We start from the raw sequence: 57,671 nt of genomic DNA, 5'->3' as shown, positions 1-57,671 counted from the left end.
TACTGTAAAAACCGACCATCACCTGTTTCTGGAAGGTGAACTCGGGGTGCGGGTGCTGAACGCCCATGTGGCTTCTCTAAGCGTGGAATTGCCAATAGCGGGAATTACATCGCAGAAGCTTACGCTTGCCAGCACGCCGGGAACCGTGGTGGACAACCTTTCCACAGTATTCATCACGCCAGGAGTCCGGCTGAAGCTGCTGCCCGTTTCGCCGATTTCACCCTGGGTAAGCATTGGCGGTGGATGGGCGCACTATTCTCTGGACACCGCAAACACGACGCAAAACAAAGCCGCGCTCCAGTACGGCGGCGGGCTTGATTTCAAGACTGGATTGCCGCTGTTGGGTTTCCGCGCAGAAGTGCGTGACTTCGTCACCGGCGACCCGGATTTCGGAGTCTTCTCGACAAGCAGTGGATTGCATCATCACAACATCCTGGCCGGCGGCGGAATCGTGCTGCGGTTCTGAAGAAGCATTCAGTAGTCAGCGGTCAGCATTCAGCCCGTACATATCAGGTGTGAACTTGTCTGGCCGAGCGTAGAGAGGTTCGCAAAACGCTCTGATAATCTCAGGACAAATGAAAGGCTTCCCCGGAATAAGGAAGCCTTTTTGATCTTTAAAAATCGCTGAACTGATTCGCTTGAAATAGGGGGAGTGCTGATTATGCCGTTTTCTTGCTCACTGAGGCTTTCACGACCTTGCCGGACTTGAGGCAGGTGGTGCATACGCGGACGCGCTTGTTGGCGCCGTTGACGCGGGCGCGCACGGGACGCAGGTTTACGTTCCAGCGGCGGCGGCTCACGTTGTGAGCGTGGCTGATCTTGTTTCCAAATTGCGGGCCTTTGCCGCAGATGTCGCAAACTTGTGCCATTCGATTGACTCCAGATATCTGACGCAGAAGGGCCGTAGGGCTTCAGGTCGTGTGGTTAAAGGTAAATTTTACAGGAAGATAGCAGTAAGCGCAAACGAAGTTCGGTTCGATCTCGATCAGCGCCTTTTCTTACCGTTGTCGCTGCCAAACAGCGTTTGGAGCTCACCGCCATCGAGATTTTTGGCCCCGTAGTCGTCGTCGGGAATCGTGGCGAACCCGCGCGTCAGCAGCCACAAAACGAAGCGCCCGAGCAATTTGAGCCTGCCACGCCATCGGTCCCAACGCTGGTGTGAAGGCGTCGGATCTGACGAGCTTTCGCTATTAGGATTGCAGTCGGTCATGGACGGAGACCAGATTTTGGCACGAACGCTGGCTTATAGCCAACATTTATCCGGCTGTCATCACCTTTTCCACTGGAGTGGTGACTCGCCTTGAAATCCTTTCCCGCAGGCGCAGGAACGGCCGTTCAATGGCCATATACAGCGCGAAAGCAGCCATGAAGCTAAAGGCAAAGTAAATGAACAAGGCGAACCAGCCGCGGGATTCGACCAGCCGTGGCAGGTGTATGCGAACCAGGTGGATGATCTCTTTGTGGGTGAGATAGGCGCTGTAAGCCAAGGCCGCGATCAAGCCAAATCCCCGGACTTTGGATAGCGGGCTGGATGGAGCCAGGCTGGATGCAATCAGCAGGCCAAGGCCAGCAGCCAGCAAAGGGAAACCAATGACGGAAGCTGAAAACGAAAGACGGTCGCGGAAAAGCCACATGGCCCAGGCGCAGAGCGCGAGTCCACTTACCAGCAATAGGTAGCCGTGGGACATGGCACGCTGCCACCACGAGGGACGAAAAGTCTTGATCGTCGCAAGGGTCACGCCGACCAGAAGACCATCGAGCCGGGTGTGCGTAGGGTAATAGATTTTTTCGACATAGGCCAAGGCGAAGGCATCATCATCTCTGGGGAACACTTGCACCTGATGGAGATAGATGTACGCCCGGATGGCGATGCCGAAGCAGAGTATTCCGAGGATCACGGCCACGGTTTTGCCGAAGCTGGGACGGCGCATCAGCAACAAGATCAATAGAGGCAGCACGAGATAGAAATGCTCTTCCACGCACAGAGACCAGACGTGGGAAAAGGCCCGGTCATTCAGATAGTCGATGCGGAAATTTTCCGTGAAGGTAAGAAACTGCCATGCCGGAGACAGCCCCGGAGCTTCTCGAAAGGCGGGAATAGCGAAGTAGAAAAGCAGCACCGTTAGATACGCGGGCAGGACGCGGAAGGCGCGCCGCATATAAAAGCCGCCAATCGAAGGGCGGGCGCCACGCGTGTATGGTCGCAGCAATTGTGATCCGATCAGGTATCCGCTGAGGACAAAGAAGAGATCAACGCCCATCCAGCCGTAATTTCCGGGGCCGCTCCAAATGCCGGGACGCAGCGCAAAGTGCATGTGCCAGAGCATGACCCACAGGACGGCAATGGCGCGCATGAGGTCCAGGCCGGGCTCGCGGGCGGAGGATGTGTCGAGAAGGTTCAAGCAAGTTTGTTATAGCAGGTGCATCGCCAAAACCTGACCACAAAGGACACAAAGGAACACAAAGGAAGATCGGTGGAGCAATAAGGCCTTTCACGAGGGGCGGCGGAGCCACGCATGCCTCAATCGGAGGGAACCACGCGTCGCTACCCGAATGTAGTTGCGGAGAAATCTTTGTGACGGTGTATTGGCGGTTGGTCAGCGCCCGTCGTTGCGTTCATCTTCCAGGATGAGAAGATACTCCGCCCTGGCGGAGTTGAAAGCAAGGTGGGTGACTGCATAGCCGGCGGGAGTGAAAACAGGATCGTTGAGTTTGGCTTCCAGGTCCTGAGCGTCTTTTCCAAACACTACCTTGTAGCGCGGACGGCCTGAGTGCTGCGATGGTGGTGTCATAGCGGATAGAGTTTACATTGTTACCGGCAATGAACCAAATCGTTACTCAGATGAACCATTACTCAGATGAACCAAATTCAGGGTGGAGCTATTCCATCACAACCACAACCTTCCCAAATGTCTCATTCGATTCCAGGCGCTGGTGGGCCTTGCCTATATCCGAGATGGGGAAGACGCTGTCAACGTTGGGCTTGAGAACGCCGCGGGCGAGCAGCGGCACGACCTCTGCGGCGAAGAGGCGGGTGGCGGCAATCTTTTCTTCCATGGAGCGGGCGCGCAGGACGGTCCCGCGAATCTGAAGACGTTTGCTCATGACATATTTAGCGTCAAGCTCATAGCTGCCGCCCGCCACGGTGCCCACAAGAATCATGCGGCCCTGATGGGCCATGGCTTTCTGGCTGGCTTTGACGTAAGGGCCACCGACGAGATCAAGCAGCACGTTGAAGCCCTTGCCGCCAGTCCATTTTTCCGCAGAAGTTGCGAGCTCGTCAAAGTTCTGGCGAAGGACCAACCCCGCTTCCAAACCCAGCGGTTTAGATTGTTCAATTTTGTCGGCCGTGCGTGAAGTTCCATAAGGGACGGCATGGATTGCGCGGGCAAGTTGCACGGCAGCCAGGCCCACGCCGCTGCCCACGGCATGGATCAGGATGGTTTCGCCGGGGCGAAGCTTTCCTTGGGTCCATAGAGCGTCTTGCGCGGTAATAAAGACTTCAGGCACGGCAGCGGCCTGAGTCCAATCAAGGTTCGCGGGGATTTCCGCCAGCAGATGTTCATAGGTGACAACATATTCGGCATGGGCCCCGCCGCCGATCAGGCCAAAAACGCGCTGGCCGGTCTTCCATCGGCGAACGGAGGAACCAACTTCCGCAACTTCGCCGGCGAACTCCATGCCAGGAATCTCAGCGGGAAAGCCGGGCGGTGGGGGGTATTTGCCCTGGCGCTGGAGCAGGTCAGCGCGGTTGAGCGATGAGGCGCGGACGCGGACCAGAACATGATCGTCATTGATAAGGGGTTTGCCAACGGTGCGTATTTCCAGCACTTCAGGGCCGCCAAAGGTGGAGATCCAGACCGCCAGCATGGTGTTGTTCATGGGCATGTTAAGCGTGCAAAATGATTATAAGGCGCGCACCGAGGGACTGTGATTAGAGTCACATCGGGCTAGAGATGCCATGCCTTATATTTGCTGAGCCTTATCTACTGGGTCTTTTATTTGCTGAAGTTAAGGCACTCCGATATATTTTTAGACAGCATGTACGAGGACTTTCAAGCCACCGACCGCTGGACGGGAGAACAACTCCACTGTATTTATCAGGCCCTGATCGTCGCCATTGCGACGCGGCACGCCGATGCTGTTGACATAAAGTTTCTTGCCAGCGGGCGTCCCGTATGGATAGCGTTGCCGCATCCAACATGGGTGGAATACAAGGAGCGCACCGGCCGGGTCATAACCGATCCGCTGGCCATCCAGATTGCCGGGCATTTTTTGAAGACGGCGATTGAATCCGGCACGTATGAGCATGGCCGGGAAATGTATACGTTGACGGTGGATGAATCGCTCGGACACTTGAATGCAGTCCTAAAGGAAGTTGGCGCGCCCCAGGATGCGCTGATCAAAACGGCCTAGCCGGTTTAGGCCAGCCAAAAACCGCTGCTTGCGACCAGCCTTCTGGCCCAACAGAACAGGAGATTTTTCCGCCATGTCGACTTTGCCAGCCATTGATACAGCCTCAGCCCTGGAAACACTTCTCAAAGGCAGTAACGTGCATCGCAACCTCCATTCAGGCGTGCTTGTGGAGCAGGCAGTGCGCCGGAGTGAAGGGCTGCTGGCGGACAATGGAGCGATGGTTGGATACACCGGTAAATACACCGGACGCACCCCCAAAGACAAGTTCACGGTAAAGGACTCGATTACCGCTGAGTTGGTCAACTGGGGCGCCATAAACCAGCCTTTTGATCAGGAAAAGTTTGACGCGCTGTTTGACCGTGTTGTGGCTTTTCTGCGCGGCAAAGAACTGTTTGTGCAGGACCTGTATGCCGGGGCAGACTCCAAATATCGGCTGCCGATCAGGGTGATCAATGAATATGCGTGGCACAATCTTTTTGCCCGCGCGCTGTTTGTGCGCCCTACGGCAGAAGAGCTTAAAACCCATCGCCCGGAATTTACGATTGTCTCAGCGCCGGAATTTCAAGGCGATCCGCAGCGCGACGGCACCCGCTCAGAAGCTTTCATTCTTGTGAGTTTCACCCGGAAGGTGATCCTGATTGGCGGGACTAAGTACGCGGGCGAGATGAAGAAGTCAATCTTCGGCATCATGAATTTCCTGCTGCCGCAGAGAAATGTCTTTCCCATGCATTGCTCGGCCAACGTCGGCAAAAACGGCCAGACAGCACTTTTCTTTGGACTTTCCGGCACTGGCAAGACCACGCTCTCGGCCGATCCGGAACGCCTGCTGATTGGCGACGATGAGCACGGCTGGAGTCCGACAGGCATTTTCAATTTTGAAGGCGGCTGCTACGCCAAGTGCATCAAGCTGTCAAAAGAAAATGAGCCGCAGATCTGGAATGCAATCCGCTTTGGCTCCGTGCTGGAAAACGTTCCGCTCGATGCGGAAACACATGTTCCAAATTATGACGATGACAGTCTCACGGAGAACACGCGTTGCGCCTATCCCGTGGACTATGTTGAAGGCGCCGTGATTCCGGGAATCGGAGGACACCCAAAGAACGTGATGTTCCTGACGGCTGATGCTTTTGGCGTGCTGCCTCCAATCTCCAAACTAACCACGGACCAGGCCATGTATCATTTTCTCTCCGGCTACACGGCCAAGGTGGCCGGAACTGAAGCTGGTGTGGAAGAGCCGCAGCCGGATTTTTCCACGTTATTTGGAGCGCCGTTCTTTCCGCTGCGGCCCAAGGTGTATGCGGAAATGCTGGGCCGGCGAATGACTGAGCACGGCTCACAGTGCTGGCTGGTGAATACCGGCTGGTTTGGCGGACCATACGGCGTGGGCGCGCGCATGAAGCTGCCTTACACGCGTGCCATGGTCAATGCTGCGATTGAAGGCGCGCTGGATAAAGTTGAATTTGAACAAGACCCGGCTTTCGGGCTCACCATACCGAAGTCCGTACCGGGCGTGCCGTCTGAGTTCTTGCGGCCGCGCGATGCCTGGAAAGACAAAGCCGCGTATGACAAGACCGCTGCCAATCTGGCTACTCTTTTTGCCAAGAACTTTGAGAAGTTTGACGCGCCGGCAAATATTCGCGCCGCTGGACCGGGACTGAAGAAGTAATCTGCGAGAGCCAACGAGTAACTGCTAAGCAGGATTCAAAGCAAAAAGAGACGCGCCGCAAAGCACGTCTCTTTGTTTTTGGAAACAGTTTCAGGATGTCTGCCCGGACATCGCTCAGGCAGTCATCAGTCAGGCGGCTTTGTCGCGGCCCAGGTGTTGGCTTACGGTGGCGTTAATGCGCTCGATAAAGGAAACGGGCTGCTCGTCCGCCGAAGGAGGCGCAAGGCGCTTGCGCAACAACTGGAGAAATTTGGTGACGCGATGCAGGCGTTGCGAGTCCATCCGTTCCTGCACGTGCTGAGGATTTACTTCTGAAGCGGTTTCAATGTACTGCCAGAGCAAAAGCCGCATATCATCGACCGCACTTTTAAGATCACTGAGCATGTCTACGTTGAGTTCAGCGGCGGGAACAGCCGGCTTGTCATTAACGTTTGGGGGCTGCATGGCAAGCCAGTACAGATCTTCATGAACGGCAGTCAGCGCAGTCGTAAGCTCCTTAAGATGGGATACGAGTTCTGTAGAATCGGTTTGTAAGCGGCGGTCAGGCATTTTGGGGGACTCCCTTTACTTCTACTTATGTAGTACGTGTATTAGTGTCTAGGATGCGCCGAACGTTGCAGAAATGCTGGTTACTCAAGTCCATGCCCCAAGACCTAAAGCCTGTATTTTCAGCAACTCTGGATTTTTGGCGGCTGGAGGCTTAACGCTCTGGATGCCACTTATGTGCAATAGTTTTCAATGGGATAGGCGTTGCTTGCACCTGGAATTGGGCTTTCCTGTTGGCCGGATGCGCGGAGCGGAATAGTCCCAAACCAGAGAATGTGGTTGAACCATTGATATAAACGTTTCCATCGGTAGTTGGCGCGCAGTGCCAAAACGGGAGAGAAAAGCGGCATGTATTCGCGGCACATTTCAGTGCAGTACGAGTTGAATGGGAAGCTGGCAAGGTGTCCCATGAAGTGGCTGGATAATTTTTCCATGCGCAGCTTTACCAACGATTCCATTTTTGACGACACGCTTCCGGTGGCTGACGGTGAGATGAGAATCGGGACGCGCGTGCCGCTGGAAAAATTGAAAGCGGCGATGGAGGATTGGTTCCGCAGGAAGAGCTATCTGGAAAAAGAGCAGGAACTGGTGATCGAAGAAACCAAAAGCTAACCACTGAAAACCAAAGCCTTACCGCTGATAACACTGATCAGCCGGATTTCCACTTATAGGGACGTCAATTTTCTTTCTTCAACGATTACCCGATCCCTTTGACATCACCCTCATATGCGGCTATCTATCAATCTTTGCGATCCCTGTTAATCAGTGTTAAGTTTCTGGTTCTTTCTTCGCTAAATTAGCGTGGAAGACCGATGAAAGCTCAATCTTGAATCATTGAGAAACAAACTCCGATTTATCAGTGAAAATCCGTGTGATCCGTGAAATCAGCGGTAAGGCTTTGGTCTTCTGTCTTTGTCGGCGCAAAGGTTAATGAGTGCTTTTTGCTTCCTCGGCTGCGGGCTCTTTATCGGCAGTGACTTTGAACACGATGAGCACCTTGTCATCGTCGTTCATGCTGGCAGTGGAATAGGCTGAGACTTCGGCCAGCACGGAATCCACGATTCCCTGCGAGGTGCGCTCGCGATTGCGGCGCACACAGTCAGCCAGGCGCTTGGGGCCGTATTGATGTTTCTGCTCGTCAGAGATATGCAGGATGCCGTCGGTGGAGCAGACGAGCACATCATCTTTTTCAAGCTTGACTGATCCGCGGGTGTAATCAACCTGCGGGAACAAGCCAATCACAGTGCCGCCTTCTTCCAGCAGTTTGATTTCACCGGTCTTGCCGCGCACCAGGATGGGAGGAACGTGTCCGGCGTTCACGTATTGCAGAATGTTTTTTCTGGTGTCGACCAGACCGAGAAAAACGCTGAGATGCTTGCCTGACTTGGTATAGGTGTAAAGCATTTCATTCAGCGAGAATGCCAGCACTTCCAGCGAGTGCAGATGCATGACCAGCGCGCGCAGCGTGGCCTGAAGATTAGCCATGATCAATGCTGAAGAAACGCCGTGGCCTTCGACCTCGGCGCTAACGAGAAGCAACGACTGCGGGCCGAGGTTGATGAAGTCGTAATAGTCGGCGGCAACGTCAAAACAGAAATCGCTGAGCACAGCAATGTCATAGCCCGGGACCACGGGCGGAGCTTCCGGCAGGAGACGATGCTGGATGCTGCGCGCCAACGAAAGCTCGCGCTCCATGCGCTGCTTTTCCATGGTGTCACGATGCATCTGGGCGTTTTCCAGCGCCATAGCCATGTGTCCAGAGAGCTTGTTGAGAAAGCCTACGTCATCGGGAGAAAACGCGCCGCTCTGCGCGTTGAGCAGTTGCAGCACGCCAACGATCTCACCGGAATGGTGCTTGATGGGCAGACTGAGCAGCGACTTGGTGCGATAATTCAACCGCTGATCAAGACTTGGGTCGAATGCCTCGAGGCTGTAAGCGTCATCGGTGTTGACGAGTTCGCCAGAGATGGCCACCTGCCCGGCAATGCTCTTGCCGAAGGGAATGCGGATTTCCTGGTGGTCGAGCCCGGACGCCGCGATGGACCACAGCTCTTTGCGCTTGTTGTCGGCCAGAAAGACGGTGCCGCGCTCGGCTTTTACCTCAGTCCGAGCGATCTTCAGGATCAGCTCCAGCAGCTCAGGAAGATCGAGCGTGGAGTTGAGCATGCGCGTGGCTTCAAAGAGCAGGGAAAGCTGGTTGATGCGCTTGTCTTTCTCCTGCGTGGCCAGCACGTTGTTGAGCTTAGCCGCGCTCATCTCAGAGTACAGTCGCCACCACAGCAGCAGGTCTTCAGGGGCTTCAGAGGTCGTATAAATGGCCAGCACGCCGGCGAGTTGTCCGGCGGCCAGCAGAGGATATCCGGAGATGTGCGTCAATCCGGTCTGGCGGGAAAATTCCAGATCGTCACCGCCAAAGGTTGAAAGCACAATATTTTCGATTGTCGTTTTGTTATGGGCGATTTTGCCAACGGCTCCGGCGCCGGCGGCGGCATAGTCAAGCCGATGCGTGGCAGCCGTGCCCTGCGCGTGCGTGAGATAACAGGAGCCGGAAGATGCGTCCCACAGCCAGAGCTCGGCGCGGGCAGCGTCAAAGTCACTGACCAGCATTTCCAGCACGCGGGCGGTAAGATCTTCTCCGGCGCGGCTGAGCGCTGCCACGGCGCTGGCAAACGCATTTACGTAGTTCTTGCCCTGTACCTTTGTCTTTATCACGCTAATGGCGCCCATCGAGCCCGTTTCCCGGCCGGAAACCGGAAAAAGGGACAAAATACCTGTCCCAAGTTTACCGGGATTCCTGAAAACTTCACGGAAAGAGTAAGGCTAGTTTATGAAGGAGGTACCCGGAATGTAAAGAAAAAGCAAGGGGTTGGGGAAACTAGAGTACCTGTGAAGCGGGAATGGCGACGAGATTGATTTTTTCATGCTTCAAGACGCACGAGCAAACCTATCGCCTGTTACCTGTACGCACCAAAATAGAGAATCGCTGCTCTCAATCAGATAAAGACGCCGGAACTCTGGAGGGGCTGGTCTTCTCCTTGACGGAAAAGGAGAGAGAAAAGGCAACGCGCACCGCGGCGTGTCCGCGCTTCATCGTCGCGCAACGCACTACGGAGTTCTGGGTACAACGACAACGGCCGTCGGGTTGATTATTGTGTAGGGTGAGCCGGAAGCCTGAGTTACGCTCGTGGCAGGCACCGTAAATACTGACAGTTTGCTGGTGGACCGACTTATCGCGTAAAAGTTATTGCCATTGTCCCAACTGATCTGGTCTACCGGATCGTTCATCAGTAGCCCAGTAAACAGCGTAATCGGGTCAGCTCCATTGAAGTGAAATACCTCTAAACCTGAACTTCCCCCTACAGCAAGGAATTTTCCCGACGGCGACATGACGATGTTCGTGCCGACAGCAGTCTGCGGCATATTCGCAACCGTGCTGTTCGTGGTCAAACTTCCGGAACCATCAACGGTGTATACCGCGAGCACTACGCCGCTGTCTTGCGGTGGAACGCCGGGACCGGCATCAGCGCCGAAAGAGACGGCCAAGTTACTGGTAGGGCCTGCTGCCACCATCCCGGGACAAAGATGGTTGGGATCCGGAAAATCAATCGCACCGCCAGAAGGGGTAAGGGTTCCATCGTTATTCCGCTTGAACCTCGATATCTCCGAAAAACCGTGAAAACAACTCGTGGTGTATCCATAGAGATTGTTTTCCATGAAGCTCAAGGGCCCGTCGCCGCAGCAGCCGGTGAATGTAGCGCCGAGGTAACTCAGGGCTCCGGTGGAGTGGTCAACGCTGTACGACTCATAGCCGTCATTTGCGCCATCGATAAGAGAGTGTACAGAGTACAAAGTTGTGCCGGTACGATCCAGGAACAGATTAGAAAGCCCGCCATGTGGATTGAATTGCAGGCCGTTAATGGATGAGACCTGGGTAAGCGCCCCGTTGGAAGCGATAGAGAACGAATTGATGCTGCTCCCGTCAGTACCAAACAGATACTTTCCATTTGCCGCGATAGCCTCCACGTTCGCTAGGAAAGGCGAACCCGGAACGGGCGTGAGTTGCCCGTTGGAGTTCGCGGAAAAAGCATTTATTGCAAAGTTGTTTTTGACAACCCGCCGCAACCAGCCAGGAACATTATTGATGAAAACAAGATTCGAGCCGTGCTGCTGAAGAAGACAGTCGATTGCATAAGACCTCGGCCAGGAGAAGCAGAGCTGCTGAATGGACGTTCTCAATTGATCCCGAGTTGCCCCTATTAACTGACTTATTGCAGCCGTGGTGGCGCGCGGGAGAGCCGGGCGCGTGTTCAGGTGCTTCACCCAACGTAACCTGCGGTTGTGCCTGTTTTGGGAGTCTTTTCAAGAGCATTCATGGGACAATGGATTCAGGCGCTTGTTCCCGAGGATCGACGGACCAGATGCTGCCTTGCGCCGCTGGAGCCCGTCTAACAGGAATGTATGATTGAGGGGCAAGGCGCGTGCCGACATGGAGTGCTGCTTGAATCGTTTAAAGATGATTGTTCTCGCCGCTGGATTGATTTCGCTGGTGGCGTGCGAGAGCAAGGACACAAAGAAGTCGGCGCAGCCGGTTACACAGGCACTAGCGCCCAGCATCCAGCAGACGGTAGCAACGCCTGTTTCTATATCGAAAACTCCGTTGGAACAAACGCCAGTCCCGACTCAACAGCCGGAAAAACCCGATCCGGTCCCGGGCATGATTGCCGATGCGGAAAAAGCCCTGGCCGCAGGACAGGAAGACTATAAAGCCGGCCATCTGGACGCAGCCAAGCAGGACTTTAACCACGCCGTGGACATACTGATGCAAGGGCCGGTGGACATAAAGTCCGACGACCGGCTGCAGGCGGAATTCGACAAGATTACCGAGGAAATCAACAAGCTGGAGATGGTGGCCTTTAAAGAAGGCGATGGCTTTGCCGAACAGCAGCCTGAACCCGCCCCGATTGATGAAGCGAACCAGGTCACGTTTCCGGCTGACGCCAGCGTGACGGCCAAAGCTGAAGCCGACCTGAAGACCACGCAGTCTGACCTGCCGCTGATGATCAATGAGTATGTGGCGGGCTATATCAATTATTTTTCCACACATGGGCGCAGTGTATTTGAGGGAGCATTTGTCCGCTCAGGGCGTTATCGCGATATGATCCTGCGCATCTTCAAGGAAGAAGGCGTGCCCCAGGACCTGATTTACCTGGCGCAGGCTGAATCCGGATTCAAACCCCTGGCGCTTTCACGCGCACGGGCGCGCGGCATGTGGCAGTTTATGGCCAGCCGAGGCGTCGGCTACGGACTGCGGCGGAGCTGGTGGGTGGATGATCGGCAGGACCCGGAAAAAGCGACGCGCGCCGCGGCACGCCATCTGCACGATCTCTACAACCAGTTTGGCGACTGGTACCTGGCCATGGCTGCGTATAACTCCGGGCCTGGGAATGTGCAACAGGCCGTCCGGCGCACGGGATATGCCGATTTCTGGGAGCTTTACAAGCGCAACGTGCTGCCGGCGGAAACCAAGAATTACGTCCCGATTATTCTGGCCATGACCATCATGTCAAAGAATCCAGCGCAATATGGGCTGGACGCCGTGCAGCCTGACCCGCCCATGCAATATGACGTGGTCAAGGTCAACTATCCGGTGGACCTGCGGCTGGTGGCGGAATGCGTGGACGTACCGGTAGAGCAGATGATCGATCTAAACCCCAGCCTGCTGCGCCGCACAACGCCCAAGGACCAGCCATTTGAGCTGCGGCTGCCGCTGGGGACAAAAGACAAATACGAAGCCGCCATAGCGACGATTCCGGTAGAAAAGCGGGTGGCGTGGCGATACTACAAAGTGCAGCCGGGAGACACGCTGGCGGGCGTTGCGCGCAAATATCGCACGACGGAACGGGCCATTGCACAGGCCAACAACCTGCAGCCAGGGCCGCTGGCCGCGGAAGCCAAATTGGTGATCCCGGTGAATGGTGCCGGGGCCAATGGCAAGATCGTCTACTCACGCTATGCCTCACACTACAAGACGCACACGGGTGACACAGTGCTCACGGTGGCCGAGGATTTCGGCGTTCCTCCGGATCGGTTGAGACGCTGGAACCGACTGAAAGGAAATGACTTGCGCCATGGGCGGGTGTTGATCGTATATAAGCCGCTGGTGCCGGGCGAGGCCGATAAAACGCCCGCGCGACGGCGCAAAAAGACGGCACACGCAACGACAAAGCCGAAATCGAGCGCCGCTGCCGCAGCCAAAGAGAAGACCGCACTCAACGCCAAGAGCGAATAAGCAATAAAAATCCCAGAGATTCCACATTTGCTGTGCGAATGTTGACAAGCAATTCCTCGGGCTTGATATAATCCGCGCCTGTTAACTTTTTGTTTTGCTGTGCGCTTTCCAGCCCTAATTTTCTGGAGGAAACATGAGCTTTTACGATGAGACCCTCAAGGCAAGACATGAGGACGACATGGACGATGAATACGGCGAAGCCGGCGGCTACGGCAGCAGCGCAACCGAAGAGGATTATGACGAAGAAGAAGAAGAATCCATTGGCGCCGAAACCGGCGGCGGGGCTGAAGAGCCGATGGGCGGCGAAGCGCCAGCACCAGTAAGCGCTCCGGCTCCGGCCCGCAGAAGCGGCGGAGGCGGTGGCGGCGGCGCAAAGAAAAAACCAGCGGCGAAAAAAGCTGCCAAGAAAAAACCTGCCGCAAAAAAGAAAGCGGCCAAGAAAAAGAGCGCGAAGAAGAGCGCCGGCAAAAAAGGCGGCGGCGGATCGCGGGGGAAGAAAGCCCCGAAAAAAGCTGCCAAGAAAAAAGGCGGCGCAAAGAAAAAGGCCAAGAAAAAGAAATAAGTCCGGCAAGAACAATTGAGGTCAATGAGAAAGGCCGCGAGAGGATCGCGGCCTTTTTTGCTGAGCATTGCTATGCAGATTGCTTTGCGGATTTCTTACGCGTAAATACCACGCAGCTTGATAGTGTGAGCTACCCGCGAAATGGCCAGCATGTATGCCGCAATGCGATTGTTGACGCCATGTGTGTCAGAGAAGTGAACCACATCCTCAAAGGCCTCACGCAGGATGAACTCAAGCTGCTCATTCACAGCGGACTCCTTCCAGAAATATCCCTGACGGTCCTGCACCCACTCAAAATACGACGCAGTAACGCCGCCGGCGTTGGCAAGAATGTCTGGAATGACGAAGACTTTTTTGTCGGCCAGGATTTCATCCGCGGCGGCCGTAGTGGGACCGTTTGCGCCTTCGCAGATAATCTTTGCCTTGATGCCTGCCGCGTTCTGGCTGGTGATAACGTTTTCAGTGGCGGCGGGGATGAGGATTTCGCAGTCGGCCAGCAGGAGCTCACGGGGATCAGCGGCGTCAGCGCCGGGGAAGCCGACGATTGTCTTGTTGCGATCGCGATGCTGCAGCAGCGCATCAATGTTGATGCCAGTACGATTGAACAAGCCGCCATCGTATTCAGCGATGCCAACGATTTTATAACCGGCGTCCTGCATCAGCTTGGCCGCGTTGGAGCCTACGTTGCCGAAGCCCTGAATGATCACGCGCGTGGATTCGCGGCTCATTTCAAATTTGCGGAGAGCTTCATCGCAATTGATCATCACGCCGCGGCCTGTGGCTTCACGCCGTCCACGTGATCCGCCGATGTTGATTGGTTTGCCAGTAACAACCGCCGTCACAGTCTGGCGCATGTGCATGGAGTACGTGTCCATCATCCACGCCATTGTCTGTTCGTTGGTGTTGACGTCAGGGGCAGGTACATCTTTTTCCGGGCCCAGGAACTCAATCAGCTCGGCGGTATAACGGCGAGTCATCTTCTCCAGCTCTGACTGGCTCATCTTCTTGGGATCAACAATAATCCCGCCCTTGGCGCCGCCAAAAGGAATGTTCACGACTGCGCATTTCCATGTCATCCAGCTAGCCAGGGCGCGCACTTCATCCAGCGTAACGTCCGGTGAATACCTCACGCCGCCCTTCGCGGGGCCGCGCGCAATAGAGTGCTGCACGCGAAAGCCGGTAAACACTTCCAGCGTGCCGTTATCCATGGCCACCGGTATGTGCACAATAATTTCGCGCTGCGGATAGCGCAGGATCTTCCACAATCCATCATCCAGGTTAAGTTTCTGTGCGGCAAAATCAAACCGAGCTGCCTGTGCCTCCCAGGGATTCAGCTCCTGCTCAAGCGATACTGTTTTCATCTAGGCTCCAAAGGGATTATTGCGAAAAAATGTGGGCTTGATGCGCGCTGGCAAATCCAACAACCGGCTTCGCGCTGCGTTTCACTATCCTCGCATCAACGGATCGCGACTCTGCTTCCCAGCGTATTCATTGTCCTTATCCATTATATCTGGTTTTCTGGTCTTGCCTCTGTAGCGCATCAAAGGCGTTATCTGCCCGATCAAAACATTTCCGCGGATTGCTTCTTCGGGATCGCCTGGATCACTCTTTGCGGATGAACGGCCGTTTTCGCCCGATGAAGCGCCGTTCCGTCGCATCATCTCTTCGCATCAAGCGGCGGTGAGATTTGCTGGACTTATTTCAATACTCGCCTACTGCTCCGGCAATCCAGCCTTGCGCATGATTACCTTGGTCAAAGACCTTTGGACTCTAACCAGCAAAACTTGCTCATGATAAAAATTAGCTAACGATCTGCCAAGTGCCGCTTCGTGTGTCATCCGTCTCCCCGCAAAAGCTTTGCAGTTGGACCGTTTTCCGGGAATGAACCCGGCCCGGTCGGGGTGATCTTGATGCGCTACGTCAGATTCTTGTTATCAATTGCCGCTCTCAGTGTGCTCAGCGCATGTAGCGGCACGCATTCTCTCAGTGTCGGCGCCAGCATTAATAACTCATCTACTGCGGCCGCCCATACGGTCGTCGGTGGCGTGATGTCCAAAGAAACGCCTTTGGCCACGATCCGGCCAGTCGCGGACACGACTTCCGCTTTCCACGGTAACAAGCTGATCGCGCTTACGTTTGACGATGGCCCCCGGCCCTATGTTCTGTTCGGCAGCAAGGAGAGCAATCGCGGTCCGGGCCTGGTGGATATCCTCGACCAGAATGGCGTAAAGGCGACGTTTTTTGTGGTCGGCTGGCGGCTTACTCCCAAGACATGGGGAGAACCCAGGCATGAAGAAGATATCGGCGTTAGCTGCCTTGACGCAGCGGAGCGTTTGATCCGGCGCGGCCATGAGCTGGAAAACCACACCTACAGCCACCTGGAACTGAGCAGCGCAGAAAAGAAAAATGGCGAGCAGTGGGTCATGCATGACGTGGATCGCGGAGCGCAGGCCATCAAGGCCGTTACCGGCACGCAGCCTAAGTACGTCCGTCCTCCAGACTGGATCCTGACCGATGACGCGCGGCGCGACCTACAGAAACAGGGGTATCGCGTGCTGACCATTTCGCAAGAAAATCCCATGCCACTGCGCGACGTGAACTCGCTTGACTATCTTTGCGCCGGCAAAGCTGTGGGATGTCCTAAGCCATCTCTGCCGGACGCAGTTTTACAGCAGATAGAGCAGCGCGAGAGAAAAGGAACGTTCACGCACATTCTGGCGTTCCATGAACTTTCAACCACGGCCGCCATCATGCCGCGGTTGATCAGCGATCTTAAAGCGCGGGGATATCGCTTCGTTACGCTGACTGAGTACATGAAGCTGGTTGAGTCAAAACGCGATGAGACGGCGAAGCAGCAGGCGGCGGTGATGCGTCCGACGAGGGTTGCAGCGTTGAGCCGTTAATCACGATGGGTTGAAGGCATCGGGCGTTGAAAACGCTTTTCTAGCGCGCTCGACCTTATCTTGATCTTTACTCTTCAGACAATGTTCCAATAGCTTCTGGCGCAATTGAGCCGGGATGGGAGTGTCGTCTGGAACGGGTGTCCAGTTGCCCAAGATTCGTGCCGCGCCTTCGAGTTCTTGATCACTTAAATTTCTACTCTCCGCCGCTCCAATCAACTCCGCAGTCGGATACTGGCGCAGCAGTTTTTCAGCAATCTGCTCATATCCCGGGAACCCCGACCATGGTCCCGCACCAGAGCCGAACCAAGCCATGAGCGCACGGATCCGATCATACGCATTGGGGTATTGCTTTAGCAGTGCGGCGTTAAGAGGTTTCAGATCCGGGAATTTGTCAGGTGGGTTGTACTGACTCACCGCGTTTGACCATAGAGGTTTCAGGCTGGAGGGCATTGCCCTGAGCCAACGCTTCTCGTCAACGATCGTCCTTCTGGCGTCGGCCTGCGTCTCATTAAAAAATTTTCGCGCGCTCGTCATGCCGCGGTTGTCGAACCAGCGTAGCCAGCGATTTGCATCGCTGTTCTGCCAATCCCCTTTCCAAACAGAGCTGCCTATCGCGCTTCCTTCATGATTCCACACCGAGGCGATTTCTTTTTTATTCTTCAACAGGGCAATCTCGGGACCGTCCATGCAGGCACAAACAAAAGGGCCCCCCTTATGCTTGAGAGTTATGGCAGACTTTAGGTCTTCAAAGTCCTTACGGCTCGATGAATGGTAAATGGCAAATTCGCGCTTGAATCCTTCGGTGTAGACGACCATCTCGTCAGCTTGATCGATCAGGACAAAAAGAACAGAAAGCTGTTCGTCTCTGCTCTTCTCGCCAGCTATAAGAGGAAGAGCCAACATAACAAGGCAGATCGCGACGCATAACCTGCGAAACATGCCATAACTCTAACAGGCTAGATACCTGCGCACTATTCAGGGGAGTGGGGCACACCAAGCGGAGCTTCATAAAAAAGTGTTTCCGTACTTAATCCAAGATGTGCCACACTCTGAAGTGTGAAGATCCTCAGATACATTGAGTTGAAGAGCGGCTATGCCGATAATGGTCCGGCCTGGATTGGCTACGTACAGCAATCCAAGAGCGGCCGAACCTTGTACTTCAATGGCCGAGGGTTGATGAAGCTCAAAGGGCAGCGGCGTGACGAGTCGGGAGGGAATTACATCGATATGGAAACGGGCGAATCATTCTGGGTTTCCGGCGTAAAGATGAATGGGGAAGATCGCCATTGGGCTGGATCAGGGAAGGTCCTGATCGAAGCCGCGGCGGTGGCTGAATACCTGGCTGCCATCGAGGCCAAGACCCTGGACACATCGCGTTGTGATGTCACAAACTCGGTCCGTCAGACTGATATCGCGAGACTCTCACGACTGGCAAATGCGCCCGGCAAGGGATGGCCAGATGATCCAGCAGAGCAAAGTCCATACTCATTCGTACGCAATGTGAACTCCTCAGCAAAATAAAGCCTCCATCGGTTAAGACACAACAGGCCGGGTACAGCCCGGCCTGTTTTAGTTTACGGTTTCCAAGTCGCCCGGTGATCAGGCAGATTTAATGGCTGTCTCCGTCGTGTTCGCCATGCTGCGGAATCTGGCCGCGGAGTTCGCCCGTCGGTTGCGCCTTGGTGTGCACCACAATGTAAGTTGCGCCTGCATCCAGAGCGCGCACAACATCGTCAAAATCGCCCGGCGGAATGCCCTGGGTCCCGGCGGGTGGTGGTGGAAATTGATTGCCAAAGGGAAGGTACACCACATCGCCGGCGTGCAGTGTTCCCGTCACTGTCCCCTCGCGAGTGCCAGGGCAGAGCGGGGCTGGCGTGGCTGAAGCGGGAGTGTTCCCGGCATTGGTGCACAAAAACAAAATGATGCCGCCGTTGCTGCCGGGGCGGCTGAAGTGGATATGCGACTGGATAATGTCGCCTTCCAGGTTGTTGTAGTTGAGTTCGTATTCAATGGTCTTGTTAACGCGGTCCACCTTGGCCCGGAAGGCGGCGGTTCCGTGACTGGATTGCGACGAGACGACCTGATAGCCATCGCAGTTCGCGTGAATTGCCTGTGCGGCAACGGCAACGGGCAAAGCGGAAACTGCGACAACCAAACCGGTCGCCAGGAACTTGAGCATACCTTTCATGCGATTCCTCCTGCTTGCAACGCGGGCCAAATGCCTCTCAGTAGAGTTCCGGCCCGACGTTCTTTGCAACCAGCACAAAACTATAAATTAAGCTTGCAGCTTGTTTCAACTTTGTGTTCTTTTTAGGAATGATGAAAATTCTTTAATAAATTCAAAACGGGAACTCGGGAAGGTCCAAGGGGCTTGAGCGGATTGATGAGCACTTTGCGCAGGAGAACGCTAAAAAAAAGAGGTCTTGCCCGGAGAAATTGATGGACAGCCCGATTCGAAGCAATACCAGACTTAAACCTTCACAAAAATTTTCTTCCGGTACTAGGCCTATGCGTAACCCCTAAACCTGAGTTGCTTCATTCACGCCATCATTAGAGCCGGAAGTAACCTCGGCTATGATGGAATGCTCGCCCACTCATTTGTGGAGGCGCGTATGGGACGATTCAACGGACTGACGCTCGCGGTTCTGTTCCTGGTCCTGCTCAGGCTTGGTAGCTGTCAGGATTTGATTCCACACGATACGCGTAGCCTGCTTATGCCCAGGTTTCAACGATCAGAGATCTTTGGCTTTGTGGCGGGTTTTGGAACTACTTTCGCCGCTCTGCCGGATTTGCTTGCCATGCTCAAGCGCCGATCAAGCGCTGGCATGCACCCAAGGATGGCGGCAATTATGGGCGTCTTTCAGATCTTCTGGGTATATTACGGCCTGCTGATTGCGTCGCGACCCGTAATTGCATGGAACGTGGTCGCAGTGTTGATCAATTTTCTAAGCGTCGGCGCGTACTTATATTTCGTGCGGAAGGAAAAAGCCAAACGAGAAACTGCTGAGTGATGCGCCACCGGATCTATTGTGATTCCGTCTCTGCGCCTTTGTACGCTTAAACCTTGATAAAAATCTTCTTCCGGTACAGGGCCCAGGCCACCAGCGTCCACAGCGCCACATAACAGAGGGCGAAGGCCAGCGACGCATTCTTCTCCTGCACCAGCGGCGCGAAGCAATGGTTGTAGATCCAGGCTTGAAGTTCGATCATGTGGCTTCCGTCACGCACTTTGATGATTGACCAAAGTTTGCCGACGAAGGTTGAGAGCGCGTAAGCCACAATGGCGTTTGATCCCAGCCAGAGAAATGGTTTGGCCCACGTATGCCAGCCGCGCATCTCGATGAGCGACCAGCAGAGCGCCAGCAGAAGGCATGCGGCCCCGGCGGTAAAGAGCACGTAGGAACTCGTCCACAGCGGTTTGGAGATGGGGAACAACGGATGCCACGCGTAACCAGCGGCTACGCCGACGATTCCGGCGATGACGAGGCCACGCAGTTTATATGAGAAGCTTGATGCGCCGCGCAGAAATTCTCCAGCCAGCGTGCCCAGCAGCGTGGTTGCGATTGCGGGAAGGGTGCTCAGCAGGCCTTCAGGATCGAAGTCGCGGCGGTAAAGATGGCCGAGCATTAGCTTGCGGTCAATGAATCCGGCAAGACTGCAATGTTGCGTCATCCACGCTGCGGGATCGCATCCCGGCACCGGAACGAAGCGCATCAGCGCATAGTAGCCAGCGAGCAGTCCGGCAATCCAGAGGATGCGGCCTCGGGTTGACGTCCACAGAGTAATCACTGACGCGAACAGATACACCACGGCAATCCGCTGCAGGACTCCGGGGTAGCGCATGTGAGAAAAATCGACATAGGGCAGGATGCGGATAGCGTAACCGATGAGCAGGATCAGCGCGCTCCGTCGGGCAGCGTGCTTCATGAGCGACTGTCGCGAATCGCCGCGCGCTCGCCGCGCTGCAAATGAGAGCACCATCGACGTCCCGACGATAAACAGGAAGAAAGGAAAAATCAGGTCGGTAGGTGTCCATCCGTTCGCGTCCACCCACGACTTCCCCGGATACCAGCCCGAGGGGTGCGCGGTCATCAGTTCGTCGGCGTGATCAAGCGGCCAGTAAGAGGTTGCGCCGGGATTGTTCACCAGGATCATTCCCGCGATGGTGAGCCCGCGAAAGACATCCAGAGATTCAAGCCGCTGCCACCCGGCGGACGAAGGCGTGGCGCTGGTTGTTTTTGGGGTGAACGTGGTGTCAGTAGAGGTTGCCATCTATTTGGGGCCGCTTTCGCGGCCCGGCGTTGCGTGCGCAACTCTCCTTATATATCGATTGTTAGCGGCCAGCCAGTGCGGTTTGTGATTGCCCTGACTTTAACTTGCGGATCGCCATGTTTGCTCGCTTCGCTCAGTGTAATCTTGCGTTTAGCCAGAGTGAAAGTAAACAGTCGAGTGTGCATGTACCGCGGAACTTTATGGCAAGGAGCGAGAGCACTCGCAGCAGATCAGCGCAGATGGTCGCCGATGAGCGATTGGCAGATTGAAAATCAAAAGCGAGGGTCATGAGAGGACGCCTTGATGCGGCATGGCACAAGTAGAAAAAGGATCGCTCTTGGCCGACCTTTAGTCGCAGGCAGAAAATGCCTTCGCGCAGATGCTTGGAGTTTTAAGAATTAACCGCCTTGGCGCGGCATTCTTCGCACTGGCAGATTTCGCGCAGGTAGTCCCAGGAATATATGCCGCTGGAGTGGCCGTCATTCCATGCGATGTTCAGCGCGTATTTACCCACCGGCTTTACTTCTTTGGGCTTGGCGGGTTCTTTATACATGGGCAACAACGCCGCAGATTGTTTGGCGGGCTCGCCGGGATTGCGATGGTGATTGTTGCGTTCTTCCGTGCAGGTGGCGCATGGGCATGCGTCGCGCAGCCACTGGAAGCCAAAGTGTGTCCGATGGCCGTCGTCCCACTCGATATCCATTCCCGTACCTGTGGTGACGTTGACTTTGACAGACTTGGGATTGATCACGGCCATATAGACAAGTATATACAGAAGCTCCGCGCCAAATTAGCTTTGACATAAGGGCGAACAAATAGTAAAATATTGCACCGCTTTCTCAGGAGGGCGGCTCTATGCGCGGGGATCTTTGAAAACCGAGCAATTAGCATTTGGCAATTAGCACTTAGCCAAGCCAAACCCCAAAAGAGTTTCGTCCTGCGACCCTCTGCCGATTGGGTTTGGGATTGGGTGGCCCAAGGGTGGCCCAAGCGTCGCCCAAGCGTCACGCAGGGGCCACGCGAGGGTCGAATGGCATAAGCACCTTTGTTTGCAATAAAAGTTGCAAAATGCCGGGGGGAGGGGCAAAAATCGCCGGAATCGCGACATTGCGCGTGACGGCTGTAATCGGAAAGACAAAACCTTCCACGGCTGCGGAGCACGGAGGAAACGCCGGGATGATCTGACGGAAAAAGCTCAGGGAGATCGGAAACCGCAGCCAGTCGCTTACGTGCAATAAAACAACCGCGCCGGCAGAATGTTGCGGGGCTCGAAATCCTGATCGATCTGGCGAAAATGGCTCTTCAGGTAGGGCAGAACGGCGCGAGTGAATTGATAGACCAGCGCTGCGCCGCCGGGGTTGAGCGCTTCACGCGATTCACGCATGATCTTTTCCCGCAATTCCACGGGCATGGTGGTAAAGGGGATTCCGGAGATGATGTAGTCGGCGCCATCCAGTTTCAACCGGTCCAGCTCTCTCTGGACGGTCTCTGCCGAGCCGTGGACCACATGCAGCCGGGGATCGGGAAACGCTCGCGCAAGATAGTTGACGAAGTCTTCATTCATCTCAAAAACGACGAGGCGGGCATCGGCAGACATCCGGGAAAGAATATGGGCGGTGATCGTACCGACGCCGGGGCCGTATTCCACAATGGTTTTGGCGCGCTTCCAGTCCACCCGGCTGAGCAGGCGGTCAATCAGAAATCGGGAGCTGGGAATCAATGAGCCCAGCATTCTGGGATGCTGGAGAAAGTTTTTCGCAAATAACAGCGTTTCTTCACTACGAGAAGGCTTGGATAGCATGCTGATGATTAAGTCCTTCAAAAAAGAGGGGCTCTGGCTGCGAGTTAACCATACTCGCCTTATCTCTGAGATGTAAAGCGTAAGAGCAGGGAGGTACTGTGATGGATTATTCTTCGGCAAACCCTTGCCTGTTCAGCAGCTTGCAGTTTTCTGCCCTCCCAAAATGGGATAAATTCCCACATTGCCGGTGATTGATTTCCGGAATAAAATCAGGTGTCAGCCACAACCAGGAACTTAATTGAATTTGGTCCGCGCCATCTATCCCGGCTCATTTGATCCGCTCACCAACGGTCATCTTGACCTGATTGAACGCGGCAGCAAAATTTTTGATGAATTGATCGTCTCCATCCTGCGCAACTCTGAAAAAGACCCGCTGTTTACCCTGGAGGAACGGCTAGAGATGCTGCAAGAGATGGTCAAGCACTACGACAACGTTCGCGTGGAAGCCTTTGAAGGGCTGCTGGTGGATTACGCCATGCAGAAGAAAGCCAAGGCGGTGCTACGCGGCATCCGCGCCATTAGCGACTACGAATATGAGCTGCAGATGGCGCTGATGAACCGCAAGCTGCAGCCGCAACTGGAAACCGTGTTTATGATGCCCGCGGAAGCTTATTCCTATCTGAGCTCGCGGCTGGTCAAAGAAATTTTTCGCCTTGGCGGTTCCGTGCGTGGGCTGGTACCGGAACTGGTGGAACAACGGCTGCGGGAAAAATTCCATGGCACCGCAGCCACAATTTAAAAGAGGTAGAAAATGGCGACGCTTCCAGCACTAAAACAATTCAGTGACCGCATTAACCGCATTGAAATTTCCGCCACCATGGCGGTGGTTGCCGAAGCGGCACAGCTTAAAGCAGGTGGGGCCGATCTGGTGGAGTTTGGCGCAGGCGAGCCCCATTTCCCCACGCCGCAGCACATCAAGGATGCGGCCATTGCCGCGATCAATAACAACTGCACGCGTTACACCGCTGTTGCTGGAATACAGGAGTTGCGCACTGCGATTGTCCGCCGCCACGCCGCGGATTTTGGTTCCATGTACCAGCCCAGTGAATGCATGGTTTCCACCGGAGGAAAGCTTGCCCTGTTCAATGCGCTGCAGGTGCTGGTGGACCACGGCGACGAAGTGATTGTCCCTGTCCCTTACTGGGTTTCATTCAAAGACATTATTGAGTATGCAGGCGGCAAATGCGTTTTTGTCGGGACCGATGAAGCTGAAAATTTCCGGCTGACACCGGAGATGATTGAGCGCCAGATCACGCCGCGGACGCGCGCCATCATCATCAATACGCCCAACAACCCCAGCGGAGCGGTGCTTGCTCCTGCCGATTTCTCCGCAATTCTGAGGCTCGCGCACAAGCGCGGTATCTATGTCATTGCCGATGAATGCTATGTTTACCTTAATTTCACGCCGCAGCGGTTCTCTGCCGGTTCCGCCACCGACGTGAAGCAGCACCTGGTGATCGTGGGCTCGCTTTCCAAGACTTATGCCATGACCGGCTGGCGGCTGGGATATGCAATGGCTCCAGCGCCAATCATCAACGCCATGACCAAGCTGCAGAGCCAGAGCACTTCAAGCACGGCTCACATGGTCCAGATGGCTGGCCTGGCCGCCGTTACCGGCCCGCAGGATTGCGTTGAGAAAATGAAGAAAGATTACGTCCAGCTGCGCGACCTTACCCTGGGCCATCTGAGCTTGATTCCGGACGTGACCTGCGTAAAGCCGGAAGGGGCGTTTTACGTTTATCCCAACGTCTCAGCCTATTTTGGCAAATCCGGAATCAATTCGGCTGCCGATGTCGCCAAGCGCCTGCTGCATGAGGCCCACGTGGTTACAGTGCCGGGCGAGGCCTTTGGAACGCGCGAGCATATTCGCCTGTCATACGCGACCGCACCCACGGAAATTGAGCGCGGCCTGGAACGCATGCAGGAGTGGTTCGGCAAGCTTTAGGCGGGTCTCAGGTTCAGTTTAGATAACCAGACGTCTGAGAATTGCCTTCATTGCTAACGCAATGAACGTCTGCCTAAAGGCCCGCGATTCGCAAAGCGAACCGCTAGACGCTGATACTCAGCAGCTTGGGTCAACGACCCAAGCTGCTGGACAACGCCCAGCCTGTTTTACGAGTCTAAGATTTTCTAGGTCCCATCGCGCCACGGCCCAAAAACTCGCATGCCCGATCTTTACCCATTATTGTTGCAACCGCAGTTTCATGAGCGCGTCTGGGGTACCCGAGACCTTAAGCCCTTTTATGCCCGTGAAGTTACAGGCGATCCCATCGGCGAGGCATGGTTGACCGGGGACAAGTGCACCGTCCGCAACGGCCCGCTTGCCGGTCGCACTCTGGCCGATGTGGCGCAAGAATTTGGCAAACAGTTTCTAGGCGATGCCGTCAGGGATGCAAGCCGCTTTCCGCTGTTGATCAAATTTCTCTTTCCCACAGAAAAGCTTTCCGTGCAGGTACACCCTGACGATGAGGGAGCTGCCAGGGTCGGCCAGCCCTGCGGCAAAACTGAATGCTGGTATGTGTTACGGGCGGACCGTGGAGCCCAGATTGGGCTGGGATTAAAACCGGGAACCAGAAAATCCGAAGTCGAAGCTGCAATTCGTGAACACCGTATGGAGCAGTTGCTGAACTGGATTGATGTCCATGAAGGCGACATGATCTACGTGGATGCTGGCACCGTTCATGCCATTGGGGGTGGCGCGGTCATTGTGGAAACACAACAGAATTCTGACACCACATACCGGCTCTATGATTATGGCCGTCCACGGGAATTGCATATTGAAGACGGTTTGCTCGCAACCAAGGAACAGACGCACGCGGGTAAGGCAGTTGCAGGCGAGCGGCAAATCGAGCAGGGAAAAGAGCAGGTCAATCTTGTGACCTCGCCCTGTTTTATCGTTGACCATTTCAAGATGAAGCGACCTTGGGAGTTCAGACGCCCGCGTCACGCCCAAAAGAGCTTGTGGTGTCTGGTGGCGACTCGTGGATGCGGCGTGGTCGAAAGCGAAGGCGCGGCTCCGGTAACCTTTACCAGCGGAGAAGCCGTGGTGGTCCCTGCCTCAACGGAAAGATTCCTGCTGAAGCCGCAGTGGGAACTGGAATTTCTGTGCGCGTCGCTTCCAGTGGAAAAAGTTGAACAACCGGCGACTGTATTATTAGAGAAGAGTTTCTCAACGCTTCAGCGTTGAACGAACAGGCAACATTAAGCGACACGTTTGAAACGTCGGGCTTCTGCCCTGTGGGTGCTTGTGAGCAAACAGCCATTCTATCCAGTGATTCTTGCGGGCGGCAGCGGGACACGCTTCTGGCCGCGCAGCCGTCGTAGGCAGGCCAAGCAGGTGCTGGCGCTCGATGGCAAGCAGACCATGATCCAGAAAACCATGGAACGCCTGCTCCCTCTGGGTACGGAAAAAGATTTCTGGGTGATCACCAATGAATTTCTTGCCGAAGAGATTCAGCGGCAGTTACCGGCGATTCCTCCGCGGCAGGTTGTGACGGAGCCTGAGGCCCGCAACACCGCTCCGGCCATTGGATTGGGAGCTTTCTTGCTGGAAAGGATCGCGCCTAATGCCATCATCGGAATGTTTCCCGCGGACCACGTGATCGGCGACGAGAAAAAGTTTCGCAAGGTGCTGCAACGCGCCATTGAAATTGCCGCTCGCGAAGATCACATTGTGGTCATGGGAGTGCAGCCTGCGCGGGCTGAAACCGGTTATGGCTACATTGAGACCGGAGAAAAAATTGAATCTGAGCTGTTCCGGGTAAAGCGCTTCACTGAAAAGCCAAACCAGCAGCGGGCGGAAGAGTTCCTGACTGCCGGAAATTACTACTGGAACAGCGGAATCTTTGTGTGGAGCGCGCGAACGCTTACCCGGGCTTTGCGGGAACACCTCTCAGAAACCACGCCTTATCTCGAGCAGATTGCTGCGGCTTGGGGAACCAAGGACTTTGACAAGACATTCGCGCAGCTTTATCCCAAGTGCGAAAACATTAGTATTGACTATGCTGTTCTGGAGCCGCGTTCCGCCAAGGGAGAGCACTCATCGAATTTATTCTGTCTGCGCGCCGACTTTGGTTGGAATGATCTGGGCTCTTGGGCCGCTCTGTATGAGCATCACGCAGCCCTGGAAAAAGAAGACGACGCGAACGTGCTGCATAGCAAAAACTCTTTCACGCTGAATGCGACCGGCAACTACGTTTATGCGCCTGAGAAATTTGTCGCCACTGTGGGCGTCCATAACCTGGTTGTGGTTGAAACCGAGGATGCAATTCTGGTGACCACGCGGGAGCACTCCCAGGATGTAGGAAAAATTGTGAAATACTTGAGTGAGAAGAAATTGACTGAGCTGATCTAGGCGCGAGCCCGACCACGCGGCGAGCGGCTTGATATGAACGCTGACAAATATTGGGCGTAGAAAATCCTGAGCGGTATTGGAGCGAAGCGGCAGAAATTATTGAAGAGCCGCGAGGCCGTGCTGCCGGCGGCTTAATTCAGGGCTGATTACATTTCCACAGAATTTACTCTTAAAGCGGTTTGGAGCGATGCGACAGAGATGAATGAGATTAAGTTTGGGACCGATGGATGGCGCGGCGTTATTGCCGAAGACTACACCTTTGAAAATGTGCGGCGTGTCGCCGGGGCCATTGCCGCCTACGTTTTGAAGAGTGAAGATCCCAGCCGCGGGCTGGTCATCGGCTATGACACACGCTTTGGATCGCGCCGATTCGCGCAAGCCGCGGCTGAAGTGCTGGCAGCCGCGGGCATTTCCATCAAGTTGTCGAACGACTACACTCCCACACCGGCTCTGTCCTATGCGGTCCGAAGCCTGAAAACTGCGGGTGGAATCATGATCACTTCCAGCCACAATCCATGGGACTGGAATGGAGTTAAGTTCAAAGCCACTTACGGCGGCTCTGCGACCCCCGCCATCATTAAGCAGATTGAAGGATACGTTCACGAAGGGGCCATGCCAAAAGGCAAGGCGGCCAAAGTGGAAGAAGCGGATTTCAAGACGCCGTACATCGAAGCCATATGCAAGTTTGCCGATTTGGACAAGATCGCGAAAGCCAACTTCAAGTTTGCCATCGATTGCATGTATGGCGCAGGGCGCAACGTGCTGGCGGATATCTTCAAGAAGCGCGGCATTCAGCATGTACAAATTCGCAGCGAGGTTAATCCGCTTTTCCCTGGAATCAACCCTGAGCCGATTGAGCCGCATGTGCGAGCAGCGCAGGAAGTTGTTGTCAAAGAAAAGTGCCACGCGGCCTTCATCACCGATGGAGATGCCGATCGCATCGGCGCTGCGGCGGAAGACGGCAGCTTTGTGGATTCACACAAAATCTTTTCCATCCTGCTGCAATGGGTGGTGACGAGGCATAAAGACTGGCCGGGCGATGTGGCGCGTGCCTTCAATACCACGCGCATGCTGGATCGCATTGCCGCCAAGCATGGACGCACGCTGCTGGAATGCGGCATCGGCTTCAAATATATCTGCGACCTGATGCTGGAGCGGCAGATTGTGATCGGCGGCGAAGAGTCTGGCGGCATCGGATTCCAACGCCATCTGCCGGAGCGCGATGGTCTGCTCAATGCTCTTCTTCTCGCTAATGTGATGGCTGATGAAGGCAAGAGCCTGGGGCAGCTAGTGGCGGCGCTACAATCTGAATATGGTCCGCACTATTACGCGCGTCGCGATTTGCGCATCCCGAACGACGTGAAAGACGCTGCTATCAGCCGCGCCGGCAGCGGTGAAACAACCTCACTGGGCCGCTACAAAGTATTGCGCAAGGAGAATCTGGACGGCATCAAGTTCTTTCTTGACGCGCCGATCAAAGACAAAGGCGCAGACGCATGGGTTCTGCTGCGGTCTTCAGGGACAGAGCCGCTGATGCGCATCTACGTGGAAGCATCATCGCCGGAACTGGTGCAGGAAATTATCGAGGAGGCTGTGGCGTTTGTTGACAACAAAAAACCAGTACTTAGTATTTAGCAGGTTATTTGGCTTTGTTTGGAGATGCAGGCGTCTTTGAATCGCCAACCGCCATGACCGTGTTAGATCTTCGCTTCTTTGCGGTTGAGTTTTTGAAAGCGGCAGGTATCACCCTGCCGCAATGTTCACTTCAGTTCAAGAGAAAATAAATTGCTTTTTGGTAGAGCTGCCATCTGGCAGGAACTTTGGGGTTTTCGAGGAAGCAATGAGGCCATTTCTTTCTGGAAAGAGCGATCTTTCAGCTGGACAAGATCACTGAGCCTGGCCCAACTTTCGCTGCTCTTGGGGCGTCTTGCAATGTTTTCGTCGCAAGTGGAAAAGGTTTGACCGTCACACATAATCAGGGGGTCGCAACCCTCCGTGGCTCCTGGAGTGAAATAGCAAGGATTCGGGCATCCATTGTCAACCGGGTTAACATCGCAAGACTGAGCATGGGCGAGTGCAGTGCTTCCCAACCAAAAACACAATGCACCCACTGCAGTCACAAACAGCTTTTTCATGTTCATCAGTTCACCTCTTTCATCTGATCACTCTTCAATAGTTTTACGGCACAAATTGATCAGACAAGAACAAGTCTGGATCCGCGCAATTTCTTATGTCAACAAAAAGTCTTCTTAAATTGGCTGCATCATTTCAAAATGGAAATCATTGAACGTTTTTAACGTAGCGTTGCATGCCGCGAGGCCGTGCTCGCCGAGCGGCGCGATGCAGGCTGATTGCACCAGTCAGGACGATACTTTTAAAAGCGGTTTGGAGCGAAGCGGCAGAAATTAAGAATCTTGCCTTAATTCCCGGCAAAAGTTGTTGCAACCCGTCAGCTCTCTTCATCACCCAATTTAGTAGATGGTGAAATCCAGACAACATGGAAGAGCTGCGCGTGTGCTGGCCTGGGTCTTTCTGTGCACTACGCTAGGTCTGGGAGGCGCGCTGGCCTGGACGTGGATTTTTGTCACTAAACTTGCTCTCAAGCCTCTACCCGACCCTCCTCTGCCGGCAAAGATGCAGGTCAGCACCGGCCCTGCTTCGCCGCTGCAGATGCAGTATCAGCTCAATATGCCCGGACGCGGCGAGATTTTTCCCGCGCTTGCTGCTGCACACGCCGCCGACTACTGGCCCGTTGCGGTATTGAGCATAGCGAACACGTCTGACAAAGCGGTATTGCAAATTATCTCGTCAGAGGTTCGCGGTTGGAGCGCGGAGCTGCGCCAGACTGCCGTGATCGGGCCGCATGAGGTCAGGACCTTCAGCCTTGATCCTGAATTGCTGGCCAAGGCCTACGAGAATGGCGAAATTCATCCCGCTACGCTGGTGGTGGAAGTTCAAGACCCTTTAACGGGACACACTTTTGCGCAACAACGTCCGGTGTTCATCCATAGCGCTTCTGATTTTTTCTGGGGAAGAAAATTTGCCAACGCGCAGTTGCTGGCCCGCTGGGTTACTCCGCATGATGATAAAGTCCTGCAACTGGTCGCGCGGGCGGAACGCCTGGTTCCTGGCGGAAGAATGCGGGGTTATAACCTTGTTCCTGGAATCGATCTGACCGCGCAGGTGCGCGCCCAGGCCGCGGCAATTTTTACTGCGATGCGTCGCTCCGGTATCAGTTACGTGAGTAGCATTTATACCTTCGGAAACTATCCAAACGAGACAGAACGCATTCGTCTGCCGCGCGAGACGCTGGAGCTCAGCAATGCCAACTGCATTGACGTGAGCGTGGCCTATGCTTCTGCTCTGGAAAATCTTGGGATGAAGCCCGTGATCGTGATTGTTCCGGGACATGCGTTCACCGGAGTTCGACTTGGGCCTAACTCGCTGGACTTTTTGTATCTTGATTTGACGGTGTTGCCGCGCGGAACATTTGCGGAGGCAATCGCTCGCGCTCGGGCGTGGCTCAAGAAGACGCCGCCAAATGAAGTTCTCACCGTCGATATCGGCGCGGCCAGAGCGCTGGGTGTGTATCCTATGCCTGTGTCTGGAGCAAACAAACAAGAAGTAACTGCAGAATTATGGACGCACTGATCATCGGCGGTGGAATTGCCGGCCTCACAGCCGCCCGCCATCTTGCTGGGGCTGGGTTGCGCGTCACACTCTTGGAAGCGCGAGAACGCCTGGGCGGCCGCATATACACGCGCTCGACTGGCGAATTTCCTGCGGAGCTGGGAGCAGAGTTTGTTCACGGGCGGCCCCAAGAAATCCTTGCCCTTGCGGCGGAAGGCGCGGCGCCAATTGTCCCAGTGCAAGGGTGCTTTCGCAGGAAGATCAATGGCGAGTGGGCAGATGCAGGCCATCTCATGGAGAAAGTTGACCAGCTTTTTTCCAGGCTGCCTAAGAAAGAGCCTGACGAATCATTCAAATACTATCTTGACCGCAGCGGAGAAGATGACAGCGTAAAGCAGCAGGCGCTTAGGTATGTGGAAGGATTCCATGCCGCCGATCCCTCGCTCATCAGCGCGCGTTCATTACGTCGCGACAGCGAGGCAGAAGAAGCCATCAACGGAGATCAGCAACACCGGATCGCCAGCGGCTACGAAAGTCTTGTGCGAGCAGTGGCGGATCGGATCGACCGCAGTCGTTGCGACATTGTGATGAATACTCCGGTGAATGAGATTGTCTGGCGGCAGGGACAAGTGGTTGCCCGCGCTGGTTTAACGGAGTATCTGGCCTCGCGGGCCATTGTTACGCTTCCGCTGGGAGTGTTGAAATCAGGCAGCATAGTTTTCTCGCCCGCGCTGCCGGAAAAACAGAATGCCATGAGTTTTCTGGAAATGGGTCCGGTAATCCGCGTGAGCCTGTGCTTTAAAGAAAAGTTTTGGGCGCGCGATCCGAAAATGGCTGATCTGAGCTTTCTTTTCACTGACGACCATCAATTTCCAACCTGGTGGACGAGCAATCCTCTTCCTTATCCCATTCTCACGGGCTGGGCAGCGGGGCCGAATGCAAGTGCGCACACTGGGCGCAGCAACGACGAAATCATTCGCAGCGCATTGCAATCCCTGGCGCGAATCACAAAAACTGCGGAGCCTGAACTTCGCACGCAAATGACAGCGTCATTTGTGCATAACTGGCAAGCGGACCCATTCTCACGAGGCGCCTATAGCTACACAGCCGTGGGAGGCATGAACGCGGCGAAGAAACTCGCGGAGACGGTTGTCGATACACTCTTCTTTGCCGGAGAGGCTACGAACAGTCACGGATACAATGGCACCGTTCACGGCGCGATTGCTACCGGATTGCGCGCAGCAAAAGAGCTGCTTCAATGTTTGCGGAGCTCAAAAAGAAAACAGGCGTAAAGAGTTTTGCTTAGCTCCAGCTTCCCCAGCGCGACGCCCTGAAGATGGCCGAGCGCGAAGGCACCCAGGCGGGAATGCGGCGGAAACGTGAAACAGCTTCCAATGCGCGTGCTCGCTGATGCCGATCAAACGCGCGAACGTACTGCCGGATGATCTGCGGCATGGTCATGCGCAACGCGGCGGAAAAATTCTGCTCTGCCATTTCATGCTGCTCCTGCTCATTTTGCAGTAGGTCGAGCATGTTTTTGGCCAGCGCAGCTTTGTTTCCCACGGGATAAAACTTGATCGCCAGCCCGCCGCTATCGCCCATTTCGCGAAAATCGGGAATATCCGAGCAGACAATCGGCACACCATACGCTGCGGCCAGGTTGGCCACACCGCTGGCTCCGGTGGCTGATGTATACGGCATCACCATGAATGACGAAGTGCCGAACATGTCCGGAATGTCGTGTTCTTCCACGTAGCCCTTGAATTCGATTCCCGGGTGGCTGGCATATTTCGCGCTCAGCCCTTCAATATAGCCGGGCGAGTTGCTGTTATTCGTTCCCGCGATCACCAGTTTTGCGCGCGGAAAGGCGGGCGCCACCTGCTCCTCAAACGCTTCAATGAGCATTTCGCAACGCTTGTAGGTGCCCCACTTTCCAAAGGCCAGAATGCGGTGGTCGGGATTGCCGCGCCGGGAGAAATCAGGAAATTCCGGCCGCGCGGAAAGAATTCCGTGCGCGCGATAGTGAATGTGCTCTCCCTTATATTTTTCCGTCAGCGTGCGGCGGTAAGCCGGCAGCAGCACAGAAACTGAATTGGCCATCAGGAGCATGCGCGTGGCAATGTTTCCCGCCGCACGAAAGAGCGCTTTGTTGCGAACGCCTGCGTCATTGAGGTCAATGTGGTCCATCAGATGGTGGAGCGTCACGTGGGTGTAAAAGCCGGCCATGCGCGTCATGGCGGGCAGAGTTAGCCCGGAAAATGCCGCTAAAGGATTTTCTTTGTTGCCAAAGCTGGAGAACACCAGGTTGAACCACACAACGTCAGGCTTGCAGTCGCGGATCGCCTTGAGCAATCGCACGTGGTTGCTGAGGCGGTTTTCCTTCCAGCAGCGGCGCACGTCGAATTCCGGCAGTTCTGGTTCCGCGCCTGAATACTCATCGGACAGAATGGTCAAACTGATCAGCGGATCGGCCTGCAGCTCTCTGGCTACGTGAAAGCCGTATTCATTGAGCACCGCTTTACTCGGCGGGAAACCGCTTACAAAGCATATTTTCATCTGGGCCTGAGAACCTAAAAGATTGAAATTCTGGCTACGGGCCTGAAGGACGATGTGCTCCCTATGCCGGTGTAGCCATAAAAAGTTTGTTGTTGCACGCCTACGGAAAAGCGCAATGGGTAATCGACGTTGAGCGAACCATTCACGTCGTTCATGCTGCGACGAAGCGGCTTTACATACGAGATGAGGAATCCACTCTGAACGTTGTCATAAAGGTGGAATCCCTCACCGCGGGTCAGGTCCATGGATCCTTCAAATGACCAGCGCTCATTGTGCTTGTACTCAACGCGCGCACCGGGTATAAGCGCCTGCGCCGTGGCGAAAGTAAGGTCCTGTACGCGCCATGAACGGATATATTTTCCCAGCACGGTAACAGCCAGCTTCTCACCGAACTTATGTTCCATGCCTACCCAGGTGTCTGTGGTGAAAAATTCACGGGGGGTCGGGCGGAACAAGAGGTCGCGGACGGAATAGCCCGTGACCAGAGAGTTGTGTCCCCAGGGACGTCCCACTTCAAACTCAAGGCTTGCGCCCACGTCGCGCGAATTTTGGTTCTGCAGCGTAAATGGACCGGCTTCATGGATCGCACTTCCACGCACTGTCAGCCAGTTGAAGAAAGGTGAGGTGCTCAGATAGAGATACTCACGCAGGAGGTTCTGGTTGAGATCGATTGGCGATCGCGTATCGCGCCGGATGGTAAATTGAATGCCCGGGACAAAAACGATATGGGAATTTCCAAGATGCGGTACCCATGTTGTGCCGACATTCAGGATCGTATCAAAAGTGTTCCGGCGAACAGGCAAAAGCTGGTTGGGAAACAAAGTTGTTCCGACGTAATTGTTGACGCCAAACAGGCCATTGATCGGCACTTTCCAGCCCGTGTAGTGGAACGCGCTATTAGCGTCAGTCTCCTGGGATGCGTGCGGAGGCAACGGAGCGCCTATGAGCTTGTTATTCATTTCGTAAAGAGTAGCGTCTTCAAAAATCGCGCCCGTCGTTACGTCGCTTTGAATGTTCAAATCTGGCCGCCAGGGCAGAGGCGTGCCTTGCTCCCCGGCAACCTGCAACAGGCCACGCTCGGCGATCGGATCATCTGCCGCAAGCTGATTGGCACGTGCAAATGCCGTGACGGCCCGTGCATTGTCATGCCGCTGTGTGTAGATATTGGCCCAGGCAAGCTGATAATCATAGCTCTGCTGGTAATCGGCGGAATTTCCCAGTGCAGCCAGTTCCCGTTCCGCTTTGCGATCGTAGCCTTGAGCGATGTAGGTGTCGGCCAGGCCAATGGCTACTGTGTCGTCAGAAGCGCCCAGGTCCTTGGCTTTGGCGAAGTACCGCTCAGCAAGATCAAAGTCATGGGCGGCCAGGAAAATGTTGGCGGCTTCAACAAGATTGTCGGCGGTGACGGGAGAGGCTTCGCCAATGCGCGACTCAGCAAATGCCAGCGCCACTTCCTGCTTGGCATCGGTAAACTTGCCTTGCCGGACAAACAGTTTCGCGAACTCAATGCGCACGTCAACGCGGTTGGCATCCGGAGCGTCCAGCGCGCGCGTAAAGCGTTCCAACGCAGCCGCTCGGTCACCCAACGTCAGCAGTGCGTCGCCAGTGGCCAAAAGAATCGCCGATTGGTCTACTGCTTCCTGTTCCGCCAGTTGGATGTACTTGAATGTTTCAGGGCGACGGCCTAGCTGCGCGTAAGCTGAAGCCATGTTGGCGTAAATGAGCGGATCATCCGGAGAAAGCTTCAGAGAAGCATCCAGCTCGTTGATGGATTGGGCATAATGCCGCGCGTGGAACAAAGCATCCGCCAGCGCCAGATGAAGTTTAAGATCGTCTGGAGAGTACTTGAGCGCCACTCGATATTCCGCTACGGCCTTATCCAGAACGCGCATCTGCCGGTATGCGGTTGCGCGGGCCATGTGTGTAGCGCCCAGCTCGCCGAGCAACTTTTCCGCCTTGTTGGTCTCTTCTAAAGCTTCACGCGAGCGATGCAGTTGCAGGTATGAAAAAGCCAGACCCAGGCGGGCAATGCCGCTGTTGGGATTCATTTTGAGCGCGGGCTCAAAATCGCGGATGGCTGCCTGCGCGTCCTGCATGTCATTGCGGACGTAACCGCGGCTTACAAGCGCTTCAAACATCTTGGGGTCTTTCTCAAGCGCGCGGGAAAAATCGTCGATCGCCTGCTGTAAGAGCTGGTTCTGCTTGTGCACATGCCCGGCTAGCAGCGGGAAGTTTGCTTCCTTGGGCATGGCAGCCTCATAGCGGCTTACCAGAGACAGCACTTCGTCGTAACGGCCCAGGTTGTAATAGTCGTAGCCGAGGTAAACGGCGGCGTCACGGTCATGCGGCAACTTCACAATTGCCACTTCGCCCAGTTTGGCGGATTCAGCGTAACGGCCTTTCAGGAAGAGATAGCGCTCGGTTTCGCGTATCACGCGCGGATCATTCTTCATAGTGCCGGTAGCGCGTGCGATCCATTCTCCGGCCAGATCAACCTTGCCAGCCTCAATGGCGGCGTTGGATCCGCTGGCTACGATTTGTGAATTTGTCGGTGCGAGTTTGTGGGCCTTCTCATAGCTGGCCTGCGCCTTGGGATATTCCTTCATGGCAGTGTACAGATCGCCCAAGGCCATGTAGGGAACATAGTCGTTAGGATAGGCGGCGGCCATGCGGCCGAAGAAGCCTTCAGCTGCTTTATTGTCGCCTTCATCACGAGAGAGATACCCCAGCGCTTCCAGCGCATAGCGGTTTTTGTCGTCACGCTTGAGCAGGCTCGTGTACATCTGCCGGGCTTCGCCTTTGCGGCCAATCTTCCAAAGCAGGCTGCCATACTGCAAAGTTACGTTGTCATTTTCAGGATCAAGCTGCAGCGCTTGCTTCAAATCGGCTTCAGCGCCCGGAACGTCATTAGCAAGCGCTTTGATGGCCGCGCGAAGGCGCAAATATTCCACCTGCTGCGGGCCTTCGACCTGGATCTTGGCCAGTTCCTGCTGGGCGATTCTGAGTTGCTGGGTTATTGCAGCGTCATCATCCAGATTGCGGTAAGTATCGATCAGGTTGAGCCGCAATTGTGTGGGATAGAGCACGCCTTCAGCAGGGCCTTCCGGCATGGCAGCCAGCGCTGCCAGATATTCGCGGATTGCGTCACTATCACGGCGCTCGATCTTGGCCAGGTCGCCGCGGATTGCGTGCAGGCGGTAGTAATTCGCATCAAGCTGTTCGCCACGCGAGAGGTATGTACGTGTTTTATCCAGATTGCCGACGCGCAACTGTGCCTGTGCGGCGGCCAACTGTACATTCACAGATTTCGGGGCAAGGCTGGCAGCTTTCTCATATGTGTCAGCCGATTCTTTCTTCATGCCGGCCAATTCATATGTGTAGCCCAATTCGGACATGACGTCGGCATTTTTGACCGGAGCCTTTTGCAGAATGGCAATAGCGGACTTGTAGTCATGGGATTCGCGGTAATACTGGGCAACGGCGCGGAATATCTCAGTGTTCTTCGGGCTGCGTTTCATTGCCCGGTCCAGAAGCTGTTTCGCTTTGTCTGTCTGCTTCTGTTTCATGTAGGTGATGGCCAGCAATAGCTCGGCGTGGGATGAAGGCTGAACACCTTCGGCACGTTCCAGCAGATTCTGCGCGCGGGGGAGATCGCCTGATTGCATGAAGAGTTCACCGGCCATCGCCAAGTCAGTAGCGCGGCGGGGATTGGCAGCGATCACCTGCAACAGCAGTTTCTTTGCTTCGTCGGCTTTGCCCATGCGAATGTACGTCTGGGCCATGCCGGAGAGACCTTCCACGGAGTTAGGCTGGCGTGAGAGACCCTTCTGATAGGCATCGAGTGAAACTTTTGAGTTCCCCGCCAGACGGCTGGTGTAGCCCAGCAGGAACCAGTTGCATGCGTCACTAGGCGCGGCCTGAGTGAGATGCTCGGCATAACCCATTGCTGCCGAAGGATTGCCATTTGCCAGCGCTTTTTCAGCCGCACGCGCATAACGCCCAGCTTCAATACTGCCGCCCCATCCGCTGCCAGTGGTTCCACAGGCAGTTGAGCCGCCACCACCGCTGCTGGCTCGGCCTGAGGACTGCCGCTTGCCATTGTTCTGTTTAGGCTGGGATTTCTGGTTCTGGTCTTGCGGCTTGCTGTTCAGATCAAACGTCTGCGCCCAGCCAAAGTTGACCAGAAATAGAGAGCAGGAAAGCGCGAGACGCAAAAAGTTCTTCTTCACGGGACCACCGTTGTCAGAGTCGCAGAAAGAACACGTGGCCACCAGGGTTCCACGCACGCTACCAAGGATTTAGCGAAAGCGGCATGCCCAACTGCGGCAGCAGCTCTGTTCTTATCTTGAATCAAGATGCCATTTTTGCTCTCAGGGATTGCTAGCAGGGTGGAAACTACCGAAAATGCTCCAAAAATGAGAATCCGGATGCCACTAGGAAAACCCCAGCACCTCTTTTGGAATCGAAGTCTCTGCTGAAGCAAAACTGCTGCTGATTAGCGGCGTCCCTTTTTTAATTGCCGTCTCACTGAGTAGAGATTTCGCGATCATCGCACTCGCATTCACGGAGGTTTTTCATGAGTTCCCCATCCATCGCTCCGAGCAGGCAGGTTACTTTGCCCACTCGTGCGATTCCTTTGAGTTGGGTGCTGTTGCTGGCGTTGCTGGTGCACGGTCCGCTCCTGTTGATGCAAATTACCAATGACTCGTACGACGCGGACTTCCACAAGTTTTTTGCGGCGCACTATGCGACACACTGGTTCAATCCGTGGAATGAAAAGTGGTTTACCGGTTTCTCGCAGACGACGTATCCGCCTATGGAGCAGCAGTGGATGGCGCTGTTCTCCCACGTGATGGGCTTGAACCTGGCCTATATTTTTGTTCAGCTGATTGCGATTCTGTTGCTTCCTATCGGCGTTTATAAATATGCGCGAATATGGGTGGGCGAACGGGCCGCCAGTTACGCCGCCATTGGCAGTGTGCTGCTGGGATCATTGGCTTCGCTCGTGTACGTTGACGGACAGTTATCCACCACATGGGCCGCGCCACTTTACCTGATGGCGCTTGGGTACTTTTATGAATGGGCGCGTGAAAGCAAGATGATGGCGTTGTGCAAAGCCCTGGCGCTAACTATGGCCGCCGCCTCGGCGCACCACGTGACATTGTTGTTTGCCAGCGTGATCTTCACCATTCCCGTAGTGGTCACGGCCATCATGGATCGCAAACGCGATGGTCTTGATGCTACTACCGCCGGAGTCGTAATACGGTCAGCAATTTTTGCCGGGCTCTCTCTCGTCGGAATTATCGTGGTGCTGCTGCCATATTGGCTGGCGCTAAAAGCCAACCCGATCAAGCAGATGCCTATCCCACACGGTAGCCGCGAGAATTTCTTCTCTCAGGGCTGGCTGGCGGTGAACTACATCATTGTGCCGTGGGGCGCAATGTTGCTGGCGCTTCCATTCATCTTTCTCAAAGGCCTAAAAGAATCCAGGCTGCGTCCGCTCTTCATCGGCTTCTGGCTGACGATGATTTTCGGCTTGGGCGGAACCACACCGTTGCCGCGCATCTTGCTGGGCATGCTTGCCGGTGTTGTGAATGCGATTACCGGCGCGAATGTCCACAATCCTTTTGACATTCTCACCTTTGAGCGTTTCAGCTTCTGGGCCAACCTGATGGCGCTGCCGATCGTGGCTTTGGGCGCTGTGGTCTTGATTGATCGCTATGGACGCAAGGCAGCGTTCGTTCTGGGCGCGCTAGGCGCGTTCAGTGTAGCGATGGCGGTTTCATGGCCGGTGTATCACCCTATCCATGATGCGCCTTTCAGCACGGCTGAGGTCGTTTCCTTCCTGAACCGCGACGGCCATGACAAGTACCGGTATCTCACACTCGGTTTTGGAAGCAAGATGTCTGAAGTGGGAATCTACGCCAACGCCAGCAGCGTTGACGGCGAATACAACTCCGCCCGTCTGCTTCCGGAAATGACGAAGTACGGATCAGCTCAGCTCACCAACTCAAAGTATTACGGGACAAACGGCATTGAGTCACTGCGGGCCGTGCTAAAGCACGCCGAGCAGTACGGATTGAAATACATATTTGTTCGTGACCCGTATTACGAGCCGCTGATCGCCTTTGCCGGCTGGCGCAAGACAGAAGTTTATGATCGTGGCAATGTCAGCCTGTGGGTGAAAGATGGAATTCCTCCGGCGCACAAGACGCCATACGGAACGCCGCCCACCCGCATGGAAGGGATTCTCTGGGGCACGCTTCCCATCGGCAGCAGCATTCTTGCGCTGGTCCTTGTTCTGGCGTTCCCAGACAAGCGCCGCAAGCTTGAAACAATTGAGTTCCCGCTGACCTCAAGCGAGGAACCTGTATACCGGGAGGCATTGTAATGGGCCGCTTATTAGCAATCATCTTTGGAGCGCTTACGGTGGGATTGATTGCCGTTGGCACGGTGCATGGAAGCAAGACCACGCACGCCTCCACGCCGGATGGCGCCGTGCAAGCAATGTTTGACAATGCCAAGACGCATGACTGGCAGGGCGCGTATGCTTTTGTCGCTCCTTCCAGCAACGTTGACCAGGGCGGCTTCGTTCGTGATCTGGCTGGACGCAACGGCAGCCTGCGCACCTATTCTCAGCTTGACTCGGTCAACACGCGCGTGCTGCATGAATCTGAAAATGAAGCCACGGTTCGCACTGAAATCAAGTATGCGACCGCCGTTGGCGCTTCTTTTGAGACGCGTGACCTGAAAGTAGTAAAAGACGATGGCACATGGAAAGTGGTGTGGCCAGCGGAAAAAGAAGTGAACGTGCCGCCGCAGGTGATTCCCGTGAACTATCTGCGCTGGGACATTGTGTGGCGTGGCGCTGGCGATGACTGGGGCGCGCAGAACGTTGAGAACCCGAATTGCCGCATTCTTTCCATGCATGCCGTGGAGCGCGACGGCGCTCTGATCATCATGGGCGAAGTAGTGAATGAAGATACTGTCCCGGCTTTCATTAGCGTGGGCGCGGTGCTTACCGACAATAGCGGCAAAGACATTGCGGAAGAAAGCAGCTTTGACAAGCTCTCACACGTTTTGCTTCCGAAGGAAGTATCGCCGTATCGCATCGATTTTCCTGGCATCAAAAAGGCCGACGTGAAATCCGTCCGCATGACTCACAACTGGATGCTCGTACCCGCATCGGCCGATCCGGTCATCGCTGTGTTGCATCAGAGGATCGAAAAAGACCTGACTGGACGAACTGTGCTGAAAGGCGAATTGCTGAATGAGAGCGGAGAGACTGTAAACATCCCGCACGTATTGGCAACATTTTACGATAATGGCGGACAGGTGATCTGGGTTTCTGACGCCTACTCTGATCACGCTTTGCTGCCGCAGACGCCGCAACCCTTCTCCGTGGCATTGCGCGACGACCTTGCGGCCAACGTGCACACCTATCGCGTAACCGTAAATCACTATAGCCTCAACAGCCGTGAGAACTAACTATGCGTAAAGTAATTTATATCGGTCTGCTTGTTGCTCTGTGCTGGTTCGCGGAGGATTGCGCGCGCGCTGCGGAGCTGCATGTGCCGCAGAATGCCGTGGCCGGGCAGCCTCTCACCATCGGCACCAGTGGAAGCGGAACGCTGTACCTGGTCGGGCCAGGACAGGTGATCAAGAAAGAATTTAAATCTGGCAGCGTCGATATCAAAGGTGAAGAGCTGCGTAGCGCCGGACGATGGATTGCCGTGGTGCGCGGCGATTCCAATCAATCCCAGGTGTTCTGGGTAAAGCCGGGCAAGCCGGGAAAGCTCAATTTCCTCGCTCGTCCTTCACGCGTGCCGGTGGCGCGGCCCAACGTAATCAGCGGCGTGACATTTGTTTTTGATCAGTACCAGAACCTCATCCTTGATCCCACGCCGGTGAACTTTAATCTGTCCGTTGGCGGGGCAGGATCGACAAAGACGGTCACCAGCCGTGAAGGGGTTGCGTGGATCAATAGCGCGTCCGCGCCCAAAGCGGGCGCGGCGCAGTTTGTCGCCTCCGTCGGTGACACTTCAGTAGCGCGCGTAGTGCAACAGGTTGCGGCTGATCCATGTGAGCGGAGTTTCCGCATGCATATAGCCGGTCACACGGCGCAAAACACAATCGTGGAAACAGATCCAATCCGCGATTGCAGCGGTAATCCGGTACCGGACGGGACCATCGTTACGTTCATCCAGACTGACAAGACCGGCAAAAGCACGGTGGACGCGCGCATCAAAAAGGGCACGGCACGTGCCGAGCTGCCTGCATCTGACAACGCAACCATCACCGTGGCTGCCGGTGTGGTGCTGGGCAATGAACTGCACGTGGGAGGCAGATAATGAAGCTTGCACGCATACTGATCCTCAGTGCCGGTGTAGCGCTCGCGGTCTCCGGCGTTGTGCCTCTGCTGGAGCGGATTTTCGCTGACACTAAACCTACGGTGCAGCTCAGCGTGAAAAGCGCCCAGCCGCGCGAGGTGGAAGACGTAACGCAAAACGCAATCGTGCGCGACTATACGTTGGCGTGGCAGGCTATAACCACTTCTCTGGCCAACAATACGCTTCAGCCGCTGAATGAAAACTTCGCCGGCTTTGCTCTGGACAAGCTCACGCAGCGTGTGAAAGACCAGAAACAAAACGGCCTTACAACACGCATCATTGACCATGGGCACAAGGTGGACGCAATATTTTATTCACCTGACGGGGCGGCTATCGAACTGAAGGATACCGCCAGCATTGAAACTCAGGTGCTTGATGGAAGCACCGTGCTCCACTCAGACCAGGCACAAATCCAGTATTACGCCGTGATGACCGGTGCTGAAGACCGCTGGAAAGTGCGCGTACTTGAGAGTATGGCTAAGTAGCCTTTACTTGTGATCCGGGGCCTTGAATTCATAAATCGCGGCAGTTTTCTTTGGCTGCGGTCTGGCCAGCTCTTCAAGATGGTGGTAACCGGATTCCAGAGCGGCCGCGAAGGTGCTTTCCTGCCCCAGATAGAGGACCTTCGGCGAGCCAATTCTCTGCACGATACAGTGATGGATCGAAGGGTTCTCCTCATCGTCGGGCACGATGTCCGCTATATAGCCGCCTAACTGAACACGCGTTCCAAACCTTTGGCAGGTAGAGTCATAGTCGGAACTTGTATCCGTTTCAATCTTCAAGTTGCTCTTCGTCGTTCTCATAGCTAGTCCTTCTGCCGCACGGTCAATACGGGGCACTCAGCTTCAGCAATGACCCGGGCCGCGGTCGCCCAGGGCAGGTGCGAATTGATTTTCGCCGGCTCGGGATGGCGTGCTCCCAGCACAATCAGATCAGCGCGCATCTGTTGTGCAACTTCCAGAATGTTGGCTGAAGGCAATCCATACTTAAGAACACACACTGGTTTCCGCCACAGGCAGGCCTCCGGCGGCACCACGGAGTTGAGCTGTTGTGCAAGCTCTCTGCCATTTTTTCCGTTCGACGCAACCTTGTTCTCATCGGCCACGTGCAGGACTGTTAGCTCGGCGCCAAATTCATTGCAAAGCAGCGCGGCGTGCGCAGGCGCGGTTGATCCAGCTTCAAAATGCGTAGCCAGCAGCACTTTATTGATTTTCATCTCCCGGCTGTTGCAGGGCTTCACATCAGGGCCAACCGTAAGCACCGGACAAGAAACGTTACGAAAAACTTCTTCAGCTACGGAACCCAAGACGAGCCGGGGAATTCCATGGCGGCCATGCGACGCCAGCACCAGCAAATTAATTTCATTGCGCTTCACCACGTCGCTGATTACTTCCCATACCGCGCCTTGACGCAATGGCGTCTGGCTCGGCAGTCCCGTGAGAAGTCCATGCAGCACGTCCGCAACATTTTTTGTGTCTGATTCCGAGCCATTAAACGTGATGGAGAATGCATCCGGATCCAGCAGATTGTATGAGTCCGGCGAGTTTACGTGGATGGTGTGGACGCGTGAGGAATGCCTGTGCGCGATGGCTTGCGCATATTTTACGGCGGTTTCCGAGCCCGGAGAGAAATCGGTAGCCAAAAGAATGTTTTTTAGCGATAGCGCAGTAACTGCTTCAAGCGTGTTCATGAGGGCACCTCACTCATTGAGTGCCCAGTTTAATGAGGCAGTGACCACGGAGGATGTGACGCCGGTCACGCCAGATTGAAGTTCTCGGAAGAGAAAAGACCGGTTATGGGGCGCTAAAACCGCAGCCCAACGCGAGTTTATGGAGATCCGGCAGTGGGTGCTAGAGAATCAACAACAGGGTTTTCAAGAGCTTCCGCCGGCTGCCGCAAGCACTCAGCGAAACTCACCTTCTGAAAATGGGCGGCGCGTCGCTGGCATCAAAGGAATCTGACTCGTTTGTCAAAGCGGGCAAGCTTTGGATCAGGCGCAGGCAGCGGTTCCAGCGAAGCAACGCGTCATCGTTTCCTTGTGGACGTATTTTTTCAGCTTCCTCAAAACAGCGCATCGCGTTCTCAAAGCTGGCCATGAGAGAGTGCGCCGTGTGGCCGGCGCGTAGCTGGGCCTTGGCACGCCGCTCATGCAAAATGCCCTGATAATAGGATCGCTCGTAAGGGCTGGAGAGTTTTTCAAAGCAAGTCTGGGCTTCGTGGAATCCGTCAGAGAGAGTGCCTCTAAATTGGTCAGTGATGGCGAGACCTAACTGGCGCAACGCCATTTGATTTTCCGGGTCAATGGCCAGAATATCGCGGCAGATTGATTCCGCTTCCTCCGCCTGGTTCAGGTAACGATAGTGCTGTACTTTTGCCAGCGCCTCTGTAATGCCGTTCTTTGAGATTGCTTTTAGCTGCCGTTCCATAGGTCTTGTCGCTTACGCTCCAAACCGCCGGCAAGTCTCGTTGCCTGGAAAGGCATCTGCTGCCCGAAGCAGCGCTCGGCGCGCAAGCCGGCCTCGCGCGTTGAGCGATCTTTTTTAACCACTGTTACAATTCTAATCCGATTTTGGCGCGCCGCGTATCTTGCGCACCAATTTCATGATGGGATCGTAATATTCATCCACCACACGCTCTTTGAGAGGAATGATGGCATTGTCAGTGATGTGTATCTCTTCAGGGCAGACCTCAGTGCAGCACTTGGTAATGTTGCAATAACCGATGCCCAGCTCGTCTTTGAGAAGTTTGACTCGTGAGAGGTTGTCCAGCGGGTGCATTTCCAGCGATGCCACGCGCACGAAAAAGCGCGGCCCGCCAAACTCTTCTTTCTTGTGGTGGTCGCGCACAACGTGGCAGACATTCTGGCACAGGAAACATTCAATGCACTTGCGGAACTCCTGCACCCGGTCCATATCTTCCTGATACATCTTCCAATCGGTCTTGGGCTTGGGCGAAAACGGCGGGATCTTTTTGTTGACGCGATAATTCCATGAGACGTCCGTGACGAGGTCTTTGATCACCGGGAATGACTTCATGGGATAGACGGTGATGGGCTTGTCGGTGGGCAGCGCGTCCATGCGAGTCTTGCAGGTGAGGCGGGGCTTGCCGTTGACTTCCGCGGAGCAGGAGCCGCACTTGCCGGCCTTGCAGTTCCACCGCACTGCGAGATCGGGCTCCAGGTGCACTTGAATGTAATGCAGCGCGTCAAGCACAACCATGCCCGGCGCGATCGGGACGGTATATTGCTTTGCTGCACCAGATTCCTGATCGCCGCGAAAGACCTCTAAGACCGCATCAGCCATGAATAACTCCTAGCTTCTATTTCTGTCGCTTCGCTCCAAACCGCCGGCGCGCCATGCCCGCCAGAGATTCTTCTGCCCTTGAGGCAAGCAGCTCGCCGCGCAAGCCGGGCTCGCTGCTATATCGATGCACCCGACGTAGCATGCTACGTCTCTACGTTAAGTGACTCGATTCGTGCTTGCACCTGTCGTTCTGCCTATTTCTCTTCTGCCAGCAACTCATTCAATTCGCCCGGAATAGCATCCACCGGGGTTTGCTGCAATTTCATTCCTGCTCCATCGCGCGTGATCAAGTTGTGCTGTTTGCCCCAGACTTGTTCGTCCAGTTTGGGAAAGTCGATGCGGCTATGCGCGCCGCGGCTTTCCTTGCGGGCCATGGCGCTCCGGGTCACTGCCTCTGAGACCGTGAGCATCGATTTCAAATCCTTTGAGAGATGCCAGCCGGGATTAAACAACCGTGAGCCTTCCACGCGCACACGCGCGGCGCGGGCTTTCAGCTTTTCCAGTTCGCCCATGGCCTTGTTCATGTCTTCTTCCACGCGGAAGATACCGACCAGGTTCTGCATCACTTCCTGCAGGTCACGATGAACAGAGTAAGGATTCTCGCCCTGACCACGGTCGAACGGCGCAAGCATGTCGCGTTCAGCCTCGACTATCTGCTGATCGTCGATCGAAGCGGCAGGCGCTTTGCTGGCGTATGCGGCAGCGCCCAATCCTGCGCGGCGGCCGAATACCAGAAGATCAGACAACGAATTTCCGCCAAGACGGTTGGCGCCGTGGAGTCCTGCGGCAGCTTCGCCCGCGGCAAAAAGTCCGGGCAGTGATGACGCAGCAGTTTCGGCTTCCACGCGGATTCCTCCCATCATGTAATGGCAGGTGGGACCTACTTCCATTGGGCCTTTGGTGATATCCACGTCCGCCAGTTCCTTGAACTGGTGATACATGCTGGGCAGCTTCTGCTTCACGTATTCAGCGGGCTTGTGGGATATATCCAGATACGCGCCGCCATGCTCGCTGCCGCGCCCTTCTCGGACTTCGGTATAGATGGAGCGCGCAACCACGTCGCGGGTGGAGAGTTCCATGCGTTTGGGATCGTATTTCTCCATGAAGCGCTGCCCGTCTTTGTTGCGAAGAATGCCGCCTTCGCCGCGAACGGCTTCCGTGACCAGGATTCCCTGCACGCCCGGAGGCCAGACCATCCCGGTGGGATGGAACTGTACAAATTCCATATCGAGCAATTCCGCGCCAGCGTCATAGGCGAGCGCCATGCCATCGCCGGTGTACTCCCAGGAATTTGAAGTGACGCGCCACGCCTTGCCAATGCCCCCGGTCGCCATCACCACCGCTTTAGCCTTCAGCACCACGAAGCGGCCTTGCTCCCGCCAATATCCGAAAGCGCCCACAACGCGCTTACCGTCGGTCAGCAAGCGGATGATGGTGCATTCCATGAAAACATCAAAGCCCATCTGCACGCCGCGGTCCTGTAGCGTGCGGATCATCTCCAGGCCGGTGCGGTCGCCAACATGGCAGAGGCGCTTAAACGTATGGCCGCCGAAGGCGCGCTGCAGAATGTCGCCGTCAGACGTGCGATCAAAGAGCGCGCCCCACTGCTCCAGTTCGCGGACACGCTCAGGCGCTTCCTGGGCGTGGAGCTGGGCCATGCGCCAGTTGTTCATTAGCTTGCCGCCCCGCATAGTGTCACGGAAGTGTGTGCGCCAGCTATCGGCCTTGTCCACGTTGGCCATGGCGGCAGCGATTCCGCCTTCCGCCATTACAGTGTGCGCCTTGCCCAGCAGAGATTTGGAGACCACGGCAACGCGAGCGCCTGCGGCAAGGCCTTCAATCGCCGCTCGCAGGCCCGCGCCGCCCGCGCCAATGATCAGGACGTCATGCTCATGGGTTTCATACTTCGTCTGGTTCGTCACAATATTCTAAAATCCTTGATCATGCCGCTGGCCACCATGCGGACATAGAAATCGGCAAATCCAACCGTAATCAAACTGCACCAGGCATACAGCATGTGGCGTTCATTGAGGAAGCTGGCTTTCTTCCATGCGCCATGACGCCCGCGATTGGTGACGGTGCAGGAAAAGCAATCCAGTTTGCCGCCGATCAGGTGCCGCAGCGAGTGGCAGGAGAGCAGATAGAGCGTGAGCAGGATGATGTTGACGAGCAACACCAGTGATCCTACGCCGATGCCAAAATGAAGTTTTTGATCTGGGCCCGGAAACCAGAAAGCGCGTATGGCGTCATACCAGAGAAAGCACAGGAAGACGATGGCCCCATAGAGAAAATAACGATGGAGATTTTGCAGGATGAAAGGAAACCTGGTTTCGCCGCGATAGTTGCGGTTTGCCGGTTCGCCCACGGCGCAGCCCGGTGGGTCCATGAAGAACGCGCGGTAATAAGCCTTGCGATAGTAGTAACAGGTGACGCGGAACCCGAGAGGGAATGCCAGGATCAGAAGCGCCGGCGACAGATGCCACCATGAAATGTTAAGCAACGGAGAGTAAAAGGGCGAGAGATATGGATCTGACCAATAAAATTTTCCTTCGAAGGCGCGCCAAGTGGCGTACAGGCCGAATCCACCAAGAAGTATGATGACGGGGATGTTCTCCATCCACCAGGCGTCGCGGCGCAACGTGCGGCCCAGGCCGACCGGCACAGCAGAGCTTCTTTCTGCCAAACTTCACCTCCAAGGGTGAATTGAAAACTGATTAGTGTAGCAAATGAGGCTTGTTCTAACATCCCGATTCCCGCGCAGCGGGAGAGGGAGCCCTATCGTGACAAGGAACGGCAGCTACGGATTGAAAAGTACCCGTGGCAGTGCGGAAATGAAAAAATTAGTGCGCCTAAAGATCGCCGCGCTTATAGGGCTGCGCTCGGGATCGTAGAAAAACGCTCACCCGATCTCTTGAGCCTTCCTCGCTGCCACCACCCTGGGGATTCCCTGTAAGTCCGCCGTGACCTGAATGTCTTGCCACCCCGCAAGCAGACTACGCACCTTTTCTTCTTCTGAGTAGCCGATTTCTGCAACGAACCAGCCGCCGAGCCGCAGAGCGGCATGCGCTTGTGGGATCAACCGTCGATAGATTTCCATTCCTTCACGACCGGAAAAGACTGCGATTTTGGGCTCGAATTCGCGTACCTGCTTCTGAACCTTGTCGGCATCGGCTTCGCCCACATAGGGTGGGTTGGAAATGATAAAGTCGAACTTTTCGCCTGCATAGACGGCCAGAAGGTCGGACTTACGGAAAAGCACTTTCCCGCCCAGAGCGAGGCGGGCAGCGTTGGTCCGTGCCATTTCCAGCGCGTCGTCAGAGATATCGCAGGCATGGATTTCTGCGTGCGGCAGCTCACTGGCCAGCGCCAGGGCAATGCATCCGGAGCCCGTGCCCACGTCTAAGAGCTTCAGGCGGCCGGGGCCGTCGAACTGATATTCCTTCACCAGCTCAAGCACAGTTTCAACCACGTGCTCGGTTTCCGGGCGAGGGATCAGTACCGCGGGCGAAACCAGCAGATCAAGCCCCCAGAACTCCTGATGTCCGGTGATGTACTGCGTGGGACAGCCGCGGGCCCGCTCGCGAATGACTTCGTCGTAGCGAGATTGGTCGTCTTCGTCCAGCTCGCGCTCAGGATGGGCGTAGAGATACGCGCGTTCGCGGTTGAGGACAAACAAGAGCAACAACTCGGCATTCAGGCGCGGAGAAGGAACGTCATTCTCAATGAAGATCTGGTACGCGGAATCAACGGCCTGTTTGAGTTGCATGCCGGGGAACTGTACCGCAAAGGACGTTAATGACGCAAAGGAGCTTTCTGAAATCTCGAACGATGTGAGAGGTCCTTACTCGCTGGAAATGGTTGAAGCCGAAAAAATGGTGGACCCGATGCGCCAATGACAATAGGGGGGCCTCGCTGCGTTCGGAATTTCTGAAACAGATCACGTGGCATCGTCCCACAGGCACGGCCATGCTGTCCCCTAAGCGACTACGCCCGCCGACTCGTTCTTCAGCTTCTCTGCCTGGTAATGCGTGGTCAGCGCGTCCAGAACGGGCTGGAGCTTGCCGTCCATTACGTCAGAAAGCTGGTGCAGCGTGAGGCCGATGCGATGGTCGGTCATGCGGTTCTGGGGAAAATTGTAAGTGCGGATCTTTTCGCTGCGATCGCCGCTGCCTACTTGCGCTTTCCGTTCCTTGGCCAGCGCCTGTTGCTGCCGTTCCATCTCCTGCTCATAGAGACGGGCGCGGAGCACGCGCATACCTTTTTCGCGGTTCTTGATCTGCGATTTTTCGTCCTGGCAGCTGACTACCGTATTGGTCGGCAGGTGAGTAATGCGAACGGCAGAGTAAGTTGTGTTTACCGACTGACCGCCCGGTCCTGAGGAGCAGAACGTATCGATGCGCAGATCTTTGGCTTCAATTTTGATGTCCACGTCTTCAGCTTCCGGCAGCACGGCAACTGTTACGGCAGAAGTATGTACGCGGCCTTGCTGCTCGGTTGCGGGAACGCGCTGTACGCGATGCACGCCGCTTTCATACTTCAGGCGCGAATACACGCCTTTGCCTTCAATAATGGCGATAACTTCTTTCAGGCCGCCCACGCCAGATTCCGATGTTGACAGCACTTCCACCTTCCAGCGCTGAGTTTCAGCATAGCGGGTGTACATGCGGAACATTTCCGCGGCAAAGAGCGTGGCTTCGTCGCCACCAGTGCCGGCGCGGATTTCCAGCACTACGTTCTTTTCGTCATTGGGATCTTTGGGCACCAGCAGGGCCTTCAGATCATTTTCGACCTGAGTAAGCCGCTCGCCCAGACGTGTCAGCTCTTCCTGCGCATAAGCGCGCAGTTCGGCATCGGACTCCTCGGCTACCATGGCCTTGCTTTCCTCGATCCCGCGCGTCAGGTCTTTATACTCGCGATACTTCTCAACGATCTCTGCTACCTCGCTGTGGGCCTTGGCGGTCTTCTGGTAACGCGACGAATCGCCGATCACCTCTGGCGACGAGAGCGCCTTGGTAAGTTCGTCGTATTTGGCTTCGATTTGGTTTAGTCTTTCGAACATATATTTTGTCGCTTCGCTCCAAACCGCTTTAAGAGCGTCTTCCTTGAAAAAGCTTTCCGCCCTGCATCACGCCGCTCGGCGGCCACTGGCCTCGTGGCTTTCATTCTGTCGCTGCGCTCCCAACCGCTCCGGAGCTTGACCGCCTCAGGATTTCCAAGGCTCCTATCGCAGCTGGCTCGGCGCGCTAGTCGGCCTCGCCAGTAAGATTTTACTACTTCCTTTTAAGATAGCCTCGGTTAGGCCGCGGCTCCACGTGCCTGGCGTGATTTATCGACAAAAGCCAACCATGCCTTAGAGCATGCGCCCGCATTTTCCACCAGCGGCATGTGCCCGGAGCCGGGGATGATCATGACTTCAGAGTTCTTGATGCCCTTGCGGAACAGATCGGCGCTGGAAACATGCAGAACACGGTCCTGGTCACCCCAAACGATCCATGCCGGCGCTGTGACGTTGACCAACCGTTCTGCGAGAGGCGGGTCGTTCGCCTGCATCTCCGCGAAAATCTTTGCCGACTTGGCTGAATTGCGGATGGCATGATCGGCCAGGTAATTCAATACGGCTTTTGGCGCATAGGGCCGTTTGGCAAATACGTTGTTCAACAGGCGATCAAATTCCGGGCGCGTGGTGGCCACCAGCCAGTTGTCGCCTTTGGCTACGTCGCGAAAAAGCTCGCTTGGCTCCGGCTCAACCATGCCATGCGGAGCGATTAGTCCCAGCGTAATGATTTCATCCGGATAACGCGCAGCATAGGCCGACGAGATAAAGCCGCCCATGGAATGCCCGACTAGATGCACCCGCTTCAACCCGAGGGCAGACAGGAATTGATGCAGGCGCTCTATCTGGGCTATATAGCCATAAGAAGCACTGTCTATCCGTGTGCTTGCGCCCCAACCCGGCTGGTCGGGCGCTATCACGCGATAACGCTTCGTCAATGGCTTGGCAAAACGGTTCCAGCTATCGGCCGATGCGCCAAATCCATGCAGCAGCACCACCGGTTCTCCGTGGCCACCTTCGGAATAAACAACGCGATGGTCGCCGACTTGGATTACACGGCGCTTCAGTCCGCAGGTAAAGCGTTCCAGGCCGATCAGCATGGTCGCTAAATTTGCCATGATTTTCCTCCCGCTCAAATGCTGTCGCGAACACACGACTGCGCAACAAGACGTGGCATGCCACGTCTCTACGTCGAAATTCTAGGCGATGACTAACTCGCCGCCATTCTTTTTTTCTAATTCCATCGCAAGATCAAGGGCTTTGATGGCGCATTCTACCTGATCGTCTGTGGGCGGCTGGGTAGTGATGCGCTGGAGCCACAAGCCCGGCTTGGTGAGCAGGGCGAAGAATGATTTTCCATGCTTGGCGGAGAAGCGAATCATTTCGTACGAAACGGAGGCGATGACCGGGAGGAACACGACGCGAAGAGCAAACTTGGCCCAGAATCCCTGAACCGGAAACGCGGCGTAGACAAAAATCGAAAGCAGCATGATCGTCATCAGGAAGCTGGTGCCGCAGCGCGGATGGTACGTGGAATATTTTTGTGCGTCGGCAATGGAGGGCATGCCGCTGTCCTCAAAAGCAAAAACGGTTTTATGCTCCGCGCCGTGGTAGCGATAGACGCGCCTGATGTCGGCCCACAAAGAGATTCCCCAGATGAATAGCAGGAACAAAGCGATGCGGATCAGGCCATCGACCAGCGTAAAGGCGAAATTATTGTTCAACGTGTGCCAGTGCGACTTGATGCCAGTGGCGGCAGCCAGTGGAACAAACTTGTACATGAAGATGAAAAAGCCGATCGAGACGACCATGCTGCCGATCATGGCCCAGGAGCCGATCTCGGGCTTCTTCTCGCCTTCTTCTTTGGCGATTTCTTCCAAGCCGACGTTCAAAGAAAATTTTGAGGCAACAAAGCCCAGACGCATGGCCTGTCCGAGTGTTGCCAGTCCACGGACAAAAGGCCATCCCATCCATGGGTGCTTTTCTGATGGCCGCTGCAAGGTCTCGCTGTGCGTGGTGATTTCTCCGCCGGGCTTGCGGATGGCAATGCCCCACGCATGCGGTGAGCGCATCATTACGCCTTCCATCACGGCCTGGCCGCCGACGAGGGTCTCCTCTCCGCTTTCAAGGGCGGGAAGCAATTGCAAAGCAGCAAGAAAACGCAGGAATGGACGCCAGTATCTCATTGGTTTATTAGATGATCCGCAACAAGCCGCAGCTCCAAGAGACTGGCGCAGGGGCTAAAAGTGCCTTCTAAAACAGTATTTTACGGGAATACTGGAGAAAAGGACAGGAGAAACGGCAATTGCTATCCTCATAGTAATGCAGGCTTTTGCCCAAACCGCCGACGCCGTGGCCGCCACCACCAAGAAGCTGGAGAAGGTCCGGCTGGTCGCAGAATACTTCCGTTCGCGCTCGGTGGATGAGGCCGCACAGGCTGCGGTATTTCTTTCCGGTCGCGCTTTTCCCGCCTGGGAAGAGCGGACATTGCAGGTTGGCGGAACTTTGTTGTGGCGTGCCGTAGGAGAAATATCCGGCAAGGGAGAGGTGGCGCTAACGGCGGCTTATCGTCGGCATGGCGATCTGGGGGCAACGACGCAAGAAATTTTGGAAGGCAGCACTCCGGCGCGGAGTTCATTGTCGGTTGCGGAGCTGGCTTCCGCGTTCGATGAGTTGGCTCGAACATCCGCATCGGCGCACAAGCTTAGTTTGCTTCAGGATCTGCTGCGGCGGGCTACGGCGGTCGAAGCCAAATACGTGATCAAAATCATCAGTGGCGATCTGCGCCTTGGGCTCCGGGAAAGCCTGGTGGAAGAAGCGATAGCCAAAGCTTTCGATGAAAACGTCAAGGCGGTTCAACGGGCCAACATGCTGCTGGGCGACATACGTGAAGCTTTGCGGCTGGCGGCCGAGCACGAGCTTGATCAGGCGCGGATGCGGTTATTCCATCCCATTGGCTTCATGCTGGCCAGCCCGGCGCAGGACGCCGAAGAAGCGCTTTCCTACTTTGATCGCGCAGCGGTGGAAGACAAATATGACGGTATACGCGCGCAGGCGCACGTGGGAGGCAAAGACGATCCGCGCGTGCGACTGTTTTCGCGGACATTGGACGAAATCAGCCTGGCATTTCCTGAACTGCCTCCGGCTCTGCGAGCTTTTCCCGAGCCTTTGATCCTTGACGGGGAGATCCTGGCCTGGGGTCCTGACACGGCGCAGGCGCTGCCCTTCTCGGAGTTGCAAAAGCGGTTAGGTCGCAAAAAAGTCTCTGAAGACATGTTGCGCCGGGTCCCCGTGGTTTACATGGCATTCGATGTCCTTTACGCCCGTGGGGAACTGCTGATCGAGAAACCGCTGGAAGAAAGAAGAAAGATTCTTGAGCAAAGCTTTGCATCGGCGCCAAAAGATGGCTTCATCGTGGAACATGACATGGCCACGGAGAATCCGCAGGGCAGGCTCGTCTTTGAGCCGGCGTTTTTTGAATCAACGACCGGAACAAGAAGCGGAGCGCCGCGCGTGGTCCTTGCGCCCGCTGTAACGGCGGAATCGCCGGAAAATCTGGAAGAAATATTTTCAGCCGCGCAGGCCCGCGGCAATGAAGGCCTGATGATCAAGGACCTGACATCTCCTTACACACCGGGACGGCGCGGCAAGTCATGGCTGAAGCTGAAGAAAGAGCTGGCCACACTGGATGTCGTCGTTACAGCCGTGGAGTGGGGCCACGGCAAGCGCAACAAGGTGCTGAGCGACTATACGTTCGCAGTGCGTGATGGCGACAAGCTGTTGAATGTGGGCAAAGCCTATTCCGGGTTGACCGATGCTGAGATCGCCGAGATGACCGAATGGTTCAAGGCCCATACGATTGATGACCAGGGCTTCCGGCGGACGGTTGAGCCGAAGATTGTGCTTGAAGTGGCTTTCAATAACATGATGCGCTCCAGCCGGCATGAGAGCGGCTACGCGCTGCGTTTTCCGCGCATCTTGCGCCTTCGCACAGACAAATCAGCAGACGAGATTGATACGCTGGAGACAGTAAAAGGAATATTTGCCCGGCAGGCGAGCGGCGCGAAGCAGAAGGAAGTTGGCTAGCGGCGGAGCTTGAGCGGTTCATGCATGCTTTTGCTGCTGCCGATGGGAATCACGCAACCATGGGCAATTTCGCAGTCGCCATTCTCAAATTGAATGGTCGTGTGCATGATGTGGTATTCAAGGTTCAGCAGATCTTTTACCCGGCGCAGGATGATTTCGCTTTCGGAAAGCGTCATGTCATCGATTCGCACATGGCAGGATAGCGCGTGAGTATCTGACCCAATGCTCCAGACGTGGACGTCGTGAACGTCGCGCACCCCGGCAACTTCTGTCAGGCTGGCGGTAATGCGCTCAGCGGAAAGTCCTTGCGGTGCTCCTTCCAGAAGAATATTCAGGGTTTCACGAATGATGCCGAAGGATGACCAAAGGATCAGGCAGGCAATCCCGACGGAAAGCGCCGGATCGACCCAGGTCCTTCCAGTCAACATAATGATCCAGCCGCCGACGATCACTGCGGCGGTGGAAAGGGTGTCACCCAGCTGGTGAATGAAGGCGCTGCGGATGTTTACGTCATGCGCGGCGCGGAACAGCACCCATGAGATGGCTCCGTTCATCAGCACGCCAACCACGGCAACCCAGATCATGATGCCCGGATGGACCAGGACCGGGTGCCTCATTCTAAGAAAGGCTTCATAAAAGATGTAAAAGGCGATAGCCACCAGCGTAAGGGCATTCACGAAGGCCGCCAGCACGCCAGCGCGGTGATAACCGAACGTTTTGGTCGCGCTGGGCGGGCGCGTTTGGATGAAAACCGCGACCCATGACAGCAATAGCGCCAGCAGGTCAGTTACGTTGTGACCGGATTCAGAGAGCAGCGCCAGACTGTGGGCGCGAATTCCGGCAAACAGAGTGATCAGCACATACGCAAAAGTGGCCGCAAGCGAATAGCGCAGAGCTCTGGAGCTCAGCGGTGCGTGCGGATGCGAGTGCGTATGGGCCATAACTTCCAGTTTACCGCCGAATGATGCGGGATTCGAGCTTATCTGCAGTGTGAGAACCTGAATCCACACTTACGTACGCAGATACTCATTTTGGGTACTTCGCGCAATTTGCTCTTTCTGCGTCGAGCGATTCTTATGCAGCTCGTCCGCCAAAGCTATACCTTTTAACGGGTTACAACGCCAATAGTAATATGCGCTGCCATCCGCATTGCCCGAAAAGTGCATCAGATTAGCATAGGGTTGGTGTGTTCATTCCGGGAAAATCCCCAACATTCGACCACCTGATTGGGAGCATGCAGATGAAAATTCCGATTTACGTTCTAGGTTTTGGATTTGTATTGTCCGTTGCCGCATTGACCGCGCAGACCGCGCAACCACAGCAGCCGGCAACCCCGGTGAGCCCGAGCACTCCGGCTACCCACGTCGGCGATGGCGCCCAGAGTAAGGCAGGAACCCCGGTGCAGCCCACCACAACCGCTCCTTCAACCTCGGGAGGCGTAGCAGGGGCAGCAAATTCCAGCACTGCGCAGACGCCGGACGTACAAGATTCTGCTGGCGGCATAAGCAACATGACTGACTCAGATCTGCAAAGCCAGATCCAGAACGCCCTAAGCAAGGAGCCCACGCTCACAGGCGACAGCCCGCGCGTAAATGTCTCCGGAGACACGGTGGAATTGGCGGGCAATGTGGGTACCAACAAAGAGAAGATCACCGCGACGAGAATCGTTCAGTCCTATACCGGCAGCAAGAAGCTGGTCAACAAACTCACGATCAGCCCGCGAAGTGAGAAATCGTCGCCGGCGTCAACGGAAAATCCGGGCAGTACAGCTAATCCCGCGAACAATCCTGAGCCCAATAAGGGTACGCCGCCTTCGAGCTCTAAGCCGCCTCTCAGATAGAGGAGACGGTCGGAAACAATCAGTAAGGAAAACTTGCCTGCGGCGGATCGGCAGCAGTGTTGCCAGTAGATGCATTTGCTGCCGATTTAGCTTTGAGACGAAACTTAGCTCCTTCCAGGCGAAGCAGTTTCTCCTTTGTGCTAAGACCGCCGCCGTAACCCGTGAGCGTTCCGTCTGCTCCCAAAACCCTGTGGCAGGGAACGATGATGGCGATGGGATTGTCATGATTTGCCTGGCCCACAGCTCGGAAGGCATTGGGGCGGCCAATGGCGGAAGCGATATCGGCATAAGAACAGGTCTGACCGTAAGGAATACGCAGCAGCGCCTGCCAGCAGTCTTTCTGGAACTGCGTTCCAACCAGGTCGAGAGCGAAGGTGAATTCACGCAGCTCTCCGTGAAAATACGCTTCCAATTGCGAAACATAAGGCTGGAGATGTTCTGGTGATTCGACCCATGTTTCATCCTCGGCGGGAGGCGGCAGCTTGCCTTTGTAGAACTGCACACAGCGCAGGCCTTTTGAGGTGGCGGCGAGCAGCAAGGGCCCTACTACCAAGGAATCAATCCGGGTGAAATAAACAGTTCTTAATTCCGGCATATGAGAAGTTTAGCAGCGCACGGCATGCGAAATAAAAATTCCAGCAGGTGCTCTGACCTTACAACACGGGATGACTCAATCACATCTATTTCAACACTGCTGCTAATACGGTGGCTGTGTTTCATTTTGAAAGTAATTTCAAGCAGTGTTCTGCTGGCTGCGTGCAGTAAACGAGTGGTTTGCACGGATTTCAGGCCAGAGGGTTCCCAGGGTCAGGTAGTACCGACAGTCGTTTGCGGCCTCGTTACTTCAAGTTTTGGGCTCCCTCCTCGCTGATTTCTCTACGCCATCCGAGAGCTTCCTCAGAACATTGACAGGTGAAGGGAACCAAGGGAACCATGGATATCCGCGGTATATTGCTGGCCAACTCAGAGCAGAATGCAACAGGAAACCAGGCGCTGGATGCTCCCCTGTCAACTCTGGATGTGGCGGGCAAGAGCACGCTCCAGCGGATGGCTGAGCGGCTACAGCAATACGGGATCTCGCAAGTGAGCGCAGTTGTGGAAGCTACAGCCCCTTCAGGTATACGTAACTTTGGTCTCACCTCAGATGTAACCTGCATGCCTGCTGCTCTCGACCGTTTCTGGAGAACCGCTGAGTCTGTGTTCAATGACATGGCCCAGAGCGGCGCGGAACTGGTAATCCTGATCCGGCTTGGAGGTTATGCTGAAGTCGATTTTGAGAAGCTGGTCCAGTTCCACATTGACCGCAAGGAACGCGTTACGCGCATGGCATCGGACGATCAGATGCTGGAAATCTTCTGCATCAGCGCCTCGCGCAGGAATGACGCTGCTTCGCTCTTCCGGACTCAGCTGGCGCACTGCCGCAGTGAATGTCCCGCCCTACAGCATGATGGCTACCTGAATCCGCTGGCCACTGCGCGCGATTTGCGGCAACTTGCCATTGACATCCTTACCCGGCAGACGCAAACGTGCCCGGCCGGAAAAGAAATCAAGCCCGGAGTATGGACCGCGCCCGGCGCCATGATTGAAAAAGGCGCGCGTGTTCTTGCGCCCGCATTTGTTGGATCGCTGGCTCGTATTCGCTCCGGCGCGGTTATTACGCGGTGCAGTTCTGTGGAGCGGCACGCGGAAGTTGACTGCGGCACCGTGATTGAAAACTCCACCGTCCTGCCATTTTCTTACGTGGGAGCAGGGCTCGATCTGGCGCATTCGATTGCCGGCGTGGGCCGCATCGTCAACTTGCATCGCGACGTGACAGTGGACATCATTGATCCCAAGCTTGTCGCGTCGATGTCGGTGGCATCAGGAAAAAGATTTGTGACCAGTGCGGCTGAAGCGCTTACCTACCTGCCGAAACTGGCTTTCCAGGGCATGTTCGCCAGCAGGAAAACAGAGAAAACTGACCTTCACACTACATTGCGGAAGACGTCGCCCGCGTTGGGTACGG

51 protein-coding genes and 1 pseudogene (2 of these 52 cut by a window edge) are annotated in these 57,671 nt (G+C 55.4%); 23 read left to right on the top strand and 29 right to left on the bottom strand.

The window, feature by feature from the left end; translation table 11 throughout:
* Positions 1-466 carry the 3' portion of a hypothetical protein gene (locus LAO76_17175; GenBank protein MBZ5492656.1) on the top strand. It extends 146 nt beyond the left edge of the window, so only the last 466 of its 612 coding nucleotides appear in the window; its start codon lies off the left edge, out of view; its stop codon occupies positions 464-466.
* Between the two features lie 193 nt (positions 467-659).
* Here the strand turns inward: LAO76_17175 and rpmB are convergent, their stop codons facing one another.
* From rpmB to LAO76_17150, 5 genes are all read right to left on the bottom strand, one after another.
* Entirely contained in the window at positions 660-869 is a 210-nt protein-coding gene (gene rpmB, locus LAO76_17170) for a 50S ribosomal protein L28 (GenBank protein ID MBZ5492655.1), read from the bottom strand.
* A 116-nt stretch (positions 870-985) separates the two neighbouring features.
* Complete coding sequence (locus LAO76_17165; GenBank protein ID MBZ5492654.1) at positions 986-1,210, bottom strand: hypothetical protein; 225 nt, start codon at positions 1,208-1,210, stop codon at positions 986-988.
* Positions 1,211-1,256: 46 nt separating this feature from the next.
* On the bottom strand, positions 1,257-2,354 hold the full coding sequence (locus LAO76_17160) for an acyltransferase (protein MBZ5492653.1): 1,098 nt from the start codon (positions 2,352-2,354) through the stop codon (positions 1,257-1,259).
* Positions 2,355-2,597: 243 nt separating this feature from the next.
* Positions 2,598-2,792, bottom strand: a complete 195-nt coding sequence (locus LAO76_17155; GenBank protein MBZ5492652.1) for a hypothetical protein — start codon at positions 2,790-2,792, stop codon at positions 2,598-2,600.
* Between the two features lie 88 nt (positions 2,793-2,880).
* Positions 2,881-3,870, bottom strand: coding sequence for an NAD(P)H-quinone oxidoreductase (locus tag LAO76_17150; protein ID MBZ5492651.1), 990 nt, complete (start codon positions 3,868-3,870; stop codon positions 2,881-2,883).
* Between the two features lie 171 nt (positions 3,871-4,041).
* Here LAO76_17150 and LAO76_17145 point away from each other — a divergent pair, with 171 nt between their 5' ends.
* Both LAO76_17145 and pckA read left to right on the top strand, forming a co-directional pair.
* Positions 4,042-4,416 carry a hypothetical protein gene (locus LAO76_17145; GenBank protein MBZ5492650.1) on the top strand — a complete coding sequence of 125 codons (375 nt, stop codon included), beginning with the start codon at positions 4,042-4,044 and terminating at the stop codon, positions 4,414-4,416.
* Between the two features lie 73 nt (positions 4,417-4,489).
* The gene (pckA, locus tag LAO76_17140; protein MBZ5492649.1) at positions 4,490-6,082 is read left to right on the top strand and encodes a phosphoenolpyruvate carboxykinase (ATP); all 1,593 of its coding nucleotides are present in this window, start codon (positions 4,490-4,492) and stop codon (positions 6,080-6,082) included.
* 129 nt (positions 6,083-6,211) lie between these two features.
* Here the strand turns inward: pckA and LAO76_17135 are convergent, their stop codons facing one another.
* Entirely contained in the window at positions 6,212-6,631 is a 420-nt protein-coding gene (locus LAO76_17135) for a hypothetical protein (protein ID MBZ5492648.1), read from the bottom strand.
* A 345-nt stretch (positions 6,632-6,976) separates the two neighbouring features.
* Between LAO76_17135 and LAO76_17130 the strand changes: the two genes are divergently transcribed.
* Positions 6,977-7,240, top strand: a complete 264-nt coding sequence (locus LAO76_17130) for a hypothetical protein (protein MBZ5492647.1) — start codon at positions 6,977-6,979, stop codon at positions 7,238-7,240.
* Positions 7,241-7,555: 315 nt separating this feature from the next.
* Here the strand turns inward: LAO76_17130 and LAO76_17125 are convergent, their stop codons facing one another.
* Together LAO76_17125 and LAO76_17120 are read right to left on the bottom strand one after the other, a co-directional pair.
* Positions 7,556-9,355, bottom strand: coding sequence for a SpoIIE family protein phosphatase (locus tag LAO76_17125; protein ID MBZ5492646.1), 1,800 nt, complete (start codon positions 9,353-9,355; stop codon positions 7,556-7,558).
* 378 nt (positions 9,356-9,733) lie between these two features.
* A complete protein-coding gene (locus LAO76_17120) occupies positions 9,734-10,864 on the bottom strand; it encodes a lactonase family protein (protein ID MBZ5492645.1) in 1,131 nt (376 codons plus the stop codon).
* Positions 10,865-11,342: 478 nt separating this feature from the next.
* Between LAO76_17120 and LAO76_17115 the strand changes: the two genes are divergently transcribed.
* Together LAO76_17115 and LAO76_17110 are read left to right on the top strand one after the other, a co-directional pair.
* Positions 11,343-12,917 (top strand): transglycosylase SLT domain-containing protein, encoded by a 1,575-nt coding sequence (locus LAO76_17115; GenBank protein ID MBZ5492644.1) that lies wholly within the window; start codon positions 11,343-11,345, stop codon positions 12,915-12,917.
* Positions 12,918-13,293: 376 nt separating this feature from the next.
* Positions 13,294-13,374, top strand: a pseudogene (locus LAO76_17110) (histone).
* Between the two features lie 200 nt (positions 13,375-13,574).
* Here LAO76_17110 and LAO76_17105 read toward each other — a convergent pair.
* The gene (locus LAO76_17105; protein ID MBZ5492643.1) at positions 13,575-14,840 is read right to left on the bottom strand and encodes a Glu/Leu/Phe/Val dehydrogenase; all 1,266 of its coding nucleotides are present in this window, start codon (positions 14,838-14,840) and stop codon (positions 13,575-13,577) included.
* Between the two features lie 549 nt (positions 14,841-15,389).
* Here LAO76_17105 and LAO76_17100 point away from each other — a divergent pair.
* Positions 15,390-16,382 (top strand): polysaccharide deacetylase family protein, encoded by a 993-nt coding sequence (locus tag LAO76_17100; protein ID MBZ5492642.1) that lies wholly within the window; start codon positions 15,390-15,392, stop codon positions 16,380-16,382.
* On the opposite strand, the gene LAO76_17095 is transcribed toward LAO76_17100, so the two are convergent.
* A complete protein-coding gene (locus tag LAO76_17095; GenBank protein ID MBZ5492641.1) occupies positions 16,383-17,321 on the bottom strand; it encodes a hypothetical protein in 939 nt (312 codons plus the stop codon). It lies immediately after the preceding gene.
* A 117-nt stretch (positions 17,322-17,438) separates the two neighbouring features.
* On the opposite strand from LAO76_17095, the gene LAO76_17090 reads away from it, so the two are divergent.
* Complete coding sequence (locus LAO76_17090; protein ID MBZ5492640.1) at positions 17,439-17,903, top strand: hypothetical protein; 465 nt, start codon at positions 17,439-17,441, stop codon at positions 17,901-17,903.
* An 88-nt stretch (positions 17,904-17,991) separates the two neighbouring features.
* On the opposite strand, the gene LAO76_17085 is transcribed toward LAO76_17090, so the two are convergent.
* A complete protein-coding gene (locus LAO76_17085) occupies positions 17,992-18,570 on the bottom strand; it encodes a CHRD domain-containing protein (GenBank protein MBZ5492639.1) in 579 nt (192 codons plus the stop codon).
* Positions 18,571-18,994: 424 nt separating this feature from the next.
* Between LAO76_17085 and LAO76_17080 the strand changes: the two genes are divergently transcribed.
* The gene (locus tag LAO76_17080; protein MBZ5492638.1) at positions 18,995-19,393 is read left to right on the top strand and encodes a hypothetical protein; all 399 of its coding nucleotides are present in this window, start codon (positions 18,995-18,997) and stop codon (positions 19,391-19,393) included.
* Positions 19,394-19,439: 46 nt separating this feature from the next.
* On the opposite strand, the gene LAO76_17075 is transcribed toward LAO76_17080, so the two are convergent.
* The 3 genes from LAO76_17075 to LAO76_17065 all read right to left on the bottom strand — a co-directional run bounded on the left by LAO76_17075 (position 19,440) and on the right by LAO76_17065 (position 22,386).
* Positions 19,440-20,654 carry a heparan-alpha-glucosaminide N-acetyltransferase domain-containing protein gene (locus LAO76_17075; GenBank protein ID MBZ5492637.1) on the bottom strand — a complete coding sequence of 405 codons (1,215 nt, stop codon included), beginning with the start codon at positions 20,652-20,654 and terminating at the stop codon, positions 19,440-19,442.
* Between the two features lie 391 nt (positions 20,655-21,045).
* Positions 21,046-21,411: a DUF971 domain-containing protein gene (locus LAO76_17070; GenBank protein MBZ5492636.1), complete on the bottom strand. Its 366-nt coding sequence runs from the start codon at positions 21,409-21,411 to the stop codon at positions 21,046-21,048.
* 468 nt (positions 21,412-21,879) lie between these two features.
* The gene (locus tag LAO76_17065) at positions 21,880-22,386 is read right to left on the bottom strand and encodes a methyltransferase domain-containing protein (protein MBZ5492635.1); all 507 of its coding nucleotides are present in this window, start codon (positions 22,384-22,386) and stop codon (positions 21,880-21,882) included.
* Between the two features lie 307 nt (positions 22,387-22,693).
* Here LAO76_17065 and coaD point away from each other — a divergent pair, with 307 nt between their 5' ends.
* From coaD to LAO76_17040, 5 genes are all read left to right on the top strand, one after another.
* Positions 22,694-23,194, top strand: a complete 501-nt coding sequence (gene coaD, locus LAO76_17060; protein ID MBZ5492634.1) for a pantetheine-phosphate adenylyltransferase — start codon at positions 22,694-22,696, stop codon at positions 23,192-23,194.
* 12 nt (positions 23,195-23,206) lie between these two features.
* Positions 23,207-24,400 carry a pyridoxal phosphate-dependent aminotransferase gene (locus tag LAO76_17055; GenBank protein MBZ5492633.1) on the top strand — a complete coding sequence of 398 codons (1,194 nt, stop codon included), beginning with the start codon at positions 23,207-23,209 and terminating at the stop codon, positions 24,398-24,400.
* 219 nt (positions 24,401-24,619) lie between these two features.
* A complete protein-coding gene (locus LAO76_17050; protein ID MBZ5492632.1) occupies positions 24,620-25,642 on the top strand; it encodes a class I mannose-6-phosphate isomerase in 1,023 nt (340 codons plus the stop codon).
* A 54-nt stretch (positions 25,643-25,696) separates the two neighbouring features.
* Positions 25,697-26,809, top strand: a complete 1,113-nt coding sequence (locus LAO76_17045; protein ID MBZ5492631.1) for an NTP transferase domain-containing protein — start codon at positions 25,697-25,699, stop codon at positions 26,807-26,809.
* A 198-nt stretch (positions 26,810-27,007) separates the two neighbouring features.
* Positions 27,008-28,444, top strand: coding sequence for a phosphoglucomutase/phosphomannomutase family protein (locus LAO76_17040; protein ID MBZ5492630.1), 1,437 nt, complete (start codon positions 27,008-27,010; stop codon positions 28,442-28,444).
* A 125-nt stretch (positions 28,445-28,569) separates the two neighbouring features.
* Here the strand turns inward: LAO76_17040 and LAO76_17035 are convergent, their stop codons facing one another.
* Positions 28,570-28,944, bottom strand: coding sequence for a hypothetical protein (locus tag LAO76_17035; protein MBZ5492629.1), 375 nt, complete (start codon positions 28,942-28,944; stop codon positions 28,570-28,572).
* Between the two features lie 379 nt (positions 28,945-29,323).
* On the opposite strand from LAO76_17035, the gene LAO76_17030 reads away from it, so the two are divergent.
* Positions 29,324-30,460: a hypothetical protein gene (locus LAO76_17030; protein MBZ5492628.1), complete on the top strand. Its 1,137-nt coding sequence runs from the start codon at positions 29,324-29,326 to the stop codon at positions 30,458-30,460.
* Positions 30,448-31,731 (top strand): FAD-dependent oxidoreductase, encoded by a 1,284-nt coding sequence (locus LAO76_17025; protein MBZ5492627.1) that lies wholly within the window; start codon positions 30,448-30,450, stop codon positions 31,729-31,731. Before LAO76_17030 ends, LAO76_17025 begins: the two co-directional genes overlap by 13 nt.
* A 10-nt stretch (positions 31,732-31,741) precedes the next feature.
* Here the strand turns inward: LAO76_17025 and LAO76_17020 are convergent, their stop codons facing one another.
* Together LAO76_17020 and LAO76_17015 are read right to left on the bottom strand one after the other, a co-directional pair.
* Positions 31,742-32,995, bottom strand: a complete 1,254-nt coding sequence (locus tag LAO76_17020) for a glycosyltransferase (GenBank protein ID MBZ5492626.1) — start codon at positions 32,993-32,995, stop codon at positions 31,742-31,744.
* A 14-nt stretch (positions 32,996-33,009) separates the two neighbouring features.
* Positions 33,010-37,224, bottom strand: coding sequence for a tetratricopeptide repeat protein (locus tag LAO76_17015; GenBank protein MBZ5492625.1), 4,215 nt, complete (start codon positions 37,222-37,224; stop codon positions 33,010-33,012).
* Between the two features lie 347 nt (positions 37,225-37,571).
* Here LAO76_17015 and LAO76_17010 point away from each other — a divergent pair, with 347 nt between their 5' ends.
* The 4 genes from LAO76_17010 to LAO76_16995 are packed head-to-tail and all read left to right on the top strand — an operon-like array spanning position 37,572 to position 41,870.
* The gene (locus tag LAO76_17010) at positions 37,572-39,386 is read left to right on the top strand and encodes a hypothetical protein (protein MBZ5492624.1); all 1,815 of its coding nucleotides are present in this window, start codon (positions 37,572-37,574) and stop codon (positions 39,384-39,386) included.
* The gene (locus tag LAO76_17005) at positions 39,386-40,483 is read left to right on the top strand and encodes a hypothetical protein (protein ID MBZ5492623.1); all 1,098 of its coding nucleotides are present in this window, start codon (positions 39,386-39,388) and stop codon (positions 40,481-40,483) included. The genes LAO76_17010 and LAO76_17005 overlap by 1 nt, the downstream gene beginning before the upstream one ends.
* A 2-nt stretch (positions 40,484-40,485) precedes the next feature.
* Positions 40,486-41,346 (top strand): hypothetical protein, encoded by an 861-nt coding sequence (locus LAO76_17000; GenBank protein ID MBZ5492622.1) that lies wholly within the window; start codon positions 40,486-40,488, stop codon positions 41,344-41,346.
* Entirely contained in the window at positions 41,346-41,870 is a 525-nt protein-coding gene (locus LAO76_16995; protein MBZ5492621.1) for a hypothetical protein, read from the top strand. Before LAO76_17000 ends, LAO76_16995 begins: the two co-directional genes overlap by 1 nt.
* A gap of 3 nt (positions 41,871-41,873) precedes the next feature.
* Here LAO76_16995 and LAO76_16990 read toward each other — a convergent pair whose 3' ends face one another.
* From LAO76_16990 to LAO76_16945, 10 genes are all read right to left on the bottom strand, one after another.
* Positions 41,874-42,188, bottom strand: a complete 315-nt coding sequence (locus LAO76_16990; GenBank protein ID MBZ5492620.1) for a hypothetical protein — start codon at positions 42,186-42,188, stop codon at positions 41,874-41,876.
* Between the two features lie 2 nt (positions 42,189-42,190).
* Positions 42,191-43,075: a universal stress protein gene (locus tag LAO76_16985; protein MBZ5492619.1), complete on the bottom strand. Its 885-nt coding sequence runs from the start codon at positions 43,073-43,075 to the stop codon at positions 42,191-42,193.
* 223 nt (positions 43,076-43,298) lie between these two features.
* Entirely contained in the window at positions 43,299-43,811 is a 513-nt protein-coding gene (locus LAO76_16980) for a hypothetical protein (protein ID MBZ5492618.1), read from the bottom strand.
* Between the two features lie 132 nt (positions 43,812-43,943).
* On the bottom strand, positions 43,944-44,687 hold the full coding sequence (locus LAO76_16975; protein MBZ5492617.1) for a succinate dehydrogenase/fumarate reductase iron-sulfur subunit: 744 nt from the start codon (positions 44,685-44,687) through the stop codon (positions 43,944-43,946).
* A 194-nt stretch (positions 44,688-44,881) separates the two neighbouring features.
* Positions 44,882-46,609: an FAD-binding protein gene (locus tag LAO76_16970; protein MBZ5492616.1), complete on the bottom strand. Its 1,728-nt coding sequence runs from the start codon at positions 46,607-46,609 to the stop codon at positions 44,882-44,884.
* A complete protein-coding gene (locus tag LAO76_16965) occupies positions 46,606-47,370 on the bottom strand; it encodes a succinate dehydrogenase (protein ID MBZ5492615.1) in 765 nt (254 codons plus the stop codon). The genes LAO76_16970 and LAO76_16965 overlap by 4 nt, the downstream gene beginning before the upstream one ends.
* A 216-nt stretch (positions 47,371-47,586) precedes the next feature.
* Positions 47,587-48,453, bottom strand: coding sequence for a peptide chain release factor N(5)-glutamine methyltransferase (gene prmC / locus LAO76_16960; GenBank protein MBZ5492614.1), 867 nt, complete (start codon positions 48,451-48,453; stop codon positions 47,587-47,589).
* Positions 48,454-48,663: 210 nt separating this feature from the next.
* A complete protein-coding gene (gene prfA, locus LAO76_16955) occupies positions 48,664-49,746 on the bottom strand; it encodes a peptide chain release factor 1 (protein MBZ5492613.1) in 1,083 nt (360 codons plus the stop codon).
* A gap of 236 nt (positions 49,747-49,982) precedes the next feature.
* Entirely contained in the window at positions 49,983-50,858 is an 876-nt protein-coding gene (locus LAO76_16950) for an alpha/beta hydrolase (GenBank protein MBZ5492612.1), read from the bottom strand.
* An 81-nt stretch (positions 50,859-50,939) separates the two neighbouring features.
* Positions 50,940-51,926, bottom strand: a complete 987-nt coding sequence (locus tag LAO76_16945; GenBank protein MBZ5492611.1) for a DUF1385 domain-containing protein — start codon at positions 51,924-51,926, stop codon at positions 50,940-50,942.
* A gap of 136 nt (positions 51,927-52,062) precedes the next feature.
* Here LAO76_16945 and LAO76_16940 point away from each other — a divergent pair, with 136 nt between their 5' ends.
* Positions 52,063-53,826: an ATP-dependent DNA ligase gene (locus tag LAO76_16940; protein ID MBZ5492610.1), complete on the top strand. Its 1,764-nt coding sequence runs from the start codon at positions 52,063-52,065 to the stop codon at positions 53,824-53,826.
* Here LAO76_16940 and LAO76_16935 read toward each other — a convergent pair.
* Positions 53,823-54,767 (bottom strand): cation diffusion facilitator family transporter, encoded by a 945-nt coding sequence (locus tag LAO76_16935; GenBank protein ID MBZ5492609.1) that lies wholly within the window; start codon positions 54,765-54,767, stop codon positions 53,823-53,825. The genes LAO76_16940 and LAO76_16935 overlap by 4 nt on opposite strands.
* A gap of 299 nt (positions 54,768-55,066) precedes the next feature.
* Here LAO76_16935 and LAO76_16930 point away from each other — a divergent pair, with 299 nt between their 5' ends.
* Positions 55,067-55,666 carry a BON domain-containing protein gene (locus tag LAO76_16930; GenBank protein MBZ5492608.1) on the top strand — a complete coding sequence of 200 codons (600 nt, stop codon included), beginning with the start codon at positions 55,067-55,069 and terminating at the stop codon, positions 55,664-55,666.
* A gap of 19 nt (positions 55,667-55,685) precedes the next feature.
* Here the strand turns inward: LAO76_16930 and LAO76_16925 are convergent, their stop codons facing one another.
* The gene (locus LAO76_16925) at positions 55,686-56,261 is read right to left on the bottom strand and encodes a methylated-DNA--[protein]-cysteine S-methyltransferase (GenBank protein ID MBZ5492607.1); all 576 of its coding nucleotides are present in this window, start codon (positions 56,259-56,261) and stop codon (positions 55,686-55,688) included.
* Positions 56,262-56,578: 317 nt separating this feature from the next.
* On the opposite strand from LAO76_16925, the gene LAO76_16920 reads away from it, so the two are divergent.
* A protein-coding gene (locus LAO76_16920; protein ID MBZ5492606.1) for a hypothetical protein crosses the window boundary here: on the top strand, positions 56,579-57,671 show its 5' portion. 89 nt of this gene lie beyond the right edge of the window; 1,093 of the gene's 1,182 nt are visible here — the first part of the coding sequence; the start codon lies at positions 56,579-56,581; its stop codon lies off the right edge, out of view.

It is taken from the genome of Terriglobia bacterium, assembly GCA_020072645.1.
Classification (GTDB): domain Bacteria; phylum Acidobacteriota; class Terriglobia; order Terriglobales; family Acidobacteriaceae; genus Angelobacter.
This window is presented reverse-complemented; position numbering and strand designations above follow the sequence as displayed.

Excerpts from the sequence above, each read along its gene's own strand:
- rpmB (MBZ5492655.1), bottom strand. The coding sequence starts at position 869 with ATGGCACAAGTTTGCGACATCTGCGGCAAAGGCCCGCAATTTGGAAAC.
- LAO76_17165 (MBZ5492654.1), bottom strand. The coding sequence starts at position 1,210 with ATGACCGACTGCAATCCTAATAGCGAAAGCTCGTCAGATCCGACGCCT.
- LAO76_17160 (MBZ5492653.1), bottom strand. The coding sequence starts at position 2,354 with ATGCGCGCCATTGCCGTCCTGTGGGTCATGCTCTGGCACATGCACTTT.
- LAO76_17155 (MBZ5492652.1), bottom strand. The coding sequence starts at position 2,792 with ATGACACCACCATCGCAGCACTCAGGCCGTCCGCGCTACAAGGTAGTG.
- LAO76_17150 (MBZ5492651.1), bottom strand. The coding sequence starts at position 3,870 with ATGCTGGCGGTCTGGATCTCCACCTTTGGCGGCCCTGAAGTGCTGGAA.
- LAO76_17145 (MBZ5492650.1), top strand. The coding sequence starts at position 4,042 with ATGTACGAGGACTTTCAAGCCACCGACCGCTGGACGGGAGAACAACTC.
- pckA (MBZ5492649.1), top strand. The coding sequence starts at position 4,490 with ATGTCGACTTTGCCAGCCATTGATACAGCCTCAGCCCTGGAAACACTT.
- LAO76_17135 (MBZ5492648.1), bottom strand. The coding sequence starts at position 6,631 with ATGCCTGACCGCCGCTTACAAACCGATTCTACAGAACTCGTATCCCAT.
- LAO76_17130 (MBZ5492647.1), top strand. The coding sequence starts at position 6,977 with ATGTATTCGCGGCACATTTCAGTGCAGTACGAGTTGAATGGGAAGCTG.
- LAO76_17125 (MBZ5492646.1), bottom strand. The coding sequence starts at position 9,355 with ATGGGCGCCATTAGCGTGATAAAGACAAAGGTACAGGGCAAGAACTAC.
- LAO76_17115 (MBZ5492644.1), top strand. The coding sequence starts at position 11,343 with ATGATTGCCGATGCGGAAAAAGCCCTGGCCGCAGGACAGGAAGACTAT.
- LAO76_17105 (MBZ5492643.1), bottom strand. The coding sequence starts at position 14,840 with ATGAAAACAGTATCGCTTGAGCAGGAGCTGAATCCCTGGGAGGCACAG.
- LAO76_17100 (MBZ5492642.1), top strand. The coding sequence starts at position 15,390 with ATGCGCTACGTCAGATTCTTGTTATCAATTGCCGCTCTCAGTGTGCTC.
- LAO76_17095 (MBZ5492641.1), bottom strand. The coding sequence starts at position 17,321 with ATGTTTCGCAGGTTATGCGTCGCGATCTGCCTTGTTATGTTGGCTCTT.
- LAO76_17085 (MBZ5492639.1), bottom strand. The coding sequence starts at position 18,570 with ATGAAAGGTATGCTCAAGTTCCTGGCGACCGGTTTGGTTGTCGCAGTT.
- LAO76_17080 (MBZ5492638.1), top strand. The coding sequence starts at position 18,995 with ATGGGACGATTCAACGGACTGACGCTCGCGGTTCTGTTCCTGGTCCTG.
- LAO76_17075 (MBZ5492637.1), bottom strand. The coding sequence starts at position 20,654 with ATGGCAACCTCTACTGACACCACGTTCACCCCAAAAACAACCAGCGCC.
- LAO76_17070 (MBZ5492636.1), bottom strand. The coding sequence starts at position 21,411 with ATGGCCGTGATCAATCCCAAGTCTGTCAAAGTCAACGTCACCACAGGT.
- LAO76_17065 (MBZ5492635.1), bottom strand. The coding sequence starts at position 22,386 with ATGCTGGGCTCATTGATTCCCAGCTCCCGATTTCTGATTGACCGCCTG.
- LAO76_17055 (MBZ5492633.1), top strand. The coding sequence starts at position 23,207 with ATGGCGACGCTTCCAGCACTAAAACAATTCAGTGACCGCATTAACCGC.
- LAO76_17050 (MBZ5492632.1), top strand. The coding sequence starts at position 24,620 with ATGCCCGATCTTTACCCATTATTGTTGCAACCGCAGTTTCATGAGCGC.
- LAO76_17040 (MBZ5492630.1), top strand. The coding sequence starts at position 27,008 with ATGAATGAGATTAAGTTTGGGACCGATGGATGGCGCGGCGTTATTGCC.
- LAO76_17035 (MBZ5492629.1), bottom strand. The coding sequence starts at position 28,944 with ATGAAAAAGCTGTTTGTGACTGCAGTGGGTGCATTGTGTTTTTGGTTG.
- LAO76_17025 (MBZ5492627.1), top strand. The coding sequence starts at position 30,448 with ATGGACGCACTGATCATCGGCGGTGGAATTGCCGGCCTCACAGCCGCC.
- LAO76_17020 (MBZ5492626.1), bottom strand. The coding sequence starts at position 32,995 with ATGAAAATATGCTTTGTAAGCGGTTTCCCGCCGAGTAAAGCGGTGCTC.
- LAO76_17010 (MBZ5492624.1), top strand. The coding sequence starts at position 37,572 with ATGAGTTCCCCATCCATCGCTCCGAGCAGGCAGGTTACTTTGCCCACT.
- LAO76_17005 (MBZ5492623.1), top strand. The coding sequence starts at position 39,386 with ATGGGCCGCTTATTAGCAATCATCTTTGGAGCGCTTACGGTGGGATTG.
- LAO76_17000 (MBZ5492622.1), top strand. The coding sequence starts at position 40,486 with ATGCGTAAAGTAATTTATATCGGTCTGCTTGTTGCTCTGTGCTGGTTC.
- LAO76_16995 (MBZ5492621.1), top strand. The coding sequence starts at position 41,346 with ATGAAGCTTGCACGCATACTGATCCTCAGTGCCGGTGTAGCGCTCGCG.
- LAO76_16990 (MBZ5492620.1), bottom strand. The coding sequence starts at position 42,188 with ATGAGAACGACGAAGAGCAACTTGAAGATTGAAACGGATACAAGTTCC.
- LAO76_16985 (MBZ5492619.1), bottom strand. The coding sequence starts at position 43,075 with ATGAACACGCTTGAAGCAGTTACTGCGCTATCGCTAAAAAACATTCTT.
- LAO76_16980 (MBZ5492618.1), bottom strand. The coding sequence starts at position 43,811 with ATGGAACGGCAGCTAAAAGCAATCTCAAAGAACGGCATTACAGAGGCG.
- LAO76_16975 (MBZ5492617.1), bottom strand. The coding sequence starts at position 44,687 with ATGGCTGATGCGGTCTTAGAGGTCTTTCGCGGCGATCAGGAATCTGGT.
- prmC (MBZ5492614.1), bottom strand. The coding sequence starts at position 48,453 with ATGCAACTCAAACAGGCCGTTGATTCCGCGTACCAGATCTTCATTGAG.
- prfA (MBZ5492613.1), bottom strand. The coding sequence starts at position 49,746 with ATGTTCGAAAGACTAAACCAAATCGAAGCCAAATACGACGAACTTACC.
- LAO76_16950 (MBZ5492612.1), bottom strand. The coding sequence starts at position 50,858 with ATGGCAAATTTAGCGACCATGCTGATCGGCCTGGAACGCTTTACCTGC.
- LAO76_16945 (MBZ5492611.1), bottom strand. The coding sequence starts at position 51,926 with ATGAGATACTGGCGTCCATTCCTGCGTTTTCTTGCTGCTTTGCAATTG.
- LAO76_16940 (MBZ5492610.1), top strand. The coding sequence starts at position 52,063 with ATGCAGGCTTTTGCCCAAACCGCCGACGCCGTGGCCGCCACCACCAAG.
- LAO76_16935 (MBZ5492609.1), bottom strand. The coding sequence starts at position 54,767 with ATGGCCCATACGCACTCGCATCCGCACGCACCGCTGAGCTCCAGAGCT.
- LAO76_16930 (MBZ5492608.1), top strand. The coding sequence starts at position 55,067 with ATGAAAATTCCGATTTACGTTCTAGGTTTTGGATTTGTATTGTCCGTT.
- LAO76_16925 (MBZ5492607.1), bottom strand. The coding sequence starts at position 56,261 with ATGCCGGAATTAAGAACTGTTTATTTCACCCGGATTGATTCCTTGGTA.